Source organism: Cellulomonas sp., assembly GCF_015234515.1.
Taxonomy (GTDB): domain Bacteria; phylum Actinomycetota; class Actinomycetes; order Actinomycetales; family Cellulomonadaceae; genus Cellulomonas.
Window position 1 is genome coordinate 50,528 of record NZ_JADGMY010000030.1, and the last position, 56,872, is coordinate 107,399.

The following is a 56,872-nucleotide window of genomic DNA, read 5'->3' on the forward strand; positions in this document are numbered from 1 at the left end:
AACTGGATCGCACTCTCACGCGCGAGGTGGGGGCGGTGATCCGCCTCACCTACCCCCCCAGGGGCGCGAGAGTGCAATCCAGCGCACCCCCGGGTAACTGGATCGCACTCTCACGCGCGAGGTGGGGGCGGTGATCCGCCTCACCTACCCACCCAGGGGCGCGAGAGTGCAATCCAGCGCACCCCCGGTCACTGGATCGCGCTCTCACGCGCGAGGTGGGGGCGGTGATCCGCCTCACCTCCCCCCATCCAGGGGCGTGAGAGTGCAATCCAGCGCACCACCGGAACTGGATCGCGCTCTCACGCGCGAGGGGGGCGGCGACCTGCGGGGTACCAGCGGTTGCCGTAGCGGCGGGTCAGGTGGCCGTCCGTGGTCTCGGCGAGCTCGTCGAGGCGTTCGATGACGGCCCACCCGACGCGTCGTGCGGACCGGTCGTCGTCCGCCTCGAACCGCACGGTCACCCGCGCCGCGCCGCGCACCACGCCGACGTCGAACGCCTCGACCGTCGTCAGGGCCCGCGCCGCGGCGACCGCCTCGGGCAGCACGTCGGGGGCGGACGTGCCGGGACGCAGCAGCCCGACGGACGCCGTCACGCGGTAGGACGGCACGTCAGTCCCGCACGGGCAGGCCGGCGAGCCGTCGCGCGGCGTCGACCAGGCCGACGCGGCGCAGGTCGTCGACGTCGGCGAGCAGGAACCACGCGGCCTCGTCCGTGGACCCGTCGACCTCGTGCGTCAGCCGCCCGCCGACGACGTGCGCGCGGTACAGGACCCGCAGCCCGTGCAGGTCGGGGCCCGGGATGACACGGTCGGCGCCGCGGAACACGATCGAGTCGATGCCGAGGAGCTCGTCGAGCTCGACGTCGTACCCCGTCTCCTCGCGCACCTCGCGCACCGCGGCCTGCTCGGGGTGCTCACCGGGGTCGATGCCCCCGCCGGGCAGGGTCCACCCGTGCAGGTCACCCTCCGCCCAGTGGGCGAGCAGCAACCGCCCCTGGTCGACGACGACGGCGTACGCAGCCACCCGGGTATCCACGGTCGACGACGCTACCTCGCGCCACCGACGGCGTCGGGCGCGTCGTCCCGCAGCACGGCGGGCCGCGGCACCGGCGGGCCGTACCCGCGGGCGCGCGCCCGCACCCAGCGCGCGACGAGCCGCGGGTGGAACAGGCTCGTCGGCGGCGCCACCAGCTGGTAGATGCGGGACAGCGCGCCCTGGGCGGCGTCGTCGCCGTGCGCGCTCATCCGCTCGAGCTCCGCGATCCACCGCCCCGAGATGACCGACACCGGCGCGCGGGACGTCGGCAGACCGGCGAGGACCTGGTCCGCCGTGGTCGCCATCAGCCAGGGCAGGTCGCTCAGCCGCGCGCACTCGCGGACCGCCCGCGCAGCCCCGCCGGGTGCGGCCAGCCCACCGCGGGCGTCGGCCCGGCGCAGCGCGAGGGCGTCGAGCGCGGCGACCGTGATGCCCTGCCCGTAGACGGGGTTGAACGCGCACAGCGCGTCGCCGACGACGACGAGCCCGTCGGGCCAGCCCGGCACACGGTCGTACCGGTGCCGGCGGTTGCCCGTCTGACGGTGCGTCGCGACGTCGCCGTCGAGGTGCCCGGCCGCGACCATGCGCGCCAGGGAGTCGTCGCGCAGGCCGGCGAGATAGTCCCGCAGCGCGGGCAGGTCGCGCGGTGGACGCTGCTCGTCCGCGCCGACGCCGGTCACGGTCCACCAGCCCGCACCGGTGGGCAGTGCGAGGCCGCCGCCCAGGCCGCGGACCGGCAGCAGGACGACGCCCGCGACCCCGACCTTCTCCGTCGGCAGCCGCAGACGCACGGTCGAGTAGCCGACGCGCGCGTCGAGCGCGTCGACCGCGGCGGGCGCCACGTCGAGCGCCTCGAGCCACGTCGGCAGGCGCGACGCGCGCCCGGACGCGTCGACGACGAGGTCGGCGGGCCACGGCTCGGGCGCCGGGTCGTCCCCGGGTGAGGCGTCGGGCGCGTCCGACCAGCCGACGGGCACGGCGTCGACCCACCAGCGCGGCTCGCCGGGCCCGCCGCGACGCAGCCCGGCGACGCGCCGACCGCCGAGTACGCGCACGCCCGGCGACGCCTCGACGCGCTGCCGCAGGAGAAGCTCGACGAGCGGGCGCGGCGCGAGGAGCACCTCGACCTGCCGGGACGGCGGGGACCAGCCCGCCGCACCGAGCCACGCCAGCTCCCCGGTGTCCACGGGGACGGCGCCGGCGGCGCGCAGGTCGTCACCGAACCCGGGCAGCAGCTCCTCGATCGCGGTCAGGCCCCGGCGCAGCAGCAGGTGCGGCTGACGCCCCTGCGGCACGCCGGGCCGCGGGGCGGGCCGGTCCGGCAGGTCGTCGCGGTCGAGCACGGTGACGGTGCGGCCGTCGCGCGCGAGCGCGGCGGCGGCCAGCAGCCCCGCCATGCCGGCGCCGATGACGACGACGTCCTGCACCTGTGCCCCCTGCACGGCCATGCCTCATCCTCGCTGGCGGTCGCCGTGCGGCACCAGACCCACGGGGTCGGCATCTCAGGCGTCGGGCAGGTGGTCCTTCGCGTCGTCGTACGTCCCCGCGCCCGGGAGCTCGGCGGGTGCGTACACGAGCCGCACGACGCCCGTCGGGAAGACCGCGGACCTCAGCAGCGCGAGCGGCTGGATGGTGTCGGCGTCGGCGAACAGGCGCTCGCCCTTGCGTGCGGCCACGGGGTGGACGAGCAGCCGCAGCTCGTCGAGCAGGCCGGCGTCGAGCAGCTGGCGGACCACGGAGATCGACCCCGCGAGGAGCACCTTGCCGACCGCCGGGTCCTCCTTGAACGCCCGGACCGCACCGACCACGTCGGCCGTGCGCTCGACGTTGCGCCACCCCAGGTCCTGCTCGCCACGCGTCGCGACGAGCTTGCGGAGGTCGCCGAGCTGCTTCGCGAACGACGCGTCCTCGCCCCCGGCCGCCTCACGGTCGGGCCACGCGCCGGCGAACGAGTCGTACGTGACCCGGCCCAGCACCAGGACGTCGACGTCCTCGTAGTCCTCGCCGACCGCCGCGCCCATGTGCTCGTCGAAGTACGGGAAGTGCCACGCGGGGTCGATCTCGGCCACGCCGTCGAGCGAGATGAACAGGGTGGAGACGACTGTCGCCATGGCGGTACCTCCGGTGAGGGGTCGGGTCACGGGGCAGACCGGCGTGCCGAGCCGGACTCATCGGGGTCAGTCGCCGATCCACGCACCGGCGCGCTCCCGGAAGTGGTCACACCGTCGACCACTCCGCGCCGAGCAGTCCCCCGGTGTGACCACTTCTCGGGGGCGCCCGCACGTAGCCTGGCCCGTGTGACCAACCTTGAGGCGCAGCCACGGGAGCTCGTGTGCGCTGCCGGGCCGGCCCAGGACGTGCAGCTCGTCGAGCCGCGCGACGTGCCGCTGGGCGGGCCGCGCGCCATGACCGTGCGTCGGACGCTGCCGTCACGTGCGCGGTCGCTGGTGGGGCCGTTCTGCTTCGCGGACCACTACGGCCCGGACGACGTCGCGGCGAGCGGCGGCATGGACGTGCCGCCGCACCCGCACACCGGGCTGCAGACGGTCACGTGGCTCTTCGAGGGGTCGGTGCTGCACCGCGACGCGCTCGGGTCGGAGCAGGTCGTCGTGCCGGGCCAGCTCAACCTCATGACGGCGGGCCGCGGCATCTGCCACAGCGAGGAGTCGACGCCCGCGCTGTTCCCGGACCGGCCGGTGCTGCACGGCGTGCAGCTGTGGACGGCGCTGCCCGAGCCCGCCCGGCACGGCGAGCGGGCGTTCGACCACGTCGCGGACGTCCCGACGTTCACGCTCGACGGTGCGCTGTTCCGGGTGTTCATGGGTGCGCTGGGCGGGGTGGCGTCACCGGCGCGTGCGTACTCGCCGCTCGTCGCGGCGCAGGTCGACGTGCCCGCAGGGGCCCGCGTGACCCTCCCCGTGGACCCCACGTTCGAGCACGGCGTCCTGGTCGACACGGGCACGCTGCGGTTCGAGGGCCACGACGTCGCCCGGTCGTGGCTCGCGTACGTGCCCCCGGGGCGTGACGTCCTGGTCCTCGAGGCCGGTGACGCGCCCGTGCGCGCGGTGCTCCTGGGCGGCGCGCCGTTCGACGAGCCCGTCCTCATGTGGTGGAACTTCGTCGGACGGACGCACGACGAGGTCGTCGAGGCGCGCGCGCAGTGGCAGGACGCGATCGCCGGTGACACCGCCGGGCTGGGCCGGTTCGGCGAGGTGCACGGCTACGCGGGCCCGCCCCTGCCGGCCCCGGAGCTGCCGAACGTGCGGCTGCGTCCTCGCGAGCGCTGACGCCCCGAGAGTGGTCACCCCGGTGACCACTTCCACGCCCCGCACGCGCCGGATCTGACCACTTCCGGACGGTCCGGCGTCACTGCTCCCGGACGAGGACAGCCGACAGGTACCGCGTCGCGCCCGTGGTGAACCGGTCGTGCGTGCGCGTGCCGTCGAGGCCCGCGAAGGGCCGGAACAGCGGCTGCACCGGGCGCGGGATCCAGTCCCGCACCAGCGCGGCGCGTCGCGCGTCGTCGAGGCGCAGCGCGTGCAGGACCTCGGCCGTGACGTCGTCCTCGCGCACCGGCGCGAGCCCGCTGGACCGCAGCTGTGCGCGCGTCACCGCCACGTCGTCCGCGCCGCGGAAGTCCGCCCACGCGAAGGTGCCGCCCGGACGCAGCACCCGGTGCACCTCTGCGACGAACCGCTCCACCGACGGGTAGCAGTGCGACGACTCGACGTTGAGCACGACGTCGAACGACGCGTCGTCGAACGGCAGCGCGAGCGCGTCGCCCTGGACGAACCGCAGGCCTGGTCCGCGGCGGTCGCGGCGGCTGAGCGCCACCGCGGAGGCCGCCAGGTCCACGCCCGTGGTCGTCCGCGGCCCGAGCGAGCGCGCCACCCACGACGCTCCCCCGCCGCGCCCGGACCCGACCTCCAGGACGTCCGCGCCCGCCACCGCCACGCCGTGCAGGACGTGGGCGTAGAGCCCGATGCCGTACCGGTCCGGCTCGTCGGCGGGGTCGAGGACCAGCGGCGGTGCGGCGCCGTCGACGGGCGCGAAGCCGTAGTTCATGAACGTCCACTCCGGCTGCCGGACGCGGGCGCCGAGCAGCTCGTAGCACGCACGCCACGCGAGCTGTCGCAGTCCCATCGGGCGAACGTACCGGCCCGCGGCCCGCTCAGACGGGCGCGGGGGCCACCGGCCGGCGCAGCCCCCGCGTCCGGCCGGCGGACCACACGAGCGCACCCGCGGCGAGCAGCACGACGACCAGCCCGGCGACGTGCAGGACCAACGAGGGCACGCCCCGCTCGGGGAGCAGGAACCCGTACGGCACCCAGCCCTCGGTGCGCCCGCGCACCACGGCGACCACCAGCCACAGCACCGGGTACGGCAGCACCACCCACAGCCGCCGCCACGGCAGCGCCGGACGGTCCGCGAGGAGCAGCCAGTCGAGCACCACGACGCACGGGAACGCGACGTGCAGGACCGCGCTCACCCAGGGCGTCGTGCCGCCCTCGCCGGGCACCAGGGTCGCGTAGACGACCGCGACGACGACCAGGCACGCGGTCGCCACACCCCGCGCGAGCGTGAGCCACGCGGGCACCGGCCGGCCCCAGAGCACCGCCAGCGCGACGAGCAGGACGCCCGCGAGCAGGCTCGTCAGGTTCGTGAAGTAGCCGAGGAAGTCGACGACGCTGCCGCGCCCCGCCGCACGCTGCTCGGCGTACGAGGCGCCGAGGACGACGAGCACCGATGCCCCGGCCAGGGCCCGGACGACCCCGGGCAGACGGGCGCCGGGCACCGGGGAGGTCCTCACCGTGGCGAGCGTAACGACCGCGCCGGCCCGCCGGCACGGCCCGCGATGTCACACGACGCACCTGTCCGGTGTCTTCATGCCGTACCCGTCACCCGACGACACCGAGGAGCAGACATGAACGGCACACCGCGCGTCCCCCCGACCCGGCTCACCGGCGCGTACGGCGCGCTCGTCCGGCTCGCCTCCCGCCGGATGCTGGGCCACGTGCCCGACTCGGTCGGCGTGCTGTGGCACCAGCCCGCCGTCATGAAGGACGCCATGCGTGCGGGACGCCGCGTCGAGGGCTGGAACGAGCTCGACCCCGAGCTGGCGACCTACGCCGCGATGTCCGCCGCCGCGACCGTCGGCTGCGAGTTCTGCCTGGACCTGCACCACTTCCTGGCGCACCGGCACGGGCTGGACCCCGCGAAGGTGCGTGAGGTCCCGCGGTGGCGGGAGTCGTCCGTGTTCACGCCGCGCGAGCGCCGGGTCATGGAGTACGCGCAGGCAGCGAGCCTGACCCCACCCGCCGTGACCGACGAGCTGTCCGCGGCACTGCTGGACGACCTCGGTCCTGCGGCCCTCGTCGAGCTCGCCGCCCGCGTCGCCTTCATGAACATGTCGGCGCGCATGAACATCGCGCTGGGGATCCACTCCGAGGAGTTCGCCGCGGCGTGCGGGCTGGCGCCGCTCGCCCGTCCGGCCGGCGCCCCGGCCGCGGCCGCGAGGGACCGGTAGGTTGGCGGGGGTGGCCAGCGTCCCGCGCGCCGACGACGACCCGTTCGTCGTCCACCGCCGGCTGCTGTTCACCGTCGCGTACGAGCTGCTGGGCTCGGCGGGCGACGCGGAGGACGTGCTGCAGGAGTCGTGGCTGCGGTGGGCGGGCGTCGACCGCAGCCAGGTGCGCGACCCGCGGGCGTACCTCGTGCGCGTCGTGACGCGGCAGTCGCTGAACCACGTGCGCACCGTGGCACGGCGCCGTGAGGAGTACGTCGGCGAGTGGCTCCCCGAGCCGCTGCTCACGGCCCCCGACGTGGCGGACGACGCCGCGCTCGCGGACAGCCTGTCGGTCGCGATGCTCACGGTGCTGCAGACGCTGCGACCGGCCGAGCGCGTCGTCTTCGTGCTGCACGACGTGTTCGACGTCCCGTACGACGAGATCGCGGAGACGCTCGAGCGGACGCCCGCGGCGGTGCGGCAGGTCGCGCACCGCGCACGTGAGCACGTGGCGGCCCGGCGACCGCGCGTCCGGACCCTGCGCGCCGAGCACGAGCAGGTCGTGGAGCGCCTGGTCGCCGCACTGAACACCGGTGACCTGGACGGGCTCCTGGCCGTTCTCGCGCCGGACGTCGTCTCGGTCACGGACAGCGGGGGCAAGGTCCACGGCGCGGCTCGGCAGCCGGTCGTCGGGGCGCTGCGGCTCGCCCGCTACCTCATGGGCGGGATCTCGCGCGCCAGGGGCGCGGTGCGTGCGGCCCCGACCTGGGTCAACGGCCAGCCCGGCGTCAGGATGGAGCTGGCCGGGCAGCTGGTCGCGGTGGTCGCCGTCACCGTCGTCGACGGGCGGGTGACCCAGGTCCACTCGATCGCGAACCCCGACAAGCTGGGACGGCACGTCGAGGAGACCGACGTGAGCCGGTGAGCAGGTACGCCCAGGACCCGCGGCGCCCCGCCGTCCGGGTGTGCCACGATCGGCACGTGGAGCTCCCCGTCGTCTGGTCCCTGGTCCTCGTCGTCGCCGGCGCGTGGAACCTCGTCGTGTGGCCGCAGTTCTGGCAGCGCGTCAGCGCGGACCCGCGGGCGCGCGACGCCGACGGCAACGTGACGCGGTTCTTCACGGTGCACCTCGTGCTCGTGGCGGTCTCGCTCGCGCTCGGCGTCGCGGTCGGCGTGCTGGGGCTCGTCACGCTCCTGTAGCCCGGACGCGCAGGCCCTTCCCCGGCCCACGGCCGAGGCGCATCATCGGGGGCGTACCACCGTGGCGGAGGGGGCCTCATGGCGAGCACGCGACAGCTGGCGGACCTCGCCGGGGACGCGCCGCCGACGTCCATCGCCGAGGTCGTCGCCCGGCTGCAGACGATCCGTGACCACGCCGCGCGCTCGTCGCCGCGCGGTGAGGACGACGGCATCGCCGCGTTCACCACGCTGTACCACGTCATCACCCGGCGCATCGGTGAGATGGTCGAGGACGGCCGGTTCCGGTCCTCGCCGTTCCTGGTGCGCCTGGACCTCGAGTTCGCCGAGAGGTACTTCCAGGCGCTGCGCCGCCACGCCGTCGACCCGCGCTCGGCGCCCGGCGTGTGGCGCGTGCTGTTCGACAACCGCAGCGACCCCGACGTGGCACCCGTGAACTTCGCCGTCCTCGGCGTGAACGCCCACATCAACTACGACCTGGCGCACGCGCTGGTCGCCACGTGGCGGACCGTGGCCCCGGACGGTGACGGCGGCGGATCGGCGCAGTACCGCGACTACCTGCTGGTCAACGACGTGTTCGAGGCCGAGATGGACGGCCTGCGCGAGCAGCTCGGCTCGCTGCTGTCCCAGGGCCCGGACGGCGCACCGTGGGACGTGGGCGCGAACTGGCTGTCCGACCTCGTGGTGACGTTCACCCGCGACCTGGCGTGGATCGAGGCGAAGCGCGTGTGGGCGCAGGGCGCCGGCCCGCAGGCCGTCGCGGAGTCGGAGCGGCGGCTCGACGCGATCGCGACGTTCATCGGCCAGGGCGTGCTGCGGGCTCCGCTGCCGTTCTGAGTGCGGCCCGCAGCCGCGCGGCGGCGGCCTGCGGGTCGGGCGCGTGCGTGAGGGCCCGGACGACGACGGCCCGGCGCGCCCCCGCGGCGACGACATCGGGCAGCAGCGCCTCGTCGATCCCGCCGATCGCGAACCAGGGGGTCGTCGGCGCCGCGTCGGCGACCTCGCGGACGGCAGCCAGGCCCACCGGGTCGCGCCCCGGCTTGGTGGGCGTGGCCCGCACGGGCCCGACGCAGAAGTAGTCGACCTCGGGGTCGGCGGCCGCCTCGGCGGCGGCCGCACCCCCGCCCGACGACCGCCCGAGCAGCATCCCGGGCCCGACGAGCTCCCGCGCCACCGCGACCGGCAGGTCGCGCTGGCCGGTGTGCAGCACGTCGGCCCGCAGCGCCTGGGCCAGATCGGCCCGGTCGTTGACCGCGAAGAGCGCGCCGTGCTCGTGCGCGACGTCGCGGACGCGGGCCCCGATCGCGAGCTCGTCGACGACGTCGAGGCTGCGGTCGCGCAGCTGCACCACGTCGACGCCCCCGGCGAGCACCGCGTGCAGGAACTGGTCGAGGTCACCGCTCGCGCGGCGTGCGTCGGTGCACAGGTACAGGCGGGCGTCGGCGAGCCGCGCCCGGCGCTCGGCGCGGACCTGCGAGGCATCGGACATGTCGGGCAGCGTAGTCTGGCAGGCGCACGGGAGCGCCGCGTACGAGCGGGGCTGAGAGGGCGTCAGAGCCGACCGTCGAACCTGATCTGGGTCATGCCAGCGAAGGGAGCACCGGGTGCCGCACCCTGCCCACCCCCCACCCGCGGTCCCCGCGCGCGTCGACGTCCTCGTCGTCGGCGGCGGGATCATCGGCCTGACGGCCGCCTGGCGCGCGTCGCTCGCCGGGCTGCGCGTCGTCGTCCTCGACCCGGACCCCGGTGGGGGTGCCACGCATGCCGCCGCCGGGATGCTCGCGCCGGTCTCGGAGGCGGAGCACGGCGAGCACGCGCTCGCCCGCGTCAACCTCACGTCGGCGGGCCTGTGGGCGGCGTTCGCGCGTGAGCTCACGCAGGCGTCCGGCGTCGACGTCGGGCTCACCGCGTCGGGCACCCTGACCGTCGCCTACGACGCGGCGGACGCGCAGCGGTGCCGCGACCTGCTCGCGCTGCAGCAGTCGTGGGGCCTGGACGTCCGCGAGGTCCCGCTCGCGCAGGCCCGCGAGCGCGTCCCGCTGCTCGGGCCGCACGTCGCCGCGGCCACCTGGGCGTCGGGCGAGCAGCACGTCGACCCCCGCGCCGTGGCGCGTGCGCTGCGCGCGACCCTCGCGGCTGACGCGCGCGCGTCCGTGGTCCCCGCCACCGCGACGGGCCTGCTGCGCGACGCCCGGGGCGACGTCGTGGGCGTCCGGACGGACGACGGCTCGACGCTGCGGGCGGACGTCGTGGTGCTCGCCGCCGGGGCGCGCTCCGCGACCCTGGTGCGCGACGTGCCCGAGGTCGCCGTGCCGGTGCGTCCCGTGGCCGGCACGACGCTGCGGCTCGACGCACGCGCGGCGCCGTGGTTCGCCGGCCTGCCGGTGCTGCGCGGCACCGTGCAGCAGCGCCCCGTCTACCTGGTCCCGCGCACCGACGGCGAGGTCGTGGTTGGCGCGACGAGCGACGAGGGGGCACCCGCGCACGGCACGCGCGCCGGCGACGTGTTCGCGCTGCTGCGCGACGCCCGGGCGCTCGTCCCGGGGATCGACGAGCTCCCGCTCGTGGACGTCACGACGCGTTCTCGCCCCGCGACACCCGACCACCTGCCGCTGATCGGGCCGAGCGGCGTGCCGGGCCTGGTCCTGGCGACCGGCCACCACCGCAACGGCGTCCTGCAGACGCCCCTGACGGCGGCGACGCTCGACGCGGTGCTCGCCGGCACCACCCCGCCCGAGGCCGCGCAAGCGTGCGACCCGCGGCGCCTGCACTCCCCGACCGCCACCGCACCCTCCGGAGGACCCGCATGACCGACACCCGCACGACCGACATCCGCACGACCGAGGCGGCCGCCGTCCCCACCGTGGCCCCCTACCCGGCGCTGACCGTCAACGGCGTCACGCACCCCTGGACGACGGACCTGACCGTGGCGGTGCTGGTCCGCAACCTGCTCGGCGACGACGCGGACGCGGCGGTCGGAGCCGTCGCCCCGGTCGGAGTCGTCACCCCGGTCGGCACCGACGGCACCGCTGCCCCCGTCGCCGGGGCGGCGTGCGCCCCGACCGGCGTCGCCGTGGCGCTCGACGACGCGATCGTGCCCCGCGGCCTGTGGGCGTCCACCCCGGTGCCCGCCGGCGCACGCGTCGAGGTCGTCACGGCGGTGCAGGGCGGATGAGCGCCCCGACGCCGCGCACGGCCGCCGCACCCGACGTCACGCCCGACGCCGCTACGGGCACCGCCCCCCACGCCGGCCACGGCCCCGGCCCGTGGAGCGGCGACGACCCGCTCGTCGTCGCCGGCACCGTCATCGGCCCGCGGCTCGTCCTGGGCACCGGGGGCGCGCCCAACCTCGACCGCCTCGAGGACGCCCTCGTCGCGTCGGGCACGCGCCTGACGACGGTCGCGCTGCGGCGGGTCCGCCCGGGCGGTGAGCAGTCGGTGTGGGCCCTGCTGACCCGGCTCGGCATCCGCGCGCTGCCCAACACGGCAGGGTGCTTCACGGCGCGCGAGGCCGTGCTGACCGCCGAGCTGGGCCGCGAGGCGTGCGGGACGTCCTGGGTGAAGCTCGAGGTCCTCGCGGACGACGTCACCCTGCTGCCCGAGCCGTTCGGCCTCGTGGAGGCGGCCGACCGCCTGGTGCGCGAGGGCTTCACCGTCCTGCCCTACACGGGCGACGACCCGGTGGTCGCGCGGCGGCTGGAGGACGTCGGGTGCGCGGCCGTCATGCCGCTCGGCTCCCCGATCGGCTCCGGGCTGGGCATCCTGGACCCGCGCAGCATCGAGGCCATCGCGCAGCACGCGCAGGTCCCCGTGATCCTCGACGCGGGCGTCGGCACCGCGTCGGACGCGGCGCTCGCCATGGAGCTCGGGTGCGACGGCGTACTCGTCGCGTCGGCCGTCACGCGGGCCGCGGACCCGCCGCGCATGGCCCGCGCGATGGCGCTGGCGGTGCAGGCCGGCCGGGCCGCGCGGCTCGCCGGGCGCATCCCGCGCCGCGAGCAGGCGCTCGCCTCGTCACCGACCGACGGGCTCGTCGGGCGGCCGGGTCAGGCGGCCCCGGGCAACCTCGACCTCGCACTGTGAACGAGATCGCGCCCGTCAGTAGCGGCTGAGCGTCGGGTCCACCTCGTCGACCCACGCCAGCACGCCACCGGCGACCTGCACGACGTTGCTGCGTCCCGCGGCGTGCGCGGCGTCGACGACCCGCTGCGAGCGCGCACCCGACTTGCAGTACACCGCGACGAGCCGGTCGTCGGGCAGGGCCGCGAAGGCGTCCGCGTCGCGCGACCCGGGACCCAGCAGCCGGCCCGCGGGCACCAGCACGGACCCCGGGATGGCGACGATGTCGCGCTCGAACTCCTCGCGCACGTCGAGCACGTACGGCGGTGCGGCCGAGTCGAGCAGGTCGCGCAGCTGCAGCGCGGAGATGGCCGCGTCCGCCGAGACGGCGGACGGCGTCGGGACCGCGCAGGCCTCGGGGGCCGGCTCGGCGACGTGGGTGACGGGGGCGCGCGTCGGGTCGGCGACGACGCGCAGCTCGCGCCACGTCACGTCCGCGGCGTCGTACACCGCCAGCCGGCCCAGCAGCGAGCGCCCTGCGCCCGTCACGAGCTTGACCGCCTCGGTGACCATGACCGACCCGATCGTCGCGCACAGCGCCCCGAGCACGCCGCCCTCCGCGCACGTGGGGACCGTGCCGGCCGGCGGGGGCTCGGGGAAGATGTCGCGGTACGTCACCGGTGCGTGGCCCGCGGGCGGCCGCGACCAGAAGACGCTGACCTGGCCGCGGAAGCGGTCGAGCGCACCCCACACGTGCGGCACCCCGGCGATCGCGGTCGCGTCGCTGACGAGGTACCGGGTGGCGAAGTTGTCGGAGCCGTCGAGCACCAGGTCGTAGCCCGAGACGAGTTCCAGCGCGTTGCCCGCGGTCAGCCGTACGGGGTGGACCTCCACCGTGACGTCCGGGTTCGCGGCCAGCACCGCCTCGCGCGCCGAGTCGACCTTGCGGCGCCCGACGTCGGCGGTCCGGTGCAGCACCTGCCGCTGCAGGTTGGACTCGTCGACCACGTCGTCGTCGACCACGCCGAGCGTGCCGACGCCCGCCGCGGCGAGGTACAGCAGCGCCGGGCTGCCGAGGCCACCGGCGCCGACGACGAGGACGCGCGCGCGGGCCAGGCGCCGCTGCCCGCTGACGCCGATGCCCGGCAGCGTCAGGTGCCGCGCGTAGCGGGCGAGGCGTGCCGGGTCCAGCGGCGGACCCTCGGGCACGAGCGGCGGACGCGCCGGCGTCTCCACGGTCACGGTCGGTGCTGCTGTCACGCGGGTCCCCCTCGACGGCCGACGGTGCGGTGGCCATTGTGCCGCGCGCAGCGCCCGCGTGGTCACCGCACCGGCCGCCGTCACCGCGCCAGCAGCTCCCGCAGCTCGGCGACGACCTCCGCCGGTGCCTCCTCGGCCATGAAGTGCCCCGACCGCGTCGTGCGGTGTTCCAGGTCCGCGGCCCACGCGCCCCACAGCGCCGCGGCGTCGTAGCCGAGGGCGGCGCCCCAGTCCTGCTGGACGACCGTGACGGGCATCGCCAGCGTGCGGCCGGCGTCACGGTCCGCGCGGTCGTGGACCACGTCGATCCCGGCCGACGCCCGGTAGTCGGCGACGATCGAGGGCACGGCCGCGCGGCTCGCGCGCAGGTACTCGGCGCGGTGCTCGGGCCCGATCGCGTCGGGGTCGGCCACCCAGCCGTCGAGGAACGAGGCGAAGAACGTGTCGGCGACGGCCTCGATCATCGGCTCGGGCACGCCCACCGGCTGCGCCATGAGGTACAGGTGCCACGCGACCTTGGCGTCGGCGCCGTGCAGCACGTCCCACATGTCGAGGGTCGGCAGCACGTCGAGCACGAGCAGGTGCGTCACGACGCCGGGGTGGTCCAGCCCGGCGCGGGTCGCGACCAGCGCGCCGCGGTCGTGCCCGGCCAGGGCGAAGCGCTCGTGCCCCAGGGCGCGGGCCAGGGCGACGACGTCGGCGGCCATCGTGCGCTTGGCGTAGGTGTGCTCGTCCGCCTCGGCGGGCTTGTCGCTCTCGCCGTAGCCCCGCAGGTCGGGGCAGATGACCGTGTGGTCGGCGGCGAGGTCGGCAGCGACGCGGCGCCACATGACGTGCGTCTGCGGGAACCCGTGCAGCAGCACCACGGCGGGACCGGCGCCGGCGACGGCGGCGTGCAGGTGCACGCCCGGGGCGACCTCGACGCGCTCGTACGTGAAGCCGGGGATGGTCAGGGACATGACGTCCTCCTTGGGTCGGGTGGGGTGCGGCCAGCCTCGCGCGCGCCGATCAGCGCGGGATCAGCGGGCTAACCTGCCGGGGTGACGGCTGTGCGGATCCGGGTGCTCGGCCCGGTGTCCGCGTCCGCGGACGGCACGCCGCTGCCACTGGCCAAGCCGCGGCTGCGGGAGGTGCTCGCGGTGCTCGTGGCCGCCGGCGGCCGGACGGTCACGACGGACGCCCTCGTGGAGGACCTGTGGGACGGGGCGGCACCCGCGGGTGCCGTCGGCGCGGTCCGGACGTTCGTCGGGGAGCTGCGCCGCGCGCTCGAACCCGAGCGCGCACCCCACGCACCGCCGCAGGTCGTCGTCACCGGTGCGGGTGGCTACGCGCTGCGGGTGCCGGACGACGCGGTCGACGCCTGGCGGGTCGCGCGCGCCGTGGCCGACGCGCGCGTGGCCTCCCCCGCCCGGGCCGTCGAGGCGCTGTCCGGTGCCCTGGACGAGTGGCGCGGCGAGGCGTACGAGGAGCACGCCGACCGGCCCTGGGCGCAGCCCGAACGGGTCCGGCTGGCGGCGCTGCGCGCGGACGTCGTCGAGCGCCTGGCCGACGCGCTGCTGGCCGTCGACCGCGCCGCGGACGCCGTCGCCCTGCTGGACGGGCACGTCGTGGCGCACCCCTGGCGTGAGGAGGGGTGGCGGCTGCTCGCCACCGCGCTGCACCGCGCGCACCGCCCGGCGCAGGCCCTGGACGTGCTGCGTCGCGCGCGCCGCACCTTCGCGGACGACCTGGGCCTGGACCCCGGCCCCGCGCTCGTGGCCCTCGAGCAGGAGGTCCTCGACCGGCGCGAACCGGGCTGGCACGACGCGGGCCTGTCGGCGCTGGACCGGCGCGGCGCGCGGGCACGGCTCGAGGCGTCCGGCGCCGTCCTGTCGAGCCTGGCCGTCTCCGGCGACCTCGCGACGGTCCGCGCCCAGCGGCTCGCCGCCATCCGCGCGGCCGAGCAGCTCGACGACGCCCCGCTCGCCGCGCGTGTCATCGGCGGGCTCGAGGCGCCCGGCGTGTGGACCCGGTCCGACGACGACGACCTCGCGCGTGCCGTCGTCGCCGCCGCGTCCCGCACGCTGCCCCGCGTCGCGGGCAGCCCGAACGCACGCGCCCGGCTGCTCGCGACCATCGCCATCGAGGAGCGCGGCACGGCGGCACGGGAGGCCGAGGCGCGCGAGGCCGAGCAGCTGGCGCGGACCGCGCACGACGACCGCCTGCTGTGCCTCGCGCTGAGCGGCCGGTACATGCAGCGGTTCGCGCACGCGGGGCTGGCGGCGGACCGCGAGCGCATCGGTGCCGAGCTGGTGGCCACCGCGCGCCGCGCCGAGTCCACGACCTTCGAGATCGCCGGGCGCATCGTGCGGATGCAGGCGCTGTGCGCGCTGGACCGGCTCGACGACGCCGCGGCGGAGGCCGACGCGGTGGACGCCCTGGCGGCGGCGGCCGAGCGCCCGCTGGCCTCGACGTTCACCGCCTGGTTCCGGCACGCGTTCACCGGGGCGGCCGAGCCCGCCGCGCCGGACGAGATGCCGGGGTTCTCGCGCGGGATCGTCGCCCTGAGCCGTGTGACGCGGGCGCTGCGCGCGGGCGAGGACGTCGGCTCCGTCGGCCCAGCGACGGACGACGCCGCCCTCGGCCCCTACGCGCCGTGGGTGCGCCCGCTGCTGCTGGCCCGCACCGGCCACCGCGACGAAGCCCGTCACGCGCTGGCCACCGCGCCCGCGCCCCGCCACGACCTGCTGCTCGAGGTCACGTGGGCGCTGCTGCTCACCGCGGCGCGCGAGGCCGACGCGCCCGACGTCGCCGCGCGGGCGTCCGCGGCACTGCTCCCCGCCCGGGACGAGCGCGCGGCGGGCAGCGGCGTCGTCGACGCCGGGGCGGTCGGGGCGCTGCTGGCCGGTGGCTCCGCCGCTGCCCGGCGCTGACCCGGCCAGCCGGCGACCTCTCGCCATGACGCCGGCGCCCGCACCACCGAGGGGGCGGGCGCCGGGTCCGGCTCAGGACGTGAGCGTCACCTTCGTCAGCCCGCGAGGGCGGTCGGGGTCCAGCCCGCGAGCGAGCGACAGCTCGAGCGCGAGCAGCTGGAACGGGATGATCTCGAGCAGCGGCACGAGCTCGTCGGGCACCCCGGAGGGCAGCGTGAAGTCGTCCGGGCCGGTGTCGCCGCCCGCCTCCGACGCCGCCCACGTGGACCACAGCCGGGCGTCGCGGGCGCGCACGTCCGGCATCAGCGCCTCCACGGACTCGCGTCCGACGGTGGCACCGCGCAGGCAGAAGACCGGGGTGCCGGCCATGACCTGAGCGAGCGGGCCGTGCTTGGCGTCGGCGGCGCTCCACCCCGACGCCGCGACCCCGCACGTCTCGGTGAGCTTGAGCGCGGCCTCGCGGGCCGTCGCCAGGCCGTAGCCGCGTCCCAGGACCAGCGCGCGGTCGGTGTCCCACAGCTCGAGCGCGACGCGCCGGGCCCACGCCTGCGCGCGCTCGTGCAGGTCGCGTCCGGCACGTGCGACCTCCGCGACGCGTGCCGCGACGACGTCGCGCGGCGTCCCCAGCAGCTCCTGCACCCACAGGTACAGGGCCAGGAGCTCACCGGTGTAGCTCTTGGTCGCCGCCACCGAGCGCTCCGCGCCCGCACGGATCGGGACGTGCACGTCGGCACCGGTCGCCAGCGGCGACGACGGGTCGTTCGTGATCGCCAGGGTGGGGCAGCCGCTGCGCCGCGCGCTGCGGACCGTCTCGACGAGGTCGGGCGACCGGCCCGACTGCGAGAGCGCCACCACGAGGGTCGACGGGCTGGTCACGTCCTGCTGGTACAGCGTGGCCATGCTGGGGGTCGCGAGGTGCGCGGGGATCCGGAGCTGCGTCTGGACCAGGTACTGGCCGTAGACCGCCGCATGGTCGCTCGTCCCGCGGGCGGCGAACGTCACGGCGTCCACGCCGTGCTCGCGCACGAGCCGTGCGGCGTCCGCGACGCCCGCCGCGGCGAGGTCGAGCCAGCGCTCCGGCTGCTCGGCGACCTCGGCGCGCATCAGCGCGCCCGGGATGGTCTGGTCAGTCAAGGTCGCCGTCCTTGTAGTCGATGAGGCGGCGCACACGCTCGCCGCCTGCGGCCGTGTCGGCGAGCAGGTCCCGCCACGAGTAGACGAGGACGCCGTCGGCGCCCGAGCGGGCCACACCACGCAGCGCGTCGCGCCACTCCGGGGCCGTGATCTCCCGGCGGCGGCGTCCGGGCGCGTAGACGTCCTCGAGGTACTCGGCCCCGCCCTGCAGGTCGGCCAGCACGGTCCTGTCCGTCTGCGCCCGCACCTCGGCGACCCGCTGCGGGATCCACGTCGCCGGGTCACGCTTCTGGATCTGGAAGTAGAACATCAGCTCGTAGTGGTCCACGGCGGCATCGAGCGCCGAGAACCGCTGCCCCAGCACCTCCTCGACGGCGTTGCCGAAGTCGCCGCGCCCCAGGCCGAAGCCGTTGAGGATCACGTCCGCGGTCGGCACGACGTCACGCACCGCGGCCCGCAGGGTGGTCGCGACGTCCGCGACGATCGCGCACTTCCACGCCGTCCACTCCTGACGCAGCTCCCGCAGGACCTGCGCGGCGCGCTCGGGCACGGAGCCCGACCCGAGGTCGACGCCCGCCCACGCGCTGAACAGCGCGAGGCAGCGCTCGCAGAAGCAGTACTCGCGGACGTCCTCGCGCCGGGTGCCGGTGAAGCCGTCCGCGTCCGGCAGCCACATCTCCCAGAAGCCCGGGAACCGCAGGAACGACAGGAACACCCCGTCGGGACGGGTGGTGGCGACGGCCTGGGCGAGGCGCTCGCGCTTGCGCTCCAGGTAGACCGGGTCGGTCGGGCAGATGCCGACGTACCAGCTGAACGGCTCGAAGACCTCACCGTGCTGGTCGACCGGGCGCAGGTGGGGGTGCGCCGCGAACTCCTCGGGCTGGAAGAAGCAGGACGTCGACTGGTAGACGCGCAGCCCCTCGTCCTGCAGGCGCGCGGTCCACTCGCGGTCGTCGTAGGCACCGGCGGGCGGGCTCTGGTCGACCGCGCTGCCGGGCAGCGGGTCGATCAGGTTCTGCGCGAGCACCCAGTCCAGGCGCTGCTCGCGCATCCGCCGGGCGGCGCCGGCCATGTCGAGCCCGTGCTGGGTCGACCACTCCCATCCGTAGGCCTTGACCCCGAGGATCCGGCTCATGCGTGATCTCCCTTCGAGCTGATCTGGGCGAGGAGCGTGGGTTCGTCGAGGTCGGCGACGCGCTGCGCGGGGCCGATCCGGCCCGACCGCACGACCGCGATGTCGTCGCACAGCACGAGGAGCTCCTCGAGCTCGTCGCTGGCGACGAGGCAGGCGACGCCCTGCGCGGCCAGGGCTCGCACCTGGGCGTAGATCTCGCCCTTGGCGCCGATGTCCACACCCGCGGTGGGCTGGTCGAGCAGCAGCACCACCGGGTCGGCCTCGCTCGCCCGGGCGATGAGGGTCTTCTGCTGGTTGCCGCCCGAGAGCGCCGCGATCGGGCTCTCGGGTGACGGCGTGCGGATCCCGAAGCGCTGGATCGACGCACGCACCGCACGTCGCCGCAGCCCCCCACGCACGACCCCGTTGCGGGCGTACTTGCGCGACAGCGCCGTCAGCACGATGTTCTCGTCGACGCCGCGCAGCATGACGACGCCCTTGTGCTTGCGGTCCTCGGGGACGAGGACGACACCGCGTGCCGCGGCGTCGGCCGGGGAGCGGAACCTGACGGGGGCACCGCCCAGGCGCATCGACCCCTGCGCGGGGCGGGCCGCGCACAGGGACTCGAGGAACGACGAGCGCCCCGACCCGACGAGCCCGGCGAGCCCGAGGACCTGCCCGGCCCGCACCTGCAGCGTGGAGCCGTGACGCCCCCGCTGCCCGAACTGCTCGAGCTCCAGCACCACGGGCGCCGAGTCGTCGCCGGCCGCGTGCGGCGCCCGGTCCGCGATCGACTGCCCCACGATGTGCTCGGCGAGGCGGTCGACGCTCAGCTCGCGCGCCGGGCACGTGGTGACCGCGGTGCCGTCCCGCAGCACCGTCACACGGTCCGCGACAGCGAGCACCTCGTCGAGGAAGTGGCTGATGTAGACGATGCCGACACCGCGGGCGCTGACGCTCCGCATGATCGCGAACAGCGCCTCACGCTCGGCGCGGGCCAGCCGGGAGGTCGGCTCGTCCATCACGAGGATCCGCGCGTCGCGGCTCAGGGCCTTGGCGATCTCGGTGAGCTGCTGGTGCGCCACGCTCAGGTCGCGCGCCGGCACCCCCAGGGGCACGGTGAGCCCCAGCCGCTCGAGCAGCGCCTTGCCCTGCGCCTGCGTCGCGCCGTGGTCGACGAGCCCGACCTGGCGCCGGGGCTCGTGCCCCAGCGCCAGGTTCTGGGCCGCGTCGAACTCCGGCACGAGCGAGAACTCCTGGTGGATGACGGCGACGCCCGCGGCCAACGAGTCCTGCGGCTGGGCGAACCGGGTGGTCGCACCGCCCAGGACGATGTCCCCGCCGTAGTCCGCGTAGACACCGCCGAGGACCTTGATGAGCGTGCTCTTGCCGGCCCCGTTGTGGCCGACCAGGGCGTGGATCTCCCCTGGCCTGACCTCGAGGTCCACGCCGTGGAGCACCTCGTTGCCCGCGAAGCTCTTGCGGATGCCTCGCATCACGAGCACGGGCGTCGTCTCCGTCATCACCCTCGCCGTTCCTGTCGGTCGTCGTTCCGGTCGGTCGTGGTCACTCGCCCCAGGCGGCCGCGTGGTCCTCCACGTTGGCCTTGGTGACGATCGGCAGCGGCAGGTACTCGTTGGGCTGCGTGACCTTGTCCTTCTCCCCGGTCAGCCACTGCACCGCGGCCTCGACCGAGCGCGTCCCCTGCGGGTACGGGTCCTGGTTCACGCTGCCGACGACGTAGCCGGCGAGGATGCCCTCGCGCACCTCGACGGGGAAGTCCCCGAGGATGAAGCGGATGTCGGTCCGCCCGCGGTCGCTCGCGTACTTGGCGGCGTTGGCCGTCTCGGGCCCCTGCGCGACGACGGCGTCGAGCGAGCCCTCCGGGTACTTGTTCAGCCAGTCCTGCACCACCGTGAGCGCCTCGGCGGCGTCCCAGTTGTTGGTCTGCGTCTCGACGATGCGGATCCCGGGGTAGTCGGCGAGGACCTCGTCGAAGCCCTCCTGGCGCAGCAGCTGGGCGCTCGTGCCGAGGGCACCGACCATGTAGGCCACGTCGGCGTCCTCACCGACCTGCTCGACCAGGAGGTGCGCCTGCTGACGCCCGAACTCGACGTCGTCGGCGCCGATGAACGTGACCGCGCCGGCCGCGTCGTCGACCCGGTTGTTCACCGCGAAGACGGGGATGCCCGCCGCGACGGCCTGCTTGACGGCGGGCGCGATGCCCGTGGCGTCGGACGCCGTCACCAGGATCGCGTCGACACCCTGGGTGACGAGCTGCTGCACGCCGGCGACCTGGGCACCGAGGTCACCCTTGCCGTCGACCATCTTGAGGGTCACACCGAGCTCGTCGGCGGCCTCCTGCTGGCCCTTGATGAAGTTCGAGTAGAACGGCACGGACGCGTTCCACAGCATCGAGCCGATGACGAGCGTGTCGTCCGACGCCGCAGTCTCGTCGGCGGCCGGGGCGGGGGTGTCGGTGGACGAGCACGCGGCGAGGCCGAGCGCGGTGACGGCGGCGACCATGACGGCCGCGCTGCGACGGAACCGGGGGGTGGTGCGCATGACGGTGTTCCTCACTTCTTCGGGGGGGTGTGGAGCGGGTGCCAGGGGGACGAGTGGGGACGCGCCGCGGTGCGGCGTCAGGAGGTCCGGCGTCGGCGTTGCACCATGTCGATGCCCACGGCGCCGATGATCACGGCGCCGGTGAACGCCGGCTGCCAGTACGGGGAGATGCCGAACAGGTTCAGGGCGTTCGACACCACACCGAGCAGCAGGGTGCCGATCACGACGTTGCCGACGCCGCCCGAGCCGCCGGTGAGCGCCACCCCGGCGATGGCCACGGCAGCGATGGCCGAGAGCGGCCAGCCCTGCGCGGCGCTCGGCTGACCGATGGACGTCTGGCCGAGCAGGATCAGGCCACCGATCGCGGCGGCCAGCGCACCCAGGGTGTAGGCGGTGATGGTGACGCGGTGGACGCGGATGCCGGCCAGCCGGCTCGCCTCGGGCGAGCCGCCCACGGCGTAGATGTGGTGGCCGAGCGTCGTGAAGCGCAGCATCGCCCACGTCGCGAGGACGACCGCCGCGTAGATCAGGGCGGCCACGGGGACGGCACCGATCCGACCGAGCCCGACGACCGTGAACGCCTCGGGGACCCCGTACACCGGTGTGGCGTCCGTGAACACGAAGAGCACGCCGGTGATGAGCGACTGCATGCCCAGGGTGGCGACGAACGGGTTGATGCCGACCTTGGCGATGAGCAGCCCGTTGCACAGGCCGATCACCGCACCGAGCGCGAGCGAGGCCAGCACCCCGGGCACGATCCCGCTCGTCGACATGGTCCACGCCGCGATCACGGACGTCGCCGCCCCCACGGCGCCCACGGACAGGTCGAAGCCGCCCAGCAGGATCATCAGCAGCATGCCGCAGGCGACCACGCCGATGATCGACTGCTGCTCGACGATGTTGACGAGGTTCGGCACCGAGCGGAACGTCGGCGACATGATCGACAGGGCGCCGACCACGACGACGAAGACGAGGAACAGGGCGTGCCGTGAGGCCCAGCGGAGCCCGACGGTCATGAGGGGGTGCCTCCTTCGTTGGTGAGCTCGCCGAGCACGGAGGGTGCGTCGGTCAGCCGGAGATGGTGAAGTGCGCCGGAGAGGGCGCCGCGGACGGTCGAGTTGGGGCCGAGGTCGGAGACGGCCAGCCGGGGCGGGGTCTCGACGTGACGGGCGACGAGGCGCGTCACGTCGTCGAGCAGCGGCGCCAGCGCACGGCCGACGCTGCCGTCGATCACGACCGTCTCGGGGTCGGTCACGGCCGCGAACGTGATGACGGCCTGGGCGAGCGCCCGCACCACGTCGTCGAGCAGGGCCTTGCTGTGCGGGCGGCCCTCGAGGCCTGCGGCGATGACCTCGCGGGCGGTGGGCTCGTCGCCCAGCTCGGCGCGCGCGGCCGGGTCGGCTCCCGCGAGTGCACGGGCCCGCAGGGCGATGCCCGCGCCGCTCAGCACCGACTCGAGGCCGCCGACGCTCCCCGCCCGCGTGTCGGCGAGCATGCTGACCTCGGGGACGAGCACACCGATCTCACCGGCGGCGTGGTGCCGCCCGCGCACGAGCCGACCGTTGCTGACGACCGCGCCACCGAGCCCGGTGCCGATCGACAGCACGGCGTAGTCGCGCGACCCGACGGCCTGCCCGACCTCCCCCTCGGCGATCGCGGCCAGGTTGACGTCGTTGTCCACGACGAACGGCACGCCGAACGCCCGCACCCGGTCGACCAGGTCGAACCCTTCCCAGCCGACGTTGGGCCCGCGGACCGCGAGGTCGGTGTCCGCGTCGATCACGGCCGGCACACCGACGGCGAGCGCGCCGATCTCGACGCCGCGGCCCGCTGCGGCGGCCCGCATCGCGTTCCAGACCCACTCGAGGGCGTCGAACGCTCCCCCGGCGTCGGCGACGGTGACGAACTCCTCGGCGAGGATCTTGCCGTCCAGGCCGCTCAGGGCGCCATGGCACTTGGTGCCGCCCAGGTCGATGCCGACCACGCAGGCGCTCTCCACGTTGAGGGTGAGCACGACCCGCGGTCGACCGCCGGAGCCCGACGTGTCACCGGACTCGACGAGCACGCCGCGGGCGATGAGCCGGGAGACCATCCGGCTGACCGACGCCTGCGACAGGTTCAGGTCGCGGGCGATCTCGGGCCGGGTGGTCCGCCGGTTGTCGCGGACGTACTCGAGCACGAGGTACTCGTTCACCTCGCCCATGGAGCCATGCTGGAGAGCCACTTTGTTCCCTTCTGGATGAAACTAAGTGGACCTTGGCACGTGGCGCGCGCACCCGTCAATCAGCGTCACCCGAATGCGTTTGCGCAGGTCAGGAGGTATTCGGCAAATCCGACGATGCGCCGGGCCGATCGGGTTGCGCCACCGCCGGAGGACGGGACCGACGCCAGCCGTGGCACCGCTACCATCGCCCCATGGCCGGGCGCGTGACGATCGGCGATCTCGCGCGGCGCCTCGGGCTCTCCAAGGCGTCGGTGTCGTACGCGCTCAACGGGCAGCCGGGCGTCAGCGAGCAGACGCGCGAGCGGGTGCTCGCGCTCGCCCGGGAGCTGCAGTGGTACCCCAGCTCGTCGGCGCGCACGCTGTCGGGCGCACGGACGGGCATCGTCGGGCTCGTGCTGTCCCGGGACCCCGACCTGCTCGGCACCGAGCCGTACTACATGCTCGTCCTGTCCGGCATCGAGGCGGCGCTGATCGACGCGGAGTACGGCCTGCTGCTGCGCATGGTCGGCTCGGAGCCGGGCCGTGACCTGCCGGTGTACGAGCGGTGGGCGGGCGAGGGGCGCGTCGACGGCGTCATGCTGTTCGACCAGCGCCGCGACGACCCCCGCATCCCCCTCCTGCGCCGCCTGGGGCTGCCCGCGGTGCTGAACGGCGCGGCGGAGCCCGGGTCCGCGCTGCCGGCCGTGGTCCCGGACGAGCACGGCGACGCCGACCAGGTCATGGAGCTCCTGCACGGGCTGGGCCACCGGTGGGTCGTGCACCTGACGGGACCGTCGGGGCTGCTGCACGAGGAGCGCCGCGACCGGCTGGTACGCGCGGCGGCGGCCCGGACCGGCATGGTCGTCGAGACGGTCGAGGGCGACTACACGATGGGGACGGCCGAGCGGCTGATGACCGAGCGGGTGCGGCGCGGACCCGGGCCGACCGCGTGGGTGGCGTCGAACGACGTCATGGCCCTGGGTGCGGTGCGCGCCGCCGCCCGGGAAGGTGTCGACGTGCCGGGTGACCTGTCGGTCGTGAGCTGGGACGACTCCCTGCTGTGCGAGATCGGGGCCCCGCCGATCACGGCGCTCGACCGCCACCCCCGGGAGTTCGGCCACCGGTGCGCACGGGCGCTGCTCGCGGAGATCGCGGGCACCGCGGACAGCGACACCGATCCGCGGCGCAGCGAGCTGCGGGTCCGCGCGAGCACCGGGCCCGCAGCGGCCTGACCGGCGGGAACGTCGCTCGCGCCACCCGCCCGCAGTCGTCCCACCTCCTGACTGCTGTCACGATTTCGTCTCGAAGGGTTCCCGTTCGGCCTAACGCCGGTTACGTTGTCCCCGCGAACTGAACCGGTTAGGTAGGCCCGGCACTCGACAAGGGAGTCCCAGTGAAGCTTCGCCACCTCGCAGCAGCGTCCGTCTCCGTCCTGCTCCTCGCGGCCTGCTCCGGCGGGGGAGGTGGTGGCGGCGGGTCCGCGTCGGGCGACGGCGACGTCACCCTCACCTACTGGGCCAGCAACCAGGGCACCAGCCTGGACAACGACAAGGAGGTCCTGACGCCGGTCCTCGAGGAGTTCACCGAGCAGACGGGCGTCGGCGTCGACCTGGAGGTCATCAGCTGGAGCGACCTGCAGACCCGCATCCAGACGGCCGTCACCTCCGGCCAGGCCCCCGACGTCGTCAACATCGGCAACACCTGGGCCGTGTCCCTGCAGGCCACCGGGGCCTTCCTGCCGTTCGACGACGCCGCGATGGAGGCCGTCGGCGGGGCCGACAAGTTCGTCGAGGCCGCGCTGGAGACCGGTGGCGCGGAGGGCACCGACCCCACGTCCGTGCCGCTGTACGGGCTCGCGTACGGGCTGTACTACAACAAGGCGATGTTCGAGGAGGCGGGTCTGCAGCCGCCGACGACCTGGGAGGAGATGGTCTCGGCCGCCCAGGCGCTGACGGACCCGGCCACCGGGGTGTACGGCATGGCGCTCGCCTCCGGGAGCTACACCGAGAACAACCACTTCGCGTTCATCAACGCCACGCAGAACGGCGCCGAGCTGTTCGACGACGACGGCAACCCCACGTTCACCGAGGACGGCGTCGTCGACGGCATCGTGCGCTACCTCGACCTCATGCAGAGCGCCGAGGTCGTCAACCCGTCGAACGCCCAGTACGACAACGCCTCGCTCGCCGTGGCGGACTTCGCCACCGGCAAGGCCGCGATGATCCTCAACCAGAACAACGCCAACGCGACGATCGAGGCCAACGGCATGGCCCCCGACGCGTACGGCGTGGTGCCCTTCCCGGCACCGGCGGACGCGGAGAGCGACGTCGCCAGCCACGTCGCCGGCATCAACATGTCGATCTTCGGCAACACCGAGCACCCGGACGAGGCGCTGCAGCTCGTCGAGTACATGACCAGCGAGGACGTGCAGACGACGCTGGGCAAGCCGTTCTCGTCGCTGCCGGTGCTCAAGGACGCCACGGCCGTCTTCACCGACGACCCCGAGCTGGCCGAGACGTTCACGCAGATCTACAACGAGCGCTCCGCGCCGCTGCCCCTGGTGCCGGCGGAGGACCAGTTCGAGACGACCGTCGGGCAGGCGATGAACAAGATGTTCGCGACCATCGCCACGGGCGGCACGGTCAGCGCCGAGGACGTGCAGGACGCCATGCAGACCGCGCAGGACCAGGTCCAGGCCTCGGTCGGCTGACGCACCGCTCCAGGCGACGTTCGAGGAGACGCCGTGGCCACGACCACGCCCACCGCCCCGCCGGTGCCCGCATCGCGCACCGTGCCCGGCCGCCGCGCCCGCAAGAGCGGGTGGTGGCTGCCGTACGCGCTGCTGGCACCGGCGGTGTTGCTGGAGCTGCTCATCCACCTGGTGCCGATGCTGACCGGCATCTGGATGAGCTTCATCCAGCTGACCCGCTTCTTCATCCGGGACTGGACGTCAGCGCCCTTCGTGGGCCTGCGCAACTACCAGGTCGCGCTCGACCTCGACACCGCGGTCGGGCGGTCGCTGCTCAGCTCGTTCGCGATCACGTGCGCGTACACGGTGCTCGTGGTCGGCGTCGCGTGGGCGCTGGGCATGGCCGCGGCCGTCGCGCTGCAGCGCCCGTTCCGCAGCCGCGCGCTGTTCCGCACGCTGTTCCTGGTGCCGTACGCGCTGCCGGTGTACGCCGGCATCGTCACGTGGAACTTCATGCTCCAGCGCGACACGGGCGTCATCAACCACCTGCTGGTCGACGACCTGGGCCTGCTGGAGGACAGGCCGTTCTGGCTCATCGGCGGGCACGCGTTCGCGTCGATCGTCACCGTCGCGATCTGGCGGCTGTGGCCGTTCGCGTTCCTCATGCTGACCGCCGGGCTGCAGTCCGTGCCGGACGACCTGTACGAGGCCGCGGCGATGGACGGGGCGCACGCGTTCCGGTCCTGGTGGTCCATCACCCTGCCGATGCTGCGCCCGGTGAACCTGGTGCTCGTCCTGGTGATGTTCCTGTGGGTGTTCAACGACTTCAACACCCCGTACGTGCTGTTCGGCACCTCGCAGCCGGAGGCCGGCGACCTCATCTCGTTCCACATCTACAACGCCTCGTTCCTCACGTGGAACTTCGGTGCCGGCGCGGCGATGTCGGTGCTGCTGCTGCTCTTCCTGCTGCTGGTCACGGGCATCTACCTGACCGTGCTGAACCGGAGGTCGCGCCGTGCATGAGACCCGGGCGTTCAAGACGTTCCGCACGGTCGTGATCGTGGTGCTCGCGGCGGTCACCGCGCTGCCGCTCTACGTGATGATCACGTCGTCGCTCAAGCCGCTGCAGGACGTGCGCGGGGCGTTCTCGTGGTGGCCCAGCAACCTCACGTTCCAGCCGTTCGTCGACATGTGGACGACCGTGCCGCTGGCGCGGTACTTCGTGAACAGCCTCGTCGTGTCCAGCGCGGCGACGCTGGCCAGCCTCGCGATCGCGATCTTCGCGTCCTACGCGGTGTCGCGGTACCGGTTCCGGGGCAGGTCGACGTTCACCACCACGGTGCTGTCGACGCAGATGTTCCCCGGCGTGCTGTTCCTGCTGCCGCTGTTCATCATCTTCGTCAACATCGAGCAGTCGACGGGCTTCCAGTTCGTCGGCACGCGCATCGGGCTGATCATCACGTACCTGACGTTCTCGCTGCCGTTCTCCATCTGGATGCTGTCCGGGTACCTCGACAACATCCCGCAGGAGCTGGACGAGGCCGCCCGCGTCGACGGCTGCTCCCCCATCGGCGCGCTGTTCCGCGTCGTGCTGCCCGCGGCGCGGCCGGGCGTGATCGCGGTGGCGATCTACGCGTTCATGACGGCCTGGGGCGAGGTGCTGTTCGCGTCGGTGATGACGACGGAGGCGAACCGCACGCTCGCGGTCGGCATCCGGCAGTACTCGACGCAGACCAACGTCTACTGGAACGAGATCATGGCGGCCTCGCTGGTCGTCAGCATCCCCGTGGTGATCGGGTTCCTGCTGCTGCAGCGGCACTTCGTGGCCGGCCTGACCGCGGGGGCGGTGAAGTGAGCCGAGGCGTCGAACGCCCGCTCGCGTCCGTGGCAGGGGCCGGCGGGCCCGTGACGTGGCTCGGGGCCAACTTCTGGTCCCGGGCCGGCGGCCCGCTGATGTGGCGGACGTACGACCCGGGGGTGGTCCGCGAGGAGCTCGCGGTCCTCGCGCGGCACGGGCTGACCATGACCCGGTCGTTCTTCTACTGGCCGGACTTCATGCCGACCCCGACGACGCTCGACGAGGAGCTCTGCGAGCGCTTCGCGGACTTCCTCGACGCGCACACCGAGGTCGGGCTGACGACCATCCCCACGTTCCTGGTCGGGCACATGTCCGGCGAGAACTGGGACCCGGCGTGGCGCGGCGGGCGGGACCTGTACACGGACGTGTGGATGGTCGGGCGGCAGGCCTGGTACGTCGCCTCGCTCACCGCCAGGTACGCCGAGCACCCCGCGGTGACGGGGTGGCTGATCTCCAACGAGATGCCGATCTACGGCGGCGAGGGCCGGCGCGAGGACGTCGAGGCGTGGGCGCGGCTCATGGTGCACGCGGTGCGGGCCGGCGGCGGCGACCAGCCCGTGTCGATCGGGGACGGCGCCTGGGGCATCGAGCAGACCGGGCACGACAACGGCTACTCCACCGTCGACCTCGGCCACCTCGTCGACTTCACCGGGCCGCACGTCTACCGCATGGAGTCCGACCAGGTGCGCCAGCACCTCAAGGCCGCGTGGGTGTGCGAGCTCGCGGCGATCGGCGGGCGGCCGGTGGTGATGGAGGAGTTCGGGCTGTCGAGCGACTTCGTCTCCCCCGCCGGCGCCGCCGCGTACTACCGCCAGCTCCTGCACACCACGCTCCTCGCCGGGGCCACCGGGTGGATCGCGTGGAACAACACCGACTACGACACCGTGCTGGGTCAGCGGCCGTACGCCCACCACCCGTTCGAGCTGCACTTCGGCATCACGACGTCGGACGGCGAGCCGAAGCCGCCGCTGCTGGAGCTCGAACGGTTCGCCGTGACCCTGCGCGAGCTCGACCTGCCGACGTGCACGCGTGCCCCGGCCCAGGCCGCGCTCGTCGTCCCGTCGCATCTGGCCGCCGACTACCCGTTCACCCACGAGGACGAGCGCGCGCTCATCGTGCGCACCGGCGAGCAGGCGTACGTCGCGGCGCGCGAGGCCGACCTGCCCGTCGGGGTCGTGCGCGAACGGACCGACGGTGGCCTGCCGGGCGGCTACGACCTGTACCTGCTGCCGTCGGTCAAGCAGCTGTGCGGCCCGTCGTGGGTGCAGCTGGTCGACCTGGCCGCCGCGGGCGCCACCGTCTACGCGTCGTACTGCGCGGGCGAGTCGGCCGTGCAGCGCGGGCCGTGGTGGATCCGCACGGAGGACCTGTTCGGCGTGCAGCGCGAGCTCGCGTACGGGCTCGTCGACCCCATCGAGGACGACGAGGTCGTGCTCACCTTCGAGGCGGACCTCGGGTCGCTGCACGCGGGCGACGTGCTGCGGTTCCGCGTCGCGGGCAACGCCGAGGCGCGCGCGTACCTGCCCGTGACGGTGCTCGACGCGAGCGTGGTCGCGCGCGACGCGCACGGGCGGCCGGCGATCGTCGTCAAGGACCACGGCACCGGGCGCGCGGTGCTGTGCACGTACCCGCTGGAGTACCTGGCGAGCGCGCAGGGCCGGGTCAACCCGGAGGACACGTGGCGGCTGTACGACGCGCTCGCGGTGCTCGCCGGCGTCGAGCGTCCGGTGCGCGTGCCGAAGGACCCCCGGGTCCTGGTCGACCGGCTCGTGCAGGGCGACGGGCGGGAGGTCGTCGTGCTGGTCAGCGAGCACGCGGAGGCGGTGACGGTCACGCCCGAGGTGGCCGGTGGCCGGCTCGAGCGGCTCGACGGGTCCGCCGTCGAGGTCGTCGAGCTGGAGCCGTACGGGGCCGTGGTCCTGCGGCGGGCGTGAGGCCGGCACCCCTCCCCGGCGCTCAGGCGCCGGCCGGCAGCGTCCGCAGCAGGTACCGCTCGGCCGACCCGGCCTGCTCGGCCAGCCCCTGCAGGATCGACGACGCCGGGCCGGGGGGCGCAGGCGTGCCGCCGTCACGCTCGTCCGCGCCGACCCGGTCGTGCACGTCCAGCGTGCGCAGCAGCTGGTCCAGCTCGCCGGCGGTCAGACCTGCCCCTCCGGCCAGGACGCTCAGGTCGCGCAGCCCGGTGCGCAACGCGTCGAGCGCGGCGAGCTGGCGGTCGTCGAGCTCGTCGCGGTCGGGCACCAGCTCGTCCTGCTCGCGCACGGCGTCCCGGAACAGGGCGAGCGTCTCGGGCCGTGGCGGACCGGTGCGGCTCGACGCACGCAGCGCGTCCGCCGTCGCCGCGGCGGCGCTCTCGACACGTCGCCGCAGGGGCGGCGGACGGAAACCCGGGACCACGGCGAACCCGAGGACGACGCCCACCGCCACCGCGACCACGGTGAGGACCACGTACTGCCCGAGCAGGTCGAGGGCGTCCAGGTCGCGGGTCACCGAGTTGAACCCGACGCTGACGACGACCATGAACGCACCACCCAGCGCCGGACGCGTGACGATGTACCACAGCCCCAGGCACAGGGCGACGAGGGCGACCGTGACCAGGTAGCGCGACGGGACGACCAGCAGGACCACCGCGACCGTCAACGAGCCCGCGACCAGGCCGACGATCTTGTTCCTCGCCTTGGTGACCGTGCCGCTCCAGCTGGCCTGCAGGATGCTGAACGTCGTCAGCAGCACGGTGGAGACCAGCGGGTCACCGCGCTGCAGCCGGGACGTGACGAGCAGCATCACCAGGACCGCGAGCGCGGTGCGCACCGCGTGCCGGACCTGCACCGACCGCAGCCTGGCCGACGGGTGCAGCACGGCGTCCTGGAGCTGGTGCCGCCGGTCGCGGTCGAGCCGGACCGGTGTGGTGTCGTGGCCCGCCATCGCCTGCTCGACGGCGTCCAGCGCGCGGGCGGCCTCGGCCACCGGGCCCTCGCCGTCCGTCTCCGACGCCGGCGCCGGGCCGTGCTGCTCCCGGCCCGGCTTCGCCCTCAACCGCGCCGCGATCTCACCGGCACGGGCCCGCAGCGCGGCGGTGGCGTCGGGGGCGGCGCCCGCGAGGTCGGCAGCGCGCAGGGCGACGCGGTACCGCGAGCCCTGCTCCATCACGTCCGCGAGCCAGCGCGGCCTGCCGTCGGTGAGCCACGTGCCGAACGCGGTCGCCGTGGCGGCGCCCGGGTCGTCGGCGACGAGCACCGCCGCGACCTGCTCGCGGGTCGGCTTCGACGGGTCGGAGATCCCCAGGAGGACCCGCAGCAGGAGTGCCACGACCACACCGGCGACGGCGGCCGCGACCACCTGCCGGTGGTCGGCGCCGCCCTGCGGCGCGTAGCCGTACCCGAACACCGTGGTCATGCCCAACCCCAGGCCGGCGTTGGCGAACCGCGGCCCGATCAGCGGGAGCAGAGCGGCCACGAAGACGAGCAGCACGACGAGCGCCATCGCCGCGGGCCTCGACGTCTCGGCCACGAGCCGCGGGAGGGCTGCGGCGACGACGAGCAGCGGTCCCATCACCGCGGCGACGCGCAGGTCGGCCCGCAGTGGTCCGCCGATGAACACCACGAGCGAGAACAGGCCGGTCAGTCCGCCGATGATCCCCGCCGGGCCGGCCCCCCAGGCGTCGGCGACCAGCACCGAAGGCACGACCACGAGGATCATCAGCACGATCAGCAGCGGACTGCCCTGGGGCCGCTTGCGCGCCTTGGTCTCCCCAGCGCCCCCCACGGTGCCCCCTCAGCGGTCGGGCCGTGCGCCCTTGTCCCCAAGGTAGGCGGCAAGCCCGGGTGACGCCACGGGTCGGCCAGCGCTCGCGGTGCGGTGGCAGGAGAGCCGGCGGGTGCCGATCGGCTCGGTACCGATCGGCTCGCCACCGGTCCGCTCAGGGAGCCGGTGGCCCCGCCGGAGCCCGCAGCCCGAGGGAGCCGAGCTCGAGCGCCGCGAGGGCGCGCACGGTCTCCGGGTCCCGTCGGCGCCACCCGTCCGCCGGGTCGCCGCTCACGCCCGCCAGCACCCGCACCGGCTGCGTCGCGAGCGCGCGGAGGGCGAACAGGTCGAGGTCGGCCGCCGAGTCGAGGATGCGCAACGCCGCACGCGCGCGGCGGACGAACCGCACGCGCAGGAGCAGCCAGACCCCCACGACGAGCACGATCGGGACGGCCGCGAGCAGCAGCCCGAGCAGCAGCGCGAGCTGGGACGCCCCCTGCTGCACCTCGACGCCCGCGCGGGCGATCGAGTCGGCCGCGCTGCCGGCCGCGGTGAACGGGCCGCGCGCGTCGTCACCGACGAGCGGGACGCGCGCGACGGTGTCCCCGGCGGACGCCAGGCTGTCCGAGAGCGAGGACCCGGCGCTCTCGAGGGTGCGGCCGGGGGCGCCGAGCCGGCCCACCACCTCGTGCACCCACTGCCCCAGGCGCACCCACAGCACTACCCAGGCGACGACGAACAGGTCGCCGACGAGCTGACGGGTGCGGCGCCACGGGGTCTGCGCGTAGAGGGTCACGCGGGACATCCTGGCGTGCCGGCGGCCAGGACGCGCCGTACTGACCCTCCGTGCGGCCCGTCACCGGCCCGTCGGCGTCAGTTCCGCGAGCCGGTGAGATTGGCATGCAGGGTCGGCAGGTACACCTCCAGGGCCGCGGTCAGCCGTTCACGCAGCCTCGCCGCCGAGCCGTCCCAGTCGTCGACCTCGTCCAGTGCCGCCAGCATCGCCGGTGGAGCGATGTCGGCCATCTGCTGGGCGCGCTCGACGACCCGTTCCGCGTCCAGGTCGTTCTCCGCCGCGAAGCGGGACCAGTGCTCTCGCGTGACCAGCTCCGCGACGTACTGCCCGTCGACGGACATCGACAGGGTGTGCCCACGCGATGTCGGGTCGTACGGCAGGGACGTCGCGACGTCGAACAGCGGCGCCAGGCGCACGTCGTGCCCGGCCAGGAGCACCGCGTAGTTGCGGGCGTGAGCGTCCGGGGCCGCGATCACGGTGTTGAGGAGGAGCCCGTCGACGAACCGGTCCACGTTCGCCCGAGCGGTACGAGCGGTCGGTGACTGCTCGCGCAGCAGCCGGATGATGTCGCTCGCGCCGGGTCCGCCGTACTCCTGGTACTTCTGCGCCACGCCCAGTGCCTGGCACAGGTCCTCCTGGTGCAGGCGCACCAGGGCGCCGTCGCGCTCGACACGGTCGAACCGGGTGATCACGACGGCCGTCTCGGACTTGAACGACGGGTGCTCGGTGCGTGCGACGTCCACTCCGCACGCGGCGGCCGCACGCATGCTGATGTGCTCGACCAGGGACTGCGCCTTCATCCCGTGCACGCCGGGCTTGAGGATGTGGCTGGTCGGCTCGGACCCGTGAGCCTCGTACCAGTCGTCCCCTCGACGGCGCAGCGCGAACTTCGGCTGGGTGCCGCCGAGGGACCAGTGCTCGTCGGGCATCGACCAGGACGCACGCTCGTCGACCCGCATCATGGCGAGTCGCTGCTCGATCTGGCCGGCGCTCTGCGGCACGAGGGCGCCGGTGCGGGCGAGGACCGCCGCGGTGTCAGGCGGCCTGCAGAACTGCACCGCACCGGGGCAGTCCTGGCCGATGACCGCCAGGACGGACAGCGGGTCGAGCCTGTCCGTACCTGGGTGGCCGCGTTCGATCGCCGTCAGCGCGGCGTCGGACTCCGGCAGCAGACCGCGCAGGAACCGTTCGACCGGCGGGCCGGTGAACGACCCGCCGGCCAGCGGCAAGGACAAGGACAGCGGCGTACGACCGGTGCCGGTCGCATCGTCCAGGTACGTGAACCGCAGGCTGTTGGTGCTGCTGCGGTCGAGGTGGCCGATGACCCTGCCGTCGAGGATCACCGCCAGCGGTGCGCTCATCACGGAGCATCCGGCTCGAGGTCGTCGCGGACGGTCAAGGACGCGTCGAGCTCGTCGAGCACCCGCATGACATGACCGATCTCGAGGCCGCGGGTGCGTCCTTGTTCTGCGGTGACGACCCACTGCCGGGACACACCGGCGCGTTGGGCGAGTTCGGCCTGGCTGAGATGCCGACGCTTGCGCAGGCGCCGGATCGCCTGCCCCAGCTGGGGCAGCGAGCGAGCATTGATGACGTCCACGATGTCAACGTACCCTGACACTGCGAACGATGTCCACGTATCCTGACACGTTGACCGATGTCAACGTACGCCGACATCCCAGCCCTTCACCCGCCCGGCCGCACCAGTCCCGACTCGTACGCCAGGATCACGGCCTGCGCGCGGTCGCGCAGGCCGCACTTGGCCAGGACGTGGCTGACGTGGGACTTGACGGTCGGCTCGGCGAGGTAGAGGCGCCCCGCGATCTCCTGGTTCGTCAGCCCCTCCGCGATGAGGGAGAGCACCTCGAGCTCGCGCGGCGTCAGCTGCTGCTCGAGCTCGGCCGAGCGCGGCACAGGGGTCTGGCTCGTCTCGAGGTAGGTCGCGATGAGGCGCTTGGTGACCGCGGGCGCCAGCAGTGCGTCGCCACGAGCGACGACGCGCACGGCCTCGGTGAGCTGCTGGGCGTCGGCGTCCTTGAGCAGGAACCCGCTGGCACCGGCCCGCAGCGCCTCGACCACGTAGTCGTCGAGGTCGAACGTCGTGAGCACCAGCACGTGCACCGAGCCGGGCGGTGACTGCTCGACGATCCGCCGGGTCGCCTCGATCCCGTCCATGCGCGGCATGCGGATGTCCATGAGGACGACGTCGGGGCGCAGCGCGGCGGCCTGCGTCACCGCGGTGACACCGTCGGCGGCGGCGCCCACCACCTCGATCCCGTCCTGCGCCGCGAGCAGCGCCGAGAAGCCCTCGCGCACCATGGCCTGGTCGTCCACCACGAGCACGGTGGTCACGCGGTCTCCTCCTTCAGGGGCAGGGTCGCGGCGACGCGGAACCCGCCGTCGGGGGTGGGTCCGGCGGTGACGTCACCGCCGAGCAGGTGCGCCCGCTCACGCATCCCCACCAGGCCGTGCCCGCCCCCGTCCGACGCGTCGTCACCGGTCGCGGGGGACGCTACCGGGCTCGCCGGCGGACCGTTGGTGACGACGACCTCGAGCTCGCGCTTCCGGTAGGACACCGCGACGGCGACCACCGCGCCCGGGGCGTGCCGGGCGGCGTTGGCCACCGACTCCTGCACGATCCGGTACCCGCCGATCTCGAGCGCAGCCGAGAGCGGACGTCGTCGCCCCGTCACGGACAGGTCGACCTGCGACCCCGCGGCACGGGCGCTCTCGACCAGCGCCTCGAGCCCGTCCAGCCCGGGCTGCGGTGTCCGCTCGACGTCCGCGTCGACGTCGCGCAGGACCGTGAGGATGCCGCGGACGTCGGTGAGCGCGGCCCGCGCCGACCGGGCGATCGAGCCGAACTCCTCGCGCACCGGGTCGGGCACCCCCTCGAGCCGGTAGGGCGCGGTCTCGGCCTGGACCGCGACCATCGACATGTGGTGCGCCACGACGTCGTGCAGCTCCCGGGCGATCCGCGCACGCTCCTCCAGCACCATGCTCTCCGCCTCACGCGTGAGGCGCGCCTCCCGCTCGCTGACCGCCTCGGCCCTCGCGCGGGTGCGCTGTCGCCGCGCGTCGACCACGAGCATGACCAGGGTGAAGAGGACGAGGAACCCCACCCCTGCCTCCCCGAGCACCCCGAGCAGCACCAGCACGACCGTCCACGTCCACACGGCCCAGCCCAGCGCCCGGCGGTGCCGCGCGAGCACCACCACGCCGGCGAGCATCAGCACGATCGGCAGGGCGAGCGGCAGGACGGAGACGTTGTCCCCCGCCGTCGGCCCGAACATGATCCACAGCGCCGCGATGGCCGCCGCGAACCGCCACGCGTTGAGCGGCTGCTGACCGAGCAGCGCGACCGTGATGGACGCCGCGACGGTCGCTGCCACGGCAGCCACCATCCCGAGCCCCTCGGCGCGGGCGCGGTCGAACGTGAGGAACACGGTGACGACGGCCGCGGCCACGGCGATCCACGGCCCCCGGCGCCCCAGACGCGTCCGGGGCGGGTCGGGCTCCTCGCTCGCCCGCAGCGGGGCGATCAGCCACGTGCCCACGGCACGGGGCGTCGGCAGGGAGCGGCTGCTGGCGGGGGTGGTCACGCCGTCAGGCTAGGTGTCCGTCGTCGCGCCCGTCCCGGTACCGGGGTACCGGACGCACCCGATCCGCGAGGATGAGACGGGCCCGCGGGCTCCCCCCGCAGTGCCGGTCAATCACCCTGCCGCAGCACGATGACCTGCAGCAACGCCGTTCCTAGCGTCGGGGCATGCCCCTTTCGCACCCGCGGCGCCGCCCCCCGGCCACCGCCCGCCGCGCCGCCGTCGTCCGCCTCGCCGTCCTGCTCGCGGCCCTCACCACCGCGGCCTTCACGTGGGCGCCCGGCGCCTCGCAGCCCGGGGCACCGGCGACCTTCGACGTCCCCGTCGACGCGTTCCGGCAGGCGATGGGCTACGCGCCGACGCCCGCCCCCGGACGGCCCGACGTGCTGCTGAGCCCCGACGCGGAGTGCTCGACGCCGACGGGCGGCACGCCGTTCGGCTTCGACGACGCGTGCCGCGAGCACGACCTCGCCTACGACCTGCTGCGCTACGACCGTGACCGCGGCGCGGTCGTGGACCCGTGGGACCGCTGGTCCGCGGACACGCGCTTCGGCCTGCGGATGGTCGAGCGGTGCACCGAGCAGGTCGTCGTGCTGGCCCCCTGCCTGGCCACCGCCGCCGTCTACCACGCCGCCGTGGGCGTGAACTCGGTGCGTCAGCTCTACGGGGCGCCGGCCGACGAGACGGGCGTGCAGGTCGCGGGGTCGTCGCTCGCGATGGTCGCGCTCGCGGTGCTGCTCCTCGCGCCGACGGCGGCAGCCCGGGCATTCCGGCGCATGCTGCGGCTCGCCGAGGTGCACCTGACGCCGCCGCCGGCGTGGTCCGGCTGGTCGGGCGCCGCCGGTTCGCTCGTGCGCTGGACGGACCTGGGGCGGGAAGGACGGCGGCTGCTCACGCGACCCCCGGTCGCCGAGGGCGCGCTGCGGGTCGTCGTCGGGCTCGAGTCCGCCCGCCGGCTCGACGACCGCGTCGCGCTCGCCCTCGCGGAGGCCGAGCGGGTCGGCGCGTTCACGCGCGGCACGGTGTGCGTCGCGACGCCGACGGGCTCCGGCTGGCTCAACCCCGCCGCGGTCGAGGCCCTCGAGCTGGCGACCGGCGGGGACGTCGCGACCCTCACCGTCCCGTACGCGGCCGCGCCGAGCTGGCTCGCCGCGCTCGCCCACCCGGGAGCCCACCGGCGGTCGTCGGTCGCGCTGCTGGCCGCGGTGCACGCCCGGTGGGAGCGGCTCCCGCGCGAGTCACGTCCGCGGCTCGTCGTGCTGGGCGAGAGCCTCGGGGCCAACGGCATGGCGGACGCGCTGCGCCGGCTGCCCCACGTCCGGGCCGACGTGGCCGGCGGGCTGCTGGTGGGAGGGGTGCGGTCGGCGTCGTGGGAACCGCCGGGGCGGGTGGCGCTCGTCCGGCACGACGACGACCCGGTGGTCAGTCTGGGCCTGCGCACGGTGCACCGGCTGCCCGGTGCCGGGCAGGCTCCCGAGGGGCACGGGCACCACTACGGGGCCGAGCTGGGTGCCGCGTGGCGGGAGGACCTCGGTGTCCTGGCTCGTCCGCCGGCCGGGTGCCCGCCCGGCCGGCCGTCTCAGGACGGCGGCCCCGTGGGTGCGCCGAGCGAGGCGTTGACGAGCGGTCCCCACTCGGCGAACGCGGGCACGTCGAGCCAGTACCCGTCGGTGGCGACGTCGGTGAACTCGGTGACGTGCGTCTGACCGGTCTCCTTGTCGCGGATCGTGAGGGACCCGCTCCCGTCGGGACGTGCCGAGGTCTTGAGCGCCAGCACCGCGTCGAACTCCATGTACTGGGTCTCGTCGTCGGGGTAGACGTACTCCCGGGTGACCCACCGCCACAGCCGGCCGTCGATGAGGTCCCAGTCGACCGACCGCGCCACGGAACCGCCGGGCGTGTACAGCTGGACCCGGAAGCGCCCCCTCCGCCCCGATCACCCACAGGGGGCGCAGGGTGCCGTCCTCGTCGCGCGTGCTGGCGTCGACGACCTCCACGCCCTCCCCGCTGTCGTACAGCCGCCTCGCCTCGTCGAGCGTCAACCAGGTGTGACCCCCGGTGGGGCGACGCGTCAGGTCGTTCCAGCGCGTGGTGTACATCACCTCGGACATCAGGATCCCTTCATCGCTGAGTACGGCGCAGGCGTTCCGCGCCGCTAGCATCGCCGCGCCGGGACGACGGGGTCCCGCACTGACGGTCGCCGGGACGCAGCCCGGCGACGAGGAGGTCGTCGTGGGACGTCCGCTGTCCACAGCCGCACGCATCTGGGCGGCGGTCGCCGTCGTGCTCCTGCTCGTCCACCTCACCGCCGAGGCGACCGGCGCGCAAGACCTGTCCACCGTGAGCCAGTGGACCCTGATGCCGGCGCTCGCCGCCGTCGTCCTGACCGCCACGCGGCGTCCGCGCAGCCGGCTGGTGACGTGGGTCGTCGTCGCGCTCGGGTTCTCGTGGCTGGGTGACTTGATGCCGTCGCTCGTCGCCGACGACCTGTCGTTCCTGGTCATGGTCGGGTTCTTCCTGCTGGCCCAGGTGGCGTACGTCGTGGCGTTCGCCCCCTCGGTGCGCACGTCCGTCGTCCACAGGCGTCGGCTCCTGGTGCTGCCGTACCTCGCGGCGCTCGGGACGCTGGTGGCCCTGTGCGCGCCGCACGCGGGCAGCCTGCTCGTCCCCGTGTGCGTCTACGGCGTGACGCTCACCGCGATGGCCGTTCTGGCGACCGGTCTGGGACGGGTCGCGGCGGCGGGCGGTGCGATCTTCCTGGTGAGCGACGCGCTCATCGCGCTCGAGGCGTTCGTCCCGTCGTGGGACCTCGCGGGCCAGGGGTTCTGGGTGATGCTGACGTACACCGTCGGGCAGGGTCTGCTCGCCGCGGCGGTGCTGAGCCGCGACGCCGCCGAGCGCCGCGCAGCGGAGCAGCAGCTCGCGCGCGGGGACGTCCAGAAGCCCGCGACGGGTGGCCACGCAGCCGTCGGCGAACGTCCTGTTGGACCGACCGCCCCACGTCGCTGAGCCGGCGACGGACCGCAGGACGGGCATCCGAACCGACGGGGAGAGGCGACGCGGTACAGCGCTTCATCCGAGCGGGAGCAGCAGAAGGCACGGGCTGGCGTCCACGCCCGTGCCGACCGGGTAGACCCGTCCGCGTACCGCAGACGGTGATCCGCGGTGACGGACCGCGCGCAGCGCCGAGCGACCGCCCACTCCGCGTGCCACCGGCCGCCCCCGACACGACGAAACCCCCCGCGGGACGCCCTTCCGGGCCCCCGCGAGGGGTTCTGTCACTCCCTGGCCCTGAGCTGTGTCAGGACCGAGCGGCGGTAGCGGTGGGATTTGAACCCACGGTGGACTTTCACCCACACACGCTTTCGAGGCGTGCTCCTTAGGCCGCTCGGACACGCTACCTCGGGGGGTCACAGTACCCGCTCGGCGCCGTCGGACCCAATCCGTTCCGGCGGCGACCGCGCGCCGGTGCGTCGTACCGTGGAGAGGTGAGCACGTCCCCGTCCGTCCCCGTGACACAGGGCTCGCTCGCGCACGTCGTCGCACTGCTGGCGGGGCACCGCCTGACGGTCCTGACGGGGGCGGGTGTGTCCACGGACTCCGGCATCCCCGACTACCGCGGGCCGGACTCTCCCCCGCGGACGCCGATGACGTTCCAGCAGTTCGTCGGTGACGAGGCGTTCCGGCGGCACTACTGGGCGCGCAACCACGTGGGCTGGCGGCACGTGCACCGCACGGTGCCGAACGCCGGGCACCGGGCGCTGGCGGCGCTCGAGCAGCGGGGCGTCGTGCTCGGCGTCATCACCCAGAACGTCGACCTGCTGCACGAGGCCGCGGGGTCCCGCAACGTCATCGACCTGCACGGTCGCTACGACCGTGTGGTGTGCCTGCGGTGCCGGCGCGTGGTGCCGCGCTCGGAGCTCGCGGACCGGCTGGAGGCGCTCAACCCCGGGTTCGTCGAGCGCGTCGGGCAGGTCGCGGACGTCGAGATCGCGCCGGACGCCGACGCGGTGGTCGAGCAGACCGCCGACTTCCGGGTGCAGGCGTGCTGGCAGCCGGACCCCGACAACGCGTCCCGCGAGTGCGGCGGGATCCTCAAGCCGGACATCGTGTACTTCGGGGAGAACGTGCCACGTGAGCGGGTCAAGCGCGCGTACGCGATGGTCGACGCCGCCGACGCGCTGCTCGTTGCGGGCTCGTCGCTGACCGTGCACTCGGGGCGGCGGTTCGTGCGCCACGCCGCGCAGTCCGGCCGGCCCGTCATCGTCGTCAACCGCGGCGCGACGCGCGGCGACGCCTACGCCACGATGACGCTCGACGCAGGCACGAGCGAGACCCTCACCGACCTCGCCGAGCTCCTTCCGACACCGGCCCACTGAGGCCCCAGCGAGCGCACGCGCCCACGCCGAGCGCGGTACCCAGCCGCCGAGCGCGGGACGAACGAGTACCGCGCTCGGCGGGTGTGTGCCGCGCTCGGCGGCGGGGGCGGCCTGGGCGGAGGGCGGGGGCGGCGAGGGCGGGCGAGGTTGGCGGTGCAGCGGACGAGGTTGGCGGCGCAGCGGGCGAGGTGGGTCGCGCGGCCGGCGAGCGTGGGCGGTCAGCGCTGCGGGCGGAAGAACGTGCGCAGGAGCGTGGCGGACTCCTCGGCGCGGACGCCCGCGACCACCTCCACGCGGTGCAGGGCGCGGCGGTCGCGGACGACGTCCCACTGCGAGCCGCACGCACCGGCCTTCTCGTCCCATGCGCCCAGCACCAGCCGCGGGACGCGCGCCTGCAGCACCGCACCGGCGCACATGAGGCAGGGCTCGAGGGTCACGACGAGCGTGCAGCCGTCCAGGCGCCAGGTCCCCAGGGCGGTCGCGGCCGCGCGCAGCGCCACGATCTCGGCGTGCCCGGTCGGGTCGGCGTCGGCCTCCCGCAGGTTGCGACCACGCCCGACGACCGCACCGTCCGGCCCGAGCACGACGGCGCCCACCGGCACGTCGCCGGTGGCCAGCGCGGCACGCGCCTCCGCCAGCGCGAGGCCCATCGCCGCCTCGTCCGCGGGCGTCGCCGCGGGGGACGACGGGCCGACGACGACGCGGGGCGCCTCCGCTGCCGGCTGATGCTCCACGTCCCACCTCCCCGTGCCACCACGTTGCCCTCGACCTCGTGCACGGCCGCCGACGTCGCGCGCCGCACGCCATCCGCGCCCGGGCACCCCGTCCCGGGCGACCGGGGGCATCCTCGCACTACCCTGGCGAGCATGCGCCTGCACGTCGCCGACCACCCGCTCGTCGCCCACAAGCTCGCGGTCCTGCGTGACGCGAACACCCCGAGCCCCACGTTCCGCCAGCTCGTCGACGAGCTGGTGACGCTGCTCGCCTACGAGGCGACGCGTCACGTGCACACGCGCGAGGTCGAGGTCGTGACGCCCGTGGCGACGACCACGGGTGTGAAGCTCGCCGACCCGAGCCCGATCGTCGTGCCGATCCTGCGTGCGGGCCTCGGGATGCTCGAGGGCATGACGCGGCTGCTGCCGACGGCCGAGGTCGGGTTCCTCGGTCTGCAGCGCGACGAGGAGACGCTCGAGGCGATCACGTACGCGAACCGCCTGCCCGAGGACCTGACGGGTCGCCAGTGCTTCCTCCTGGACCCCATGCTCGCGACGGGCAACACGCTGGTCGCCTCCATCGACTACCTGCTGCAGCGCGGCGCGCGTGACGTCACCGCCGTCTGCCTCATCGCCGCGCCGGAGGGCATCCGGGTCGTCGAGGAGTTCGTCGGGGACCGCGCGGACGTGCAGGTCGTGGTCGCGGCCGTCGACGAGCGCCTGAACGAGAAGGCGTACATCGTGCCCGGCCTGGGTGACGCGGGAGACCGGCTCTACGGCATCGTCTGACCTCCGGACGGACGTGTGGCAGTCGACGGACGGCTCCGCCGCCGAACGTCCCGACCGGGGTGAACAGTTCTTGGAGTGCCGTGGAAGCGATCCCAAGACCTGAGACGCCGCGAGTAACCCCTTGGGGTGACCCCGGGCGTCGTGTCACGATCGTCCGGTGAGTTCCGAGACGTCCCCTGTGCGCGCCCGCGTCGTCGACAGCGCGCATGCGTCCGGGTGGTACCCGAGCTGCTGTCGGTCCTGACCCGCCGACCTCAGCCCGTCCGTCCACCGACCGCCGCAGGCCCCGCCGCCGGTCACCCCGAGCTCGGAGACTCCCATGACCTCACCTGCACGACTGCGCCGCCCACGCGCCGTCCACCGTCCCGTCCCTGTCGCGCCCGTGCCGCCCCACGGCCCGCGCGCGGGCTTCGTGCTCTACGTGAGCCTGCCCGAGGAGACCGAGGTCGAGCCCGGCGACGCCGGCGCCCCCCGCCGGCCCACGGCTCACGAGATCGCCGAGACCGCCGACCTCCTGCGCGAGCTCGCGCAGGAGGCGCTGCCGGGCTCCGAGACGTTCGCGGCGCTGTCGCTCGTGCCCGGAACGACCGGTGAGGTCCGTCGCTTCGGCGACCGCCTGCCCCACCTACGGCTGCTCGACCCGGTGGACGACTCCCCGGCGGGCACCCCTGACGTCCTCAGCGGCTCGGGGGACGCCCGCTGAGGACACGCGCTGCCGGGCCGGCGCACGGGATCGGGGGACCCCGTCCGGCTCGGCAGCGCACCTTCTTGTCCGCCCTGCCCGCCGCGCGCACGTCGCACAGCTGCGGCAACCCGCTCCGCTGAGGACGCGCGGGCGAGGCGTCAGCGCACGCGCGAGCGACGCCTCAGGCCGGTCGGGGCGTCGTCAGCCGGCCGGCGTCATCGACCGGCCGCCGGCGCCGTGCGCACGGTGACCACGCCGATGAGGTACTGGTCCCCGGTCGTGCTCGGCGTCAGCGTGCCGACGCCGGACGGCAGCTCGACCTCGGCGAATCCCTTGGCGTCGACGCCGAGGGAGTTGGGGTAGGCCCAGCCGGTCGCCGTGGAGTCGAACGCGTTGTCGGCGGACCCGCGGTCGACGACCGCGGACCCGTCCCACCGCAGCGGCCGCAGGGGCCCGACCTCGGAGAGCGTCAGCCGGTCGCCCGTGTTGCCGCGGTCGCCGTCCCACGCGACGACGCCGATGCGGGTGCGCGCACCGGGCTCGCCGACGAACGCGAACGCCGGTGCCGGCGCGGAGGTCCCGATCCACGCGCCGCCCTGGTGGACGGTCACCGACGCCGCCCCCGCGGTGCCCGGGGCCGCGGGCGTCCCGTGGACGACCACGAGCGACCACCCGGCGTAGTAGCTCGGGTCGCGGTCCGTGCGTCCGTCGCTGACGGCCACGTCGGCGAGCGCCCACGCGCCACCGCCGCCCCGCGCCACGAGGTCGGTCACCTCGACGGCGGCCTGGTAGTACCGTCGCCCGCTCGCGTCGGACACGTCCGTCACGGAGCCGGCGGTCACGTCGCTCCACGTCCCGTCGGGAGCCCGCAGCCGTGCGGTGTCGCGCGGCCCGCTCCAGGCGTCGCGGGGGCCGATGACGCCGGACCAGTACAGGCCGGCCCAGACGACCGGACGGGAGTCCGGCACGTGGAGGTACGTCTCGGAGGACACCGGGATCCTGGGGCGGTCGCCCTCCGGCGGCACCTGGTCGATCGGACGCATGTCGAGCCCGTTGTTGCTGCTCTCGCGGTGCGCGGCGGAGCACTCCAGCGCGTACGTGTCGACGCACAGGAGCAGCGGGGCGCCGACCTCCACGACCTCCAGGTCGCCGACGCCCGACCACACCGGCGTGAGGTTGGCGGACGACACGACGACCTGCGTCGACGTCGTCGCGGGCCGCGCACCCGTCGCGGTCACGAGCACGTCGACCGCGCCGCGCACGGCGCCCGCGGCCCGGAACCGGATCTCGACGGGCAGCGTCTCGCCGGCGGACAGCTCACCCAGCGCGCAGGTCACGGTGCGACCCGTGCCCGTGCAGGCCTCGGTGCGGCCGCCGGTGGCGGTGCGGTCGATCGTCACCCCGGGCGGCAGGGTCACGGCGGCGCGCACGTCGGCGGCGGCCGCGGCCGGGCGGCCGTCGTCGCGCGCCCCGGACACCCCCACGACGAACGCGAGCGTGCCGCCGTGCGTCGTGTCGACGACCGCGGTGGCGCCGCTCACCGACAGGACCGGCTCGACGGCGGTCAGCGCGACCGCGTGGGACGCCACGGCGATGTCCGCGTCGGGGTGCGCGAGGCCGACGGTCACGGCGCCGAGCGGTCCGACCGTCCCGACCGGCACCTCTACCGAGGTCGTGAGCGTCCTGCTGGCGCCGGGGTCGAGGCCGGCGGTGCAGGTGGCCCTGCTGCCGTCACCGGAGCACGTCCAACCATCACCGTCGGCCGGGGCGAGCGTCGCTCCCGCCGGCGCCGTCAGGGTCAGGGTGGTCCCGGCCGCGGCTAGGTCGCCGTCGTTGGCGACCGTGACGGCGACCGCGGCAGGGGTGCCGGGTGCCACGGCGAGCTCCGTGGGCGCGTCGGCGGACAGGACCGCCGGTCGCACGAGCCGGTACCTCACGTCGTGCGTCTCGACCGGCCGGTGCGCGGACGGCATGAGCCGGACGTGCACGGACCCCTCGTCGGGGGCCGTCCCGCTCGCACTCGTGAGGACGAGGTCGAGCGTCGAGCTCTCGAACGCCGCGAGCGCGCGGTGGCGGCAGGTGACCACGCCGTCGTCGTCGGGCGTGCACGACCAGGGTGCGGAGGCCGTCGCAGACACCCCGGCCGGGAGCCGGAGCTCCACGACGGCGGGAGCATCAACCGTCACACCGGTGCCACCCGCGTTGCGCACCGGCACCTGCAGGACCCGCGAGCGGCCCGCGACCAGCTGCACGTCGCTCGGCGTCTGCTGACCGAACGTGAGGCGCGCGAGCGACGGCGCGACCCGCACGCGGATGGCGTCGGGCTTCCACGTGCCGCCGTCCCAGGACATCCGCACGCGGACCTCCTCGTCGCCGGACGCGCTGTAGGACTCGTCGACCGCGACCGTCAGGGACAGGACCGCGTCCTGCCCGGGCGCCAGCTCGGCCAGCGCGCAGGTCGCGGCGCCCTCGTCGGCGCTCGTGACGCACGACCAGGCGGTGGCGTCCGCGGGCGAGAAGCCGAAGCCGGCGGCCGCGAGCGCGCCGGCCGTCAGCGTGACACCGGACGGCAGGGCGACGTCCGCCTCGAGCGCTGCCGCGGGCTGCCCCCCGGCGTTGCTCACCGTGAGCGTGATGGCCTGCCCCGCGACCCCCGCGATCAGCTCGATGCCGCCCTCGGGTGCCGCGATCACGACGTCCGCGGGTGCGGGTGGGGGGTCGGTGGTCGGCGTGGGCTCGGGCGTGGGCCCGGCCGTCGGCTCGACGGTCGGTCCAGTCGTCGGCTCGGCCGTCGGGGCCGCGCCCGGCACGCCGACCGGGTCCACGACCGGTGCGACGGCGGGGCCGGCAGCACGGGGACGCGCGGCCGCCCCGCCGTCGCTCGCGTCGTCGCCGGCCTCGCGCGGCTCGGCCGCGTCGTCGTCCTGCTCGGGCACGGCCGTCGGGGAGGGCGCCGCGCTGCGTGACGGTGTCGCGTCCGCGGAGGGCGTGGCTCCCCCGGTCTGCGAGGCGCCGGACACGCCGGGCGTCGGCTCGGCGACGACGTCGTCGGGTCCCCCCAGCAGCTGGGCAGCACCGACGATCACGACGGCGACCACCGCGACCACCGCGACCGCGGCGGCGATCGCACCCGCGGAGACGCCGGCGAACACCCCGGCGACCCCTGTCGCCGTACCCGCGGCGGCTGTGGCCCCCGCAGCCGTGCTGCCCACCGCCGCGCCGGTGCCGGTCGCTGCCGCCCCCGCACCGCCCCCACCCGCCGCGCCCGTGCCCCCGGCCGCCGCCCCGGCGCCGGTCCCACCGGATGCCGCGGCACCGCCCTGCTGGGCGAGCGCGGCCGCCCCGGCAGCGAGCCCGCCGCCGACGGGCAGCTCGTGCGCGAGCGCACCGAGGCCGAGCAGCCCCAGGACGAGCGGGGCGACGACGGCCCGCATCCCGTGGTTGACGTCGCCCAGCTCGAGGACGAGCGCGCGGCACTCGCCGCACTCTTCGAGGTGCCCCTCGACCTGTCGTGTGTCCCGCGCGCCGAGCCCGCCGCGCACGTGCGAGCCGAGCTTGCCGGCGACGGCGCGGCAGCCGTCGTCCAGCGGGTCCTGCAGGTGCTGCTGCAGGTAGGCCTGCCGCAGACCCTCGCGCGCGCGGTAGGCGAGCGCGGCCGTGCTGTTCGCGGTGAGGCCGACGATCGGGGCGATCTGTGCCGGCGTCAGCCCCTCGACCTCGCTGTGCCACAGGACCTCGCGCCACCGCTCGGGGAGCGAGCGGAAGGCCCGGGCCACGACGCTGCGCTCGAAGCCGGCGAGCGTGGGCTCCTCGGCCGTCTCGACGGGTGTCGAGGCGGTCTCCAGGACCGCGACGTCGTCCGTCGGCTGCGTGCGGCGCCCGGCGGTCCGGTGCACGGTCGCGACGCGGCGCACGACGGTGAACAGGTAGGCCCGGAAGGCGCTCTCGGGTCCGCCGCCGCCGCGCAGCGCGCGATGGACGTTGGCGAACGCGTCCGACACCACGTCCTCGGCGTCGGCCGCGGAGTCGCTGTACTGCCGGGCGACGACCAGGGCCGCCCCGGCGTGACGCTCGTAGAGCCGGCCGAACGCCGCCGCATCGCCCTCGCGGGTGGCGCGCAGGAGCGCGGCGTCATCCTCGATGACGTCGACGTCGCTCCCGCCTGTGGCCACGCCACCTTTCCCATCAGGTCGCCGTCGGGCCGCGTCCGTCCCGGGCGACCTCGCTGTGACAGCCTGCCATATCCGACCGATGGGATGAACAGGGCGATGCGTCCGGGAACCCGCGGGCCGTGCCACGCGGCTGCGCTGGTCGCGGACCCGCCGCAGGTGCGCCCGGCCGGCTGTGCGCGGGTGATCCGGAGGACCGACCGGGTGAAAACCTGCGTACCCGCGTCATGATCGTCGCCGCAAGCGCTCTCCACCGGTGTGACGACCAACATCGAGAAGGACGGGCACGCGCTCCCCCAGGGACTGCGGGAGCGCTGGCGCGAGGAGAGCGTCGCGTCGGTCTGGCGGCGCCCCTCCGACTGGTACCACCCGGCGGTGGACGCCCTCGCCGTCGCGGTGCTCGCGGACTGCGACGTGTCGACGGCCGCCTTCGAGCTGGGCCGCGCCCGCGGCGAGCACGGCGTGGGTGTCGGCGAGGCGCTCGACGACCTCGTCTGCCTGTACCGCTCGACAGGGCGGGCCATGCCGCCGCTGGACGCGGTCCGCGCCCTCAACGAGGGCTGGGCGGACGCGCAGGCGGTGCTCGTGACGACGGGTGCGTGCGTGGACCCCGAGACCGGTCTGCCCACGCAGCAGTACCTCGCGGTGCGGCTCGCCGAGGCGTACCTCCAGGCCGAGCAGGACGACGTCGACCCGGCGCTCCGGCACGGGCTGACCGTGGTCGACGTGGCCGCCGGTCACGTCACGGGCCTCATGCGTGCGGCGCGCTCCGCGGCGGTGGGTGCGGCGCTGCGCGAGGCCTTCGGGTCCGGGCACCCGATGGCGACGCTGGGTGGCGGCGTGTTCGTCGTGCTGACGCGCACCGACGACGACGTGGACGGCCGCGTGGCCGACCTGCGCGCCGACATCGCGCGTCGCTGTGAGGACGTCGACGTGCGGGTCTCGGTCCGGCAGCCGGTGCGCGTGTGGGTGGAGCCGCTGCCCGAGACGCACGCCGAGGCCGTGCAGCGCCTGTCCCACGTGTCACGACCCGAGCCGTGGGAGGGCGTCCCCCGCCCTGCCGGCCCTGCCGACTCCTCTGCTCCGGGCCGCCCCGGGGGCCTCGGCGGTCCGGACGCCACCGGGCGGGTGAGCCGCACGCTGCCGCCCGGCGTCCTCGACGCCGACCGGTGGCCCTACGGATCGACGGAGCCGGGGACACCCGGGCACGGTCGTCACGTCGACCGGGGCCGGGCTCCCGACGACCCGGCGGAGGGCACCGGCCCGACGGTGTGAGGCCCCACGGTGGGCTCCGTCGAGATCGGCGTCGGACATCCCTCGCAGATCGGGGAGATCGGAGTTACCGTCGATCTCATGCACCCCGGTGACGTGGCTCCGCACGCCTTCGCGCCGCCCGACGACGTCCCGGGTCACCTACTCACCTCCGGCTCGTCCGCGGACGTGTACGCGATCGACGACGAGCGGGTGCTCCGGCGTTACCGCGAAGGCCGGGACGCCGCGCCCGAGGTCGGCCTCCTGCGCCACGTGCGCTCGCACGACTTCCCCGCACCCGACGTGCTCGGCGCCGACGGCCCGGACATCGTCATGACCCGGATGCACGGTCCGACGCTGCTGCAGGCGCTCGGCGCGGGCGAGTTCTCGCTGCCGGACGCCGCCCACGTGCTGGCGGACCTGCACGCGATGCTCCATGCCGTCCCCGCGCCGCCGTCCTGGCAGGTGCCGCGGGACCGCAACTGGCCGCAGCTCGGCGGCGGGCCCGTCGTCGTGCACCTCGACCTGCACCCGGGCAACGTCGTCCTCACGGAGCACGGCCCGATGGTCGTCGACTGGGCGAACGCGTCGACAGGGACACCGGAGCTGGACGTGGCGGTGACCGCGGTGCTGATCGCCGAGGTGGCGGTCGACGCGGGCGGCGACTACTCGCAGGCGGCGCGCGCGGTCCTGGCCGCGTTCCTGCACGCGAGCGACATCTCACCCCTGAGTGCGCTCCACGACGCGGTCGCCCTGCGGTCGGGTGCGCCCGGGCTGCTGCCCGGTGAGCGTGAGCTCGTCCCGCGGGCGGGCGCGCTGGTCCGCACGATGCTCGATCTCACCGAGCACCCCTGACACGTCGGCCGGGACGTCAGCGCGCCGTGTAGGTCAGGCAGTCGGCGATGTCGTGACCGGCGCCGATGCGCACGGACGGCGCGGCGCACTCGAGGTGCGAGTTGTGCGAGCAGTCCTGCCGCTGGCAGGCGCCCACGTGCGAGACGACGCGGTCGAGCCCGCCCTTGACGCCCAGCGGGATGAACGTGGCGCACTGCGCGTCACCCACGCCGCCGATCGTCACGGCTGCGGCGTGGCAGGACGAGTGGTCGTTGTACGAACAGCCGGCGACCGAGCACTCGGCCACGGCGGGGAGCTCTGCGAGGGTGCTCATGGGGACCTCCGGGGAGTGGGGCGTGGAGCACCGACGCTAGACCCGCCGAGGCGCGCCCGCCACCAAGGAACGGCTTGCCTACCCGCAGGTCAGAGGCTCTTCTTACGCAATGCCGGTGTTGCGCAAGCCCGTTCGCGCAGGTCACCGCGCGGACGCCACGGAAGAAAGTTCGTCGCAGGTGCATCCGGATCCGCCCCTGGGAGGGAAGTAGGGGTGTCAGCACGTCCTCGCCCGCCACCGCGGGCCCCACGGAAGGACCCTCCGATGCGCGCACGACTTCTCACCGGCACCGCTGCCGGTGCTCTGGCCCTCGGCCTCGTCGCCTCGTTCGCGGCGCTCCCCGCCTCCGCAGCCACGGGCAGCTCCGCCAAGCTCGCGGTCCTGCACGGGGTGCCCGACCTCACGGTCGACGTGTGGGTGAACGGCGAGCGCACGCTCGACGACTTCACGCCCGGCACGCTCGCGGGCCCGCTGGACCTGCCCGCCGGCACGTACAGCGTCGCCATCACGGCGGCCGACGCCGCGGACGACTCCGACCCCGCGATCGGCCCGGTCGACCTGGCTCTCGAGGCCGGCGGCAACTACACGGCCGTCGCTCACCTCGACACCGCGGGCGCGCCGACGGCCACCCTGTTCACGAACGACACCAAGCCGACCGCCGCCGGTCAGGGCCGCCTCACGGTCCGCCACGTCGCCGCCGCACCGGCCGTCGACGTCCTCGCCGGCGGCACCGCCGTGGTGACGAACCTGACCAACCCGAACGAGCAGACGCTCGACCTGCCGGCCGGCACGGTCTCGGCGTCGGTCGTCGCGGCGGGCACCACCGAGCCGGCCCTGCTCGGCCCGGCGGACGTCCCCGTCACCGAGGGCGCCCTGACGATCGTCTACGCGTGGGGCTCGGCCGAGGCGGGGAACCTGGCGCTCGCGACGCAGACCGTCACCGGCCTGCACTCGGACCCCGCGGGCGTGCAGGCGGGGCAGGTCGGTCTCGCGGCCGACGACCGCTCGGCGGTGCTCCCCGTCGCGCTGACCATGCTCGTCGCCGCGGGCCTCACCGGTCTGGGCGTGGCCGGGCGTCAGGTGGCCCAGCGCGCCACGACGCGTCGCTGACCGCCCTGCCGGCGAGACGCGACGTGAGGCGTGACGTGCCCGGCGACCGACCGGCTCCGGCCGGTCGGCCGCCGGGCGCGCCCGCTGCCCGCCGCCCCCTGCGAGCGCTGCACGCGGTGGCACTGGCGGTCCTGGTCGTCCTGACCGCCGCGTGCGGGTCGACCCCCGCCGACGCGCCCCCGTCGTCCTCGGCCCCGGCAGCGACGACGTCGCCGACCACGCCTGCGGGGCCGGCGGTCCCGGACGTCCCGGTCGCGGACGCGGGCCTCGGCTCGCTACCCGCACCGGCACCCGCCCCCGTGCGGCTCGTCGTCCCCGACCTCGGGCTCGACATGCCGATCGACGCGGTCGGGGTCGAGCAGGACGGGACGATGGAGATCCCGCAGGACGCGGACCGTGCCGGGTGGTACCGCTACGGGCCGGCCCCGGCGTCGCCGGAGGGGGCGACCGTCGTGGCTGCGCACGTGGACTCCTGGACCACCGGCATCGGGCCGTTCTCGCGGCTGCGGGACGTGCCCGTCGGGGCGCGGGTGGAGGTGACGACGTCGGACGGCGTGGTGCACGCGTACGCCGTCCGGGAGGTCACCCAGGTGCCGAAGAGCGACGCCCCCGTCGAGCAGTGGTTCGACCGGGTGGGAGCGCCGAGAATCGTGCTGGTGACGTGTGGAGGGGCGTTCGACCGCGAAGTCGGGCACTATGCCGACAACGTCGCGGTGACAGCAGACCCCGTCGTGGACGCCGCAGGTGGGTGAGCGGCGTGGCGAGCACGAGGTGGGGGCCGTCCCGTGGCGGTGACGGAAGGAGCGTGGGTGAGCACGTCGGCCACCGTGCCCGACGACGTGGAGGCGCTCGGTCGCGCCTTCGCGTCGGGCGACGAGGCTGCCGTCGGCGAGGCCTACCGCCGGTGGTCGACCCTGGTGCACACCGTCGCCCTGCGCTCGCTGGGCAACGCGTCGGAGGCCGAGGACGTCACGCAGCAGGTCTTCGTCGAGGCGTGGCGTGGCCGGGCGCGGTTCGACGCGGACCGCGCCCGCCTGCCCGCCTGGTTGCTGGGGATCACCAAGCACGCGGTCGCGGACGCGCACGAGCGGCGGACGCGCGACCGGCGGCTGCGCGAGCAGCCGCAGGTGGTGCCGGACCCGGACCGCGTGCCGGTCGTGACGCTCGACGAGCGGGTGGTCGAGCGCGTGGTCGTGGCGGACGCGCTGGACGACCTGGGCGACCCGCAGCGCACGATCCTGCGGCTGGCGTTCTACGACGACCTCACGCACGACCAGATCGCCGCGAGAATGGGGCTGCCGCTCGGGACGGTCAAGAGTCACGTGCGACGTAGCCTGGCGCGCCTGCGGACCCGATGGGAGGTGGATGGTGCTGTCCGATGACCTGCACGTGGACGACGAGACCCTTGCCCTCCTCGCCCTCGGTGAGCCGGTGGGCGAGGCCGCGGACCTCGACCACGTCGCCGCCTGCCCCCGCTGCTCGCAGGAGGTCGCGGCACTGCGCGGCGTCGTCGACCTGGCCCGTGAGTCCGGCCCGGAGCCGCACCTCGTGGCACCCGCGCCGCAGGTGTGGGACCGGGTCGCAGCCGAGCTCGACCTCGGTGAGCGCGCGCACGCGGCAGCGCGCGGCGAGCTGACGGCCCGCCCTGCCGACCCCGCGCCCGGCGCCTCCGGCGCGACCGTGACGCCGCTGGCCCCGCGGCGGCGCCTGCGCGGCGCGTGGCTCGCGGCGGCCGCGGCCGCGGGGCTCGTCGTCGGCGGTGCCGGTGCCACGGCGTGGTCCCAGCTGCGCGCCGACCCCTCGACGGTCGTCGCCAGCGCCGTCCTCGAGCCGCTGCCCGGCTGGACCCCCGGCGGCACCGCCGAGGTGCGCACCGCCCGTGACGGCTCGCGCACGCTCGTCGTCGACCTGGACGACGCCCCCGCGGGCGAGGGCTTCCTCGAGGTGTGGCTGCTCAAGCCGGACGTGTCGGGGCTCGTGAGCCTCGGCACGCTCGACGGCACGAGCGGCGAGTTCGCGCTGCCGCCCGGGCTGGACCTCGCGGAGTTCCCCGTGGTGGACGTCAGCGACGAGCCGCTCGACGGCGAGCCGGCGCACTCGGGGGTGTCGGTGGCGCGGGGTGCGTTGGAGGTGTGAGCGCGGGGGCGCCTGAGCGCGTGGGCCGTCCGGCCCGGAGCGGCTCGTCTCAGGCGGTACCGGCCGGCGTCCCGACGGGGCTCACGCCCAGCTCGTCCAGCAGCGCCAGCACGCGGGCGCGGATCTCGTCGCGAATCGGGCGGACCGCCTCGATGCCCTGACCTGCGGGGTCGTCGAGCTGCCAGTCCTCGTAGCGCGTGCCGGGGTAGAACGGGCACGCGTCGCCGCAGCCCATCGTGACGACGACGTCGGAGGCCCGGACCGCCTCGGGGGTCAGGACCTTGGGCTGCTCGGCGCGGATGTCGACGCCCACCTCCGCCATCGCCTCGACCGCGACCGGGTTGATCCGCTCGGCGGGCATCGAGCCGGCGGACCGGACCTCGACGGCGCCACCGGAGAGGTGACGCAACCAGCCGGCGGCCATCTGGGAGCGGCCGGCGTTGTGGACGCAGACGAAGAGGACGGTGGGGGTCGGCTTGCTCGCGGGCTGGGGAGTCTGGTGGGTCATGGTGGTCCTCCGGTCGAGGGCGGTCACGTCAGTGGGTCGTGCGGTCCGGGATCGTGCCGAGGACAGCGGGGACGAACGCGTCGAGCAGCGTCGCGACGGCACCGCGCAGCGCGGGCTCGACGCGGTAGTAGACCCACGTCCCACGCCGCTGCGACGTCAGCACCCCGACGTCCTTGAGGACCTTGAGGTGGTGCGAGACCGTGGGCTGGGACACGTCGGCGACGGACGCGATGTCGCACACGCACGCCTCCCCCGTCGTGCTGGTGGCGACGAACGAGAGCATCCGCAGGCGCAGCGGGTCGCCGAGCGCCTTGAGCACGGGCGCGAGCCGGGCGGCGGCGTCCGCACCCAGCGCGTGGGCGTCGGGGGCCGGGGTGCAGGCGGCTACGTCGACGGCGGGAGCGGACGGGCTCATGAGCGGATCTCCTGGACGGCACGGGCGGGAGCCGAGCCGTCGGGGGGGAACCAGCGGCGGCGCGCCCACAGCGACACGTAGACGAGGCCGACGAGCACGGGGACCTCGATGAGCGGGCCGACGACCCCGGCGAGCGCCTGACCCGACGTCGCGCCGAACGTGCCGATGGCCACGGCGATCGCGAGCTCGAAGTTGTTGCCCGCGGCGGTGAACGCGAGCGTCGTCGAGCGCGCGTACCCCAGCCCCAGCGTGCGGCCGGCGGCGAGGCCGACGCCCCACATCACGGCGAAGTAGGCCAGGAGCGGCACGGCGATCCGTGCGACGTCGAGGGGGTGGCGGGTCACGGCGTCGCCCTGCAGCGCGAACAGCAGGACGATCGTGAACAGCAGGCCGTACAGCGCCCACGGCCCGATCCGCGGGACGAACCGCTCCTCGTACCACTCGCGCCCGCACGTCCGCTCGCCGATGCGGCGCGACGCGAAGCCGGCCACCAGGGGGACGCCGAGGAAGACCAGGACGTTGACGGCGATCTGCCCGACCGACACGTCGAGCCCCTGGGTGTCGAGCCCCAGCCACCCCGGGAGCACGGTCAGGTAGAACCAGCCGAGCAGCGAGAACGCGACGACCTGGAAGACGGAGTTCACCGCGACGAGCACGGCCGCGGCCTCGCGGTCGCCGCAGGCCAGGTCGTTCCAGATGACGACCATCGCGATGCAGCGGGCCAGGCCGACGATGATCAGACCCGTCCGGTACTCGGGGAGGTCCGCGAGGAAGACCCACGCGAGGACGAACATCAGCGCGGGGCCCACCAGCCAGTTCAGCACCAGCGAGCTGACGAGCAGTCGCTTGTCGCCGGTGACGGCGGTGAGCCTGTCGTAGCGGACCTTGGCGAGGACCGGGTACATCATCACGAGCAGCCCGAGGCCGATCGGCAGCGAGATCCCGGCGACCTCGAGGCGGGCGAGCACGTCGGCCAGCACCGGCACGAACCGGCCGAGGGCCAGCCCTCCGACCATCGCGAGCCCGATCCAGGCGGGGAGCCAGCGATCGAGGGTGGAGAGACGGGGGGCCGCGACGGCGGCCTGGTTCGACATGCGTCGATATTGACAGACGTCGAATCAGGGAGGCAACCGTCAGTGTCCCGCGCCGAGGTTCCCCGCCAGCCTGTCGTGCCGCTGCGCGCTGTCGGCGTTCATGCCGACGATCGTCACGCGCTTGCCCTTGGTCGCGTACTTGTGCCGGATCGCGTCGAGCGTGGCGACCGTGGACGCGTCCCACACGTGCGCCCGCGACATGTCGATGACGACGTCCTGCGGGTCCCCGGCGTAGTCGAACTGGTAGACGAGGTCGTTGGACGACGCGAAGAACAGCTCCCCCTCGACGGCGTACACCCGCTGCCCGTCGTCGTCGCTCGCGTCCAGGCGCGTGACCGTCGTGAAGTGCGCGACGCGGCGCGCGAACAGCACGATCGCGACCAGGACACCGGCGCCGACGCCGTACGCGAGGTTGTGCGTCGTCACGGTGACGACGACGGTCGTGAGCATCACCGTCGTCTCGGAGCGCGGCATCCGGCGCAGCGTGCGCGGGTGGACGGAGTGCCAGTCGAACGCGCCGACGGACACCATGATCATCACCGCGACCAGCGCCGCCATCGGCACGACCGCGACGACGTCGCCCAGCCCCACGACCAGCACCAGGAGGAACACCCCCGCCAGGAACGTGGAGATGCGCGTGCGCGCCCCGGAGATCTTCACGTTCATCATCGTCTGGCCGATCACCGCGCAGCCGCCCATGCCGCCGAAGAAGCCGGTGATGATGTTGGCGCCGCCCTGCCCCCACGCCTCGCGGGTCTTGTTCGAGTGGGTGTCGGTGATGTCGTCGACGAGCTTGGCCGTCAGCAGCGACTCCAGCAGGCCGACGAGCGCGACCGCGAGCGCGAAGGGCGCGATGATCCGGAGCGTCTCCAGGGTCAGCGGGACGTGCGGGATCAGCAGGCTCGGCAGGGACTCGGGCAGCTGGCCCTCGTCCCCGACGGTCGGGACCTTGATGGCACCGATCACGGTGGCGGCGGTGAGCAGGACGACCGCGACGAGCGGGGCCGGGACGGCCGTGGTCCAGCGCGGCAGCAGCACGATGACGACCACACCGACCGCGACCAGCGGGTAGACCAGGAACGGCACGCCCGTCAGGTGCGGCACCTGCGACATCAGCACCAGGATCGCCAACGCGTTGACGAACCCGACCATCACCGAGCGCGGGACGAAGCGCATGAGCCGCGCGACCCCCAGGAGCCCCAGCACCACCTGGATCACACCGGCGAGGACGATGGTCGCCATCAGGAAGTCGACGCCGTACCGCGGCGCGACGGGTGCGACGACGAGCGCGACCGCACCCGTGGCGGCGGAGATCATCGCCGGCCGGCCGCCGAGGAACGCGATCGACACCGCCATCGTGAAGGACGCGAACAGCCCGACCCGCGGGTCGACCCCGGCGATCACGGAGAAGGCGATCGCCTCGGGGATGAGCGCGAGCGCGACGACCAGCCCTGCCAGGGTCTCGGTCCGCAGCCGGCGCGGCGAGCGCAGCGCCGCCAGGACGGAGTGGGAGTCGTCGGCCTCGGGCGGGCCGGGCGCCTCGACCGGGGCCGGCGCGGGGTCGGGCAGGGCGAGGTGCTGGTCGTCGGGCATGCGGGCGTTCCGTTCGGGGGGAGGGAGGCGCCGCGCGGCCGGACGTGGGCGGCAGCCACAGCGCCCCGTCACGCTAACCGATCACGAGGCTTCCCCCGTGCCCCGCCCGACCCCCACACCCCCTGGCTCGCGAGACCGAGGAATCGGGGACGCCAGTCCACTGATTCCTCGATCTCGCGAGCCAGGTGTTCTTAGAGGAGGCGCACCCGCGCGTTGGTCAGGCCGCCCGTCAGCGGGCCTGCCGGACGGGGGCCGTCGAGCGGCTCACCCTGGAGGTCGGTGCCGAAGTCCGACGGGCGGCCGTCGGCGTCCTCGAACTCGGCGCCGACCAGACGCGTGGGCGGCAGGTCCGCGCCCGTGATCGTGTCGAGCACGGCGGCGTCCGCGCCCGGCACGTCGACCTCGAGCCACACCTCGTCGCCGTGGGTGACGACCTCGACGTGCGCCGGGCCCTCGAGCACCAGCGGGTCGGACTCGACGTCGGCGGGACGGGCGCCCCCGACGAACACGTTGCCGCGCGACCAGTACGGCTGCACGCGGCTGCCGAAGCGGTTGTGGTCGCCGTCCCAGCGGTCGCCCATCTCCGTCAGGTACTGCTCCAGGGACGTCGGGTAGCCGTCGTACGCGGCGGTGCCGGTCTGCGAGCCGATGCGACCCCAGGACTCGGGCGCGTACGCCGCGTCGAGGTCCCCGGCGGCGAAGACGTTGCCGATCCAGCGGTCGTCGCCCGTCAGCGTGACGGCGTACCCGGCGACCTGCGTCGAGTGCGGCCGGTGGTACGGCGTCGCGCGGTCGAGCATCTGCTTGAGGCCGACCGTCCCGCACAGCAGGTTGCGCACGTACGCACCGCCCTGGCTGTGGTTCTCGACCGACACGGGCGACGCCAGCACGTTGTGGTCGACGACGTACGGGCCGTGGCTGACCTCGATGAACAGGTCGCGGCTGTTGGCCCACAGGACGTTGCGCGTGATGCGCGTGCCCTGCGTCTGCCAGTCCAGCCAGATGCCCAGCGAGCAGTCGTGGATGCGGTTGTTCGCGATGACGACGTCGATCGGTGCGTGCAGCTTGATGCCCGCGATCTCGTGGCCGTAGAACGCGCGGTCGTTGGCGATGTCGTGGATGTGGTTGTCCTCGATGCGCGAGAACACGCAGCCCAGGTGCCCGACGACCGCGTTCTGGCCGCAGTGGTGG

54 protein-coding genes, 1 tRNA gene and 1 riboswitch (1 of these 56 only partly in view) are annotated in these 56,872 nt (G+C 74.7%); of the genes, 25 read left to right on the forward strand and 30 right to left on the reverse strand.

The annotated features are described in order from the left end of the window. Positions 1-299: 299 nt before the first annotated feature. Genes IR158_RS16780 through IR158_RS16795 form a run of 4 tightly spaced genes read right to left on the reverse strand, consistent with a single transcriptional unit; the run spans position 300 to position 3,146 of the window. The gene (locus IR158_RS16780; protein WP_366928460.1) at positions 300-593 is read right to left on the reverse strand and encodes a hypothetical protein; all 294 of its coding nucleotides are present in this window, start codon (positions 591-593) and stop codon (positions 300-302) included. A 16-nt stretch (positions 594-609) separates the two neighbouring features. Then, positions 610-1,023, reverse strand: coding sequence for an NUDIX hydrolase (locus IR158_RS16785; RefSeq protein ID WP_291814889.1), 414 nt, complete (start codon positions 1,021-1,023; stop codon positions 610-612). A gap of 23 nt (positions 1,024-1,046) precedes the next feature. Then, positions 1,047-2,483 carry an FAD-dependent oxidoreductase gene (locus tag IR158_RS16790; protein WP_291814892.1) on the reverse strand — a complete coding sequence of 479 codons (1,437 nt, stop codon included), beginning with the start codon at positions 2,481-2,483 and terminating at the stop codon, positions 1,047-1,049. A gap of 54 nt (positions 2,484-2,537) precedes the next feature. After that, positions 2,538-3,146 (reverse strand): dihydrofolate reductase family protein, encoded by a 609-nt coding sequence (locus tag IR158_RS16795; protein ID WP_291814895.1) that lies wholly within the window; start codon positions 3,144-3,146, stop codon positions 2,538-2,540. Positions 3,147-3,332: 186 nt separating this feature from the next. Here IR158_RS16795 and IR158_RS16800 point away from each other — a divergent pair, with 186 nt between their 5' ends. Then, positions 3,333-4,322 carry a pirin family protein gene (locus IR158_RS16800; protein WP_291814898.1) on the forward strand — a complete coding sequence of 330 codons (990 nt, stop codon included), beginning with the start codon at positions 3,333-3,335 and terminating at the stop codon, positions 4,320-4,322. A 79-nt stretch (positions 4,323-4,401) separates the two neighbouring features. Here the strand turns inward: IR158_RS16800 and IR158_RS16805 are convergent, their stop codons facing one another. Together IR158_RS16805 and IR158_RS16810 are read right to left on the reverse strand one after the other, a co-directional pair. Further along, complete coding sequence (locus IR158_RS16805; protein WP_291814900.1) at positions 4,402-5,178, reverse strand: class I SAM-dependent methyltransferase; 777 nt, start codon at positions 5,176-5,178, stop codon at positions 4,402-4,404. A 28-nt stretch (positions 5,179-5,206) separates the two neighbouring features. Next, a complete protein-coding gene (locus IR158_RS16810; protein WP_291814902.1) occupies positions 5,207-5,845 on the reverse strand; it encodes a Pr6Pr family membrane protein in 639 nt (212 codons plus the stop codon). Positions 5,846-5,959: 114 nt separating this feature from the next. Between IR158_RS16810 and IR158_RS16815 the strand changes: the two genes are divergently transcribed. From IR158_RS16815 to IR158_RS16830, 4 genes are all read left to right on the forward strand, one after another. Beyond that, entirely contained in the window at positions 5,960-6,562 is a 603-nt protein-coding gene (locus IR158_RS16815) for a carboxymuconolactone decarboxylase family protein (RefSeq protein ID WP_291814904.1), read from the forward strand. 10 nt (positions 6,563-6,572) lie between these two features. Further along, positions 6,573-7,466, forward strand: coding sequence for an RNA polymerase sigma-70 factor (locus IR158_RS16820; protein ID WP_291814907.1), 894 nt, complete (start codon positions 6,573-6,575; stop codon positions 7,464-7,466). Positions 7,467-7,522: 56 nt separating this feature from the next. After that, positions 7,523-7,741 (forward strand): SCO4848 family membrane protein, encoded by a 219-nt coding sequence (locus tag IR158_RS16825; protein ID WP_291814910.1) that lies wholly within the window; start codon positions 7,523-7,525, stop codon positions 7,739-7,741. 78 nt (positions 7,742-7,819) lie between these two features. Then, positions 7,820-8,575 (forward strand): DUF5995 family protein, encoded by a 756-nt coding sequence (locus IR158_RS16830; protein ID WP_291814912.1) that lies wholly within the window; start codon positions 7,820-7,822, stop codon positions 8,573-8,575. On the opposite strand, the gene thiE is transcribed toward IR158_RS16830, so the two are convergent. After that, a complete protein-coding gene (thiE, locus tag IR158_RS16835; protein WP_291814916.1) occupies positions 8,535-9,227 on the reverse strand; it encodes a thiamine phosphate synthase in 693 nt (230 codons plus the stop codon). The genes IR158_RS16830 and thiE overlap by 41 nt on opposite strands. Positions 9,228-9,243: 16 nt before the next feature. After that, positions 9,244-9,352: riboswitch (TPP riboswitch) on the forward strand. Here thiE and thiO point away from each other — a divergent pair. The 3 genes from thiO to IR158_RS16850 all read left to right on the forward strand — a co-directional run bounded on the left by thiO (position 9,343) and on the right by IR158_RS16850 (position 11,821). After that, positions 9,343-10,548 carry a glycine oxidase ThiO gene (gene thiO / locus IR158_RS16840; RefSeq protein ID WP_291814919.1) on the forward strand — a complete coding sequence of 402 codons (1,206 nt, stop codon included), beginning with the start codon at positions 9,343-9,345 and terminating at the stop codon, positions 10,546-10,548. (Overlaps the previous riboswitch by 10 nt.) Beyond that, positions 10,545-10,913, forward strand: a complete 369-nt coding sequence (gene thiS, locus IR158_RS16845; protein WP_291814922.1) for a sulfur carrier protein ThiS — start codon at positions 10,545-10,547, stop codon at positions 10,911-10,913. The genes thiO and thiS overlap by 4 nt, the downstream gene beginning before the upstream one ends. Beyond that, positions 10,910-11,821: a thiazole synthase gene (locus IR158_RS16850; RefSeq protein ID WP_291814926.1), complete on the forward strand. Its 912-nt coding sequence runs from the start codon at positions 10,910-10,912 to the stop codon at positions 11,819-11,821. The genes thiS and IR158_RS16850 overlap by 4 nt, the downstream gene beginning before the upstream one ends. A 15-nt stretch (positions 11,822-11,836) precedes the next feature. On the opposite strand, the gene IR158_RS16855 is transcribed toward IR158_RS16850, so the two are convergent. Next, positions 11,837-13,057, reverse strand: a complete 1,221-nt coding sequence (locus IR158_RS16855; RefSeq protein ID WP_291814929.1) for a ThiF family adenylyltransferase — start codon at positions 13,055-13,057, stop codon at positions 11,837-11,839. An 80-nt stretch (positions 13,058-13,137) separates the two neighbouring features. After that, positions 13,138-14,016 carry an alpha/beta hydrolase gene (locus tag IR158_RS16860; RefSeq protein WP_291814931.1) on the reverse strand — a complete coding sequence of 293 codons (879 nt, stop codon included), beginning with the start codon at positions 14,014-14,016 and terminating at the stop codon, positions 13,138-13,140. 81 nt (positions 14,017-14,097) lie between these two features. On the opposite strand from IR158_RS16860, the gene IR158_RS16865 reads away from it, so the two are divergent. Beyond that, a complete protein-coding gene (locus IR158_RS16865; protein ID WP_291814934.1) occupies positions 14,098-15,969 on the forward strand; it encodes a BTAD domain-containing putative transcriptional regulator in 1,872 nt (623 codons plus the stop codon). A gap of 72 nt (positions 15,970-16,041) precedes the next feature. Here IR158_RS16865 and IR158_RS16870 read toward each other — a convergent pair whose 3' ends face one another. From IR158_RS16870 to IR158_RS16895, 6 genes are all read right to left on the reverse strand, one after another. Beyond that, complete coding sequence (locus IR158_RS16870; RefSeq protein ID WP_291814937.1) at positions 16,042-17,103, reverse strand: SIS domain-containing protein; 1,062 nt, start codon at positions 17,101-17,103, stop codon at positions 16,042-16,044. After that, the gene (locus IR158_RS16875) at positions 17,096-18,238 is read right to left on the reverse strand and encodes a hypothetical protein (RefSeq protein ID WP_291814940.1); all 1,143 of its coding nucleotides are present in this window, start codon (positions 18,236-18,238) and stop codon (positions 17,096-17,098) included. The genes IR158_RS16870 and IR158_RS16875 overlap by 8 nt, the downstream gene beginning before the upstream one ends. Beyond that, positions 18,235-19,740 (reverse strand): sugar ABC transporter ATP-binding protein, encoded by a 1,506-nt coding sequence (locus tag IR158_RS16880; RefSeq protein WP_291814943.1) that lies wholly within the window; start codon positions 19,738-19,740, stop codon positions 18,235-18,237. Before IR158_RS16880 ends, IR158_RS16875 begins: the two co-directional genes overlap by 4 nt. Before the next feature lie 43 nt (positions 19,741-19,783). Continuing rightward, complete coding sequence (locus IR158_RS16885) at positions 19,784-20,782, reverse strand: sugar ABC transporter substrate-binding protein (protein ID WP_291814944.1); 999 nt, start codon at positions 20,780-20,782, stop codon at positions 19,784-19,786. Between the two features lie 77 nt (positions 20,783-20,859). Further along, positions 20,860-21,798 carry an ABC transporter permease gene (locus IR158_RS16890; RefSeq protein WP_291814946.1) on the reverse strand — a complete coding sequence of 313 codons (939 nt, stop codon included), beginning with the start codon at positions 21,796-21,798 and terminating at the stop codon, positions 20,860-20,862. Continuing rightward, complete coding sequence (locus IR158_RS16895; protein ID WP_291814947.1) at positions 21,795-22,985, reverse strand: ROK family transcriptional regulator; 1,191 nt, start codon at positions 22,983-22,985, stop codon at positions 21,795-21,797. Before IR158_RS16895 ends, IR158_RS16890 begins: the two co-directional genes overlap by 4 nt. Before the next feature lie 212 nt (positions 22,986-23,197). Here IR158_RS16895 and IR158_RS16900 point away from each other — a divergent pair, with 212 nt between their 5' ends. The 5 genes from IR158_RS16900 (at position 23,198) to IR158_RS16920 (ending at position 29,466) form a co-directional block, all read left to right on the forward strand. Beyond that, the gene (locus IR158_RS16900; RefSeq protein WP_291814948.1) at positions 23,198-24,217 is read left to right on the forward strand and encodes a LacI family DNA-binding transcriptional regulator; all 1,020 of its coding nucleotides are present in this window, start codon (positions 23,198-23,200) and stop codon (positions 24,215-24,217) included. A 161-nt stretch (positions 24,218-24,378) separates the two neighbouring features. Continuing rightward, complete coding sequence (locus tag IR158_RS16905) at positions 24,379-25,695, forward strand: sugar ABC transporter substrate-binding protein (protein WP_291814950.1); 1,317 nt, start codon at positions 24,379-24,381, stop codon at positions 25,693-25,695. Between the two features lie 33 nt (positions 25,696-25,728). Continuing rightward, positions 25,729-26,697 (forward strand): carbohydrate ABC transporter permease, encoded by a 969-nt coding sequence (locus IR158_RS16910; protein WP_291814954.1) that lies wholly within the window; start codon positions 25,729-25,731, stop codon positions 26,695-26,697. After that, positions 26,690-27,529, forward strand: a complete 840-nt coding sequence (locus IR158_RS16915) for a carbohydrate ABC transporter permease (protein ID WP_291814957.1) — start codon at positions 26,690-26,692, stop codon at positions 27,527-27,529. Before IR158_RS16910 ends, IR158_RS16915 begins: the two co-directional genes overlap by 8 nt. Before the next feature lie 50 nt (positions 27,530-27,579). Next, a complete protein-coding gene (locus tag IR158_RS16920; protein ID WP_291814960.1) occupies positions 27,580-29,466 on the forward strand; it encodes a cellulase family glycosylhydrolase in 1,887 nt (628 codons plus the stop codon). Between the two features lie 22 nt (positions 29,467-29,488). On the opposite strand, the gene IR158_RS16925 is transcribed toward IR158_RS16920, so the two are convergent. From IR158_RS16925 to IR158_RS16950, 6 genes are all read right to left on the reverse strand, one after another. Then, positions 29,489-31,297 (reverse strand): FUSC family protein, encoded by a 1,809-nt coding sequence (locus IR158_RS16925; RefSeq protein ID WP_291814963.1) that lies wholly within the window; start codon positions 31,295-31,297, stop codon positions 29,489-29,491. A 154-nt stretch (positions 31,298-31,451) separates the two neighbouring features. Further along, on the reverse strand, positions 31,452-32,072 hold the full coding sequence (locus IR158_RS16930; protein WP_291814966.1) for a hypothetical protein: 621 nt from the start codon (positions 32,070-32,072) through the stop codon (positions 31,452-31,454). 77 nt (positions 32,073-32,149) lie between these two features. Further along, positions 32,150-33,433, reverse strand: a complete 1,284-nt coding sequence (locus tag IR158_RS16935) for a type II toxin-antitoxin system HipA family toxin (protein WP_291814968.1) — start codon at positions 33,431-33,433, stop codon at positions 32,150-32,152. Then, the gene (locus IR158_RS16940) at positions 33,433-33,672 is read right to left on the reverse strand and encodes a helix-turn-helix domain-containing protein (protein WP_291814970.1); all 240 of its coding nucleotides are present in this window, start codon (positions 33,670-33,672) and stop codon (positions 33,433-33,435) included. Before IR158_RS16940 ends, IR158_RS16935 begins: the two co-directional genes overlap by 1 nt. A gap of 86 nt (positions 33,673-33,758) precedes the next feature. After that, on the reverse strand, positions 33,759-34,424 hold the full coding sequence (locus IR158_RS16945; RefSeq protein ID WP_291814973.1) for a response regulator transcription factor: 666 nt from the start codon (positions 34,422-34,424) through the stop codon (positions 33,759-33,761). Further along, complete coding sequence (locus IR158_RS16950) at positions 34,421-35,674, reverse strand: histidine kinase (protein WP_291814976.1); 1,254 nt, start codon at positions 35,672-35,674, stop codon at positions 34,421-34,423. Before IR158_RS16950 ends, IR158_RS16945 begins: the two co-directional genes overlap by 4 nt. Before the next feature lie 164 nt (positions 35,675-35,838). Here IR158_RS16950 and IR158_RS16955 point away from each other — a divergent pair, with 164 nt between their 5' ends. Next, complete coding sequence (locus IR158_RS16955) at positions 35,839-37,377, forward strand: alpha/beta-hydrolase family protein (protein ID WP_291814979.1); 1,539 nt, start codon at positions 35,839-35,841, stop codon at positions 37,375-37,377. A gap of 526 nt (positions 37,378-37,903) precedes the next feature. Next, positions 37,904-38,680 (forward strand): lysoplasmalogenase, encoded by a 777-nt coding sequence (locus IR158_RS16960; protein ID WP_291814982.1) that lies wholly within the window; start codon positions 37,904-37,906, stop codon positions 38,678-38,680. A gap of 306 nt (positions 38,681-38,986) precedes the next feature. Here IR158_RS16960 and IR158_RS16965 read toward each other — a convergent pair. Continuing rightward, positions 38,987-39,073, reverse strand: a tRNA-Ser gene (locus IR158_RS16965). 86 nt (positions 39,074-39,159) lie between these two features. On the opposite strand from IR158_RS16965, the gene IR158_RS16970 reads away from it, so the two are divergent. Next, positions 39,160-40,050 (forward strand): Sir2 family NAD-dependent protein deacetylase, encoded by an 891-nt coding sequence (locus IR158_RS16970; RefSeq protein WP_291814984.1) that lies wholly within the window; start codon positions 39,160-39,162, stop codon positions 40,048-40,050. 218 nt (positions 40,051-40,268) lie between these two features. On the opposite strand, the gene IR158_RS16975 is transcribed toward IR158_RS16970, so the two are convergent. Beyond that, positions 40,269-40,700, reverse strand: a complete 432-nt coding sequence (locus IR158_RS16975; protein ID WP_291815035.1) for a nucleoside deaminase — start codon at positions 40,698-40,700, stop codon at positions 40,269-40,271. Between the two features lie 216 nt (positions 40,701-40,916). Between IR158_RS16975 and upp the strand changes: the two genes are divergently transcribed. Further along, the gene (gene upp / locus IR158_RS16980; RefSeq protein WP_291814986.1) at positions 40,917-41,552 is read left to right on the forward strand and encodes a uracil phosphoribosyltransferase; all 636 of its coding nucleotides are present in this window, start codon (positions 40,917-40,919) and stop codon (positions 41,550-41,552) included. 319 nt (positions 41,553-41,871) lie between these two features. After that, positions 41,872-42,255: a hypothetical protein gene (locus IR158_RS16985; RefSeq protein ID WP_291814989.1), complete on the forward strand. Its 384-nt coding sequence runs from the start codon at positions 41,872-41,874 to the stop codon at positions 42,253-42,255. 197 nt (positions 42,256-42,452) lie between these two features. Here the strand turns inward: IR158_RS16985 and IR158_RS16990 are convergent, their stop codons facing one another. Beyond that, positions 42,453-46,409 (reverse strand): sigma-70 family RNA polymerase sigma factor, encoded by a 3,957-nt coding sequence (locus IR158_RS16990; RefSeq protein WP_291814993.1) that lies wholly within the window; start codon positions 46,407-46,409, stop codon positions 42,453-42,455. A 255-nt stretch (positions 46,410-46,664) separates the two neighbouring features. On the opposite strand from IR158_RS16990, the gene IR158_RS16995 reads away from it, so the two are divergent. Then, a complete protein-coding gene (locus IR158_RS16995; protein WP_291814996.1) occupies positions 46,665-47,681 on the forward strand; it encodes a hypothetical protein in 1,017 nt (338 codons plus the stop codon). Between the two features lie 78 nt (positions 47,682-47,759). Continuing rightward, positions 47,760-48,512 carry an aminoglycoside phosphotransferase family protein gene (locus IR158_RS17000; RefSeq protein ID WP_291814998.1) on the forward strand — a complete coding sequence of 251 codons (753 nt, stop codon included), beginning with the start codon at positions 47,760-47,762 and terminating at the stop codon, positions 48,510-48,512. A 16-nt stretch (positions 48,513-48,528) separates the two neighbouring features. Here the strand turns inward: IR158_RS17000 and IR158_RS17005 are convergent, their stop codons facing one another. After that, positions 48,529-48,825, reverse strand: coding sequence for a DUF1540 domain-containing protein (locus tag IR158_RS17005; RefSeq protein ID WP_291815001.1), 297 nt, complete (start codon positions 48,823-48,825; stop codon positions 48,529-48,531). Between the two features lie 264 nt (positions 48,826-49,089). Between IR158_RS17005 and IR158_RS17010 the strand changes: the two genes are divergently transcribed. The 4 genes from IR158_RS17010 to IR158_RS17025 all read left to right on the forward strand — a co-directional run bounded on the left by IR158_RS17010 (position 49,090) and on the right by IR158_RS17025 (position 52,071). Next, positions 49,090-49,935: a DUF4397 domain-containing protein gene (locus IR158_RS17010; protein ID WP_291815003.1), complete on the forward strand. Its 846-nt coding sequence runs from the start codon at positions 49,090-49,092 to the stop codon at positions 49,933-49,935. A 116-nt stretch (positions 49,936-50,051) separates the two neighbouring features. Further along, positions 50,052-50,687 carry a class F sortase gene (locus IR158_RS17015; RefSeq protein ID WP_291815006.1) on the forward strand — a complete coding sequence of 212 codons (636 nt, stop codon included), beginning with the start codon at positions 50,052-50,054 and terminating at the stop codon, positions 50,685-50,687. Positions 50,688-50,744: 57 nt separating this feature from the next. Continuing rightward, on the forward strand, positions 50,745-51,317 hold the full coding sequence (locus IR158_RS17020; protein WP_291815008.1) for a sigma-70 family RNA polymerase sigma factor: 573 nt from the start codon (positions 50,745-50,747) through the stop codon (positions 51,315-51,317). Next, positions 51,301-52,071: an anti-sigma factor gene (locus tag IR158_RS17025; RefSeq protein ID WP_291815011.1), complete on the forward strand. Its 771-nt coding sequence runs from the start codon at positions 51,301-51,303 to the stop codon at positions 52,069-52,071. Before IR158_RS17020 ends, IR158_RS17025 begins: the two co-directional genes overlap by 17 nt. 49 nt (positions 52,072-52,120) lie before the next feature. Here IR158_RS17025 and IR158_RS17030 read toward each other — a convergent pair whose 3' ends face one another. The 5 genes from IR158_RS17030 to IR158_RS17050 form a co-directional block, all read right to left on the reverse strand. Continuing rightward, entirely contained in the window at positions 52,121-52,579 is a 459-nt protein-coding gene (locus IR158_RS17030; protein WP_291815014.1) for an arsenate reductase ArsC, read from the reverse strand. Positions 52,580-52,607: 28 nt separating this feature from the next. Next, positions 52,608-52,994, reverse strand: a complete 387-nt coding sequence (locus IR158_RS17035) for a metalloregulator ArsR/SmtB family transcription factor (RefSeq protein ID WP_291815026.1) — start codon at positions 52,992-52,994, stop codon at positions 52,608-52,610. After that, entirely contained in the window at positions 52,991-54,088 is a 1,098-nt protein-coding gene (gene arsB / locus IR158_RS17040; protein ID WP_291815028.1) for an ACR3 family arsenite efflux transporter, read from the reverse strand. The genes IR158_RS17035 and arsB overlap by 4 nt, the downstream gene beginning before the upstream one ends. 39 nt (positions 54,089-54,127) lie before the next feature. Continuing rightward, positions 54,128-55,681, reverse strand: a complete 1,554-nt coding sequence (locus tag IR158_RS17045) for a SulP family inorganic anion transporter (protein ID WP_291815030.1) — start codon at positions 55,679-55,681, stop codon at positions 54,128-54,130. 191 nt (positions 55,682-55,872) lie between these two features. After that, on the reverse strand, positions 55,873-56,872 hold the 3' portion of the coding sequence (locus IR158_RS17050; protein WP_291815032.1) for a right-handed parallel beta-helix repeat-containing protein. It continues 962 nt past the right edge of the window; 1,000 of the gene's 1,962 nt are visible here — the last part of the coding sequence; its start codon lies off the right edge, out of view; the stop codon is at positions 55,873-55,875.

What these genes read in the sequence shown, in the direction of transcription:
- IR158_RS16955 (WP_291814979.1), top strand. Translation starts at nt 35,839, where the DNA reads ATGCCCCTTTCGCACCCGCGGCGCCGCCCCCCGGCCACCGCCCGCCGC.
- IR158_RS17045 (WP_291815030.1), bottom strand. Translation starts at nt 55,681, where the DNA reads ATGCCCGACGACCAGCACCTCGCCCTGCCCGACCCCGCGCCGGCCCCG.
- thiE (WP_291814916.1), bottom strand. Translation starts at nt 9,227, where the DNA reads ATGTCCGATGCCTCGCAGGTCCGCGCCGAGCGCCGGGCGCGGCTCGCC.
- IR158_RS17030 (WP_291815014.1), bottom strand. Translation starts at nt 52,579, where the DNA reads ATGACCCACCAGACTCCCCAGCCCGCGAGCAAGCCGACCCCCACCGTC.
- thiS (WP_291814922.1), top strand. Translation starts at nt 10,545, where the DNA reads ATGACCGACACCCGCACGACCGACATCCGCACGACCGAGGCGGCCGCC.
- IR158_RS17035 (WP_291815026.1), bottom strand. Translation starts at nt 52,994, where the DNA reads ATGAGCCCGTCCGCTCCCGCCGTCGACGTAGCCGCCTGCACCCCGGCC.
- IR158_RS17010 (WP_291815003.1), top strand. Translation starts at nt 49,090, where the DNA reads ATGCGCGCACGACTTCTCACCGGCACCGCTGCCGGTGCTCTGGCCCTC.
- IR158_RS16860 (WP_291814931.1), bottom strand. Translation starts at nt 14,016, where the DNA reads ATGTCCCTGACCATCCCCGGCTTCACGTACGAGCGCGTCGAGGTCGCC.
- IR158_RS16895 (WP_291814947.1), bottom strand. Translation starts at nt 22,985, where the DNA reads ATGGGCGAGGTGAACGAGTACCTCGTGCTCGAGTACGTCCGCGACAAC.
- IR158_RS16900 (WP_291814948.1), top strand. Translation starts at nt 23,198, where the DNA reads ATGGCCGGGCGCGTGACGATCGGCGATCTCGCGCGGCGCCTCGGGCTC.
- IR158_RS16975 (WP_291815035.1), bottom strand. Translation starts at nt 40,700, where the DNA reads ATGGGCCTCGCGCTGGCGGAGGCGCGTGCCGCGCTGGCCACCGGCGAC.
- IR158_RS16850 (WP_291814926.1), top strand. Translation starts at nt 10,910, where the DNA reads ATGAGCGCCCCGACGCCGCGCACGGCCGCCGCACCCGACGTCACGCCC.
- IR158_RS16795 (WP_291814895.1), bottom strand. Translation starts at nt 3,146, where the DNA reads ATGGCGACAGTCGTCTCCACCCTGTTCATCTCGCTCGACGGCGTGGCC.
- IR158_RS16830 (WP_291814912.1), top strand. Translation starts at nt 7,820, where the DNA reads ATGGCGAGCACGCGACAGCTGGCGGACCTCGCCGGGGACGCGCCGCCG.
- IR158_RS16985 (WP_291814989.1), top strand. Translation starts at nt 41,872, where the DNA reads ATGACCTCACCTGCACGACTGCGCCGCCCACGCGCCGTCCACCGTCCC.
- IR158_RS17000 (WP_291814998.1), top strand. Translation starts at nt 47,760, where the DNA reads ATGCACCCCGGTGACGTGGCTCCGCACGCCTTCGCGCCGCCCGACGAC.
- IR158_RS16880 (WP_291814943.1), bottom strand. Translation starts at nt 19,740, where the DNA reads ATGACGGAGACGACGCCCGTGCTCGTGATGCGAGGCATCCGCAAGAGC.
- arsB (WP_291815028.1), bottom strand. Translation starts at nt 54,088, where the DNA reads ATGTCGAACCAGGCCGCCGTCGCGGCCCCCCGTCTCTCCACCCTCGAT.
- IR158_RS16875 (WP_291814940.1), bottom strand. Translation starts at nt 18,238, where the DNA reads ATGAGCCGGATCCTCGGGGTCAAGGCCTACGGATGGGAGTGGTCGACC.
- IR158_RS17005 (WP_291815001.1), bottom strand. Translation starts at nt 48,825, where the DNA reads ATGAGCACCCTCGCAGAGCTCCCCGCCGTGGCCGAGTGCTCGGTCGCC.
- IR158_RS16815 (WP_291814904.1), top strand. Translation starts at nt 5,960, where the DNA reads ATGAACGGCACACCGCGCGTCCCCCCGACCCGGCTCACCGGCGCGTAC.
- IR158_RS16790 (WP_291814892.1), bottom strand. Translation starts at nt 2,483, where the DNA reads ATGGCCGTGCAGGGGGCACAGGTGCAGGACGTCGTCGTCATCGGCGCC.
- IR158_RS16935 (WP_291814968.1), bottom strand. Translation starts at nt 33,433, where the DNA reads ATGAGCGCACCGCTGGCGGTGATCCTCGACGGCAGGGTCATCGGCCAC.
- IR158_RS16805 (WP_291814900.1), bottom strand. Translation starts at nt 5,178, where the DNA reads ATGGGACTGCGACAGCTCGCGTGGCGTGCGTGCTACGAGCTGCTCGGC.
- IR158_RS17025 (WP_291815011.1), top strand. Translation starts at nt 51,301, where the DNA reads ATGGTGCTGTCCGATGACCTGCACGTGGACGACGAGACCCTTGCCCTC.
- IR158_RS16885 (WP_291814944.1), bottom strand. Translation starts at nt 20,782, where the DNA reads ATGCGCACCACCCCCCGGTTCCGTCGCAGCGCGGCCGTCATGGTCGCC.
- IR158_RS16890 (WP_291814946.1), bottom strand. Translation starts at nt 21,798, where the DNA reads ATGACCGTCGGGCTCCGCTGGGCCTCACGGCACGCCCTGTTCCTCGTC.
- upp (WP_291814986.1), top strand. Translation starts at nt 40,917, where the DNA reads ATGCGCCTGCACGTCGCCGACCACCCGCTCGTCGCCCACAAGCTCGCG.